This is a genomic window from Stenotrophomonas sp. PI_27 (assembly GCF_027854495.1).
GTDB classification, from domain to species: domain Bacteria; phylum Pseudomonadota; class Gammaproteobacteria; order Xanthomonadales; family Xanthomonadaceae; genus Stenotrophomonas; species Stenotrophomonas pavanii.
Window position 1 is genome coordinate 55,595 of the sequence record NZ_JAJNOF010000013.1, and the last position, 54,925, is coordinate 110,519.

A 54,925-nucleotide genomic window follows, 5' to 3' on the forward strand; every position below is an offset into this window, starting at 1 on the left:
TTTGGTATGCACACGTCCAGGGAGGTGCTCACGAATCGTGACTCCATTACGGTGCAGACGACGCCAATTCCCTCGCTGAGATAGAAGGGGGATGAGTAATGACGTGTATCGCTAAGGTAGCATCTGCCGTTGTCAACACCAATCTTGGCTGTTCGGGCTCCGGCGACGGAGCTCTCAGCGTTCATCTGGCCTGTTGAGTAATAGGAAACACCCACAGGCACACGTCCATTCGGCGCAGTTGCCGTAACCCAGTCAATACTCTTCGAATTCAATTTTGAGGTTGGATTACCAGGTGTGTTTTCACGAGTGCACACCCAGCCTGCTGCCGGCCCTTCAATCGTCCCTTCGCCTTGAGATGGTTCCATATCCATGGAAGCGCAGAAAGCTTGATGATAGAGCTTGGTCGCCTCCGGCTGGTCGCTGTATCGATAGATCAGGCGTCCAAATCCATCCGGCTTGAGATGCTGATCAACTGGAAGCTGCCCGCCGTCGAAGTCCGGCCAAGTTGTACGGCGAACAATGATGATCTCCCCCTTGGTGCCGAGCTCCGTTCTGTCGATACTCAATGGTGCTTCTGCGAATGCAGGCGAGGCCGTGGCGATTGCCAGACACAGGATCAGCGTGCGATTGCTCATCTGCGAGTCTCCGTTCTACGGTTGCGGAGACATCAGGCTCAAACATATTCATGTTTCAGATTGTGACCTGCGCTGTGCTTGACCACATTTCAAACTTTTCTCACTAGTTTGAATGTTGATCCATTGCCTAATCGCACTTCACCGCATACACCGGCCCGGCCCCGATCAGCATCAGCGCCATGTAGTCGCTGTCGCTGGCTTTACCTTTCAGCGTCGCGCCCTTGTTGAAGTGGAAGATGCCGAAGCCGCCGGACATGCGGATCAGGGCACTGTCGATCTGGTCGGCGTCGTCGCGGAAGTAACGGCTGATCTCGCTGGACGTGGCCTTGCGCAGGGCGTTTGGTTCCCGCTGCCACTGCTCGCCACGGCTGAAGGAAACGAAGTACTGGCCGCCTTCCTTGTCGATGCGGAAGTCGGCGGGCTTGCGCGCAGCGGTGGCGAAGCAGCCCTGCAATGGGTCGGCGGAGAAGGGAAGCCGCGCATCGTCGCCGCAGGCAGTGAGCAGCAGGAGGGCACCGGGCAGCAGCAGGCGGCGCGCGCGCATGGGATGTCCCTACAGGGCAGGTGCGGCTAGTGTAGGCAGCACGCGGGCGTGGCCCGTACAGAAATTCGGCAAGGACACAGGGGTTTTCGGATGGCGCAGGGCAAGGCACCGTGGTGCGGCGTGGCCAGTTGGCTGGGGATTGCTGCGGGCTGGGGCGCGGGCACCGTGGCGGCGCAGGCGGCAGTCGCCGCCGGTGGCAATGGCATGGCCGCTGGGCTGGGGGTGGGCGTGCTGGGCGCGGCCTTGGTGGGCGGCGGCCTGGCGGTGGCCTCGCGCGTGCGTGGCGAGCGCTGGCCATGGATCGGCATCGGCGGTGCGGTGCTGAGTGCGCTGCCGCTGCTGATGTACCTGCTGCGGATGATGCTGAAGCTCTAGCGGTAGTGCCGGCCGCTGGCGGGCAACTGCAGATCGGGTCCGAGGCTCATGAGGGTGCCGGCCAGCGGCCGGCACTACGTGGCGTGGATCACTCGCTGCGGTGGATCTCCACCGTCACATGCACCAGCTCTTCATGGATCGCCAGCGCGTTGCGCACGGTATCGGCATCCAGCGTGGCGTCGCTGGTGACCACGCTGGCGCTGACCGCGTACTTGCCGCGACCGACCTGCCAGACGTGCAGGTCGGCCAGGCGTGCCGGCCACGGGCCCTGTTCGATCACTTCGCGCACTTCGGCCACCACCGGCGCGTCCATCTGCGCGTCGAGCAGGATGCGGCCGCTGTCGCGCAGCAGGCCGACCGCCCACACCGTGACCAGCACGGCGCCGACCAGGCCCATCACCGGGTCCAGCCAGGTCAGGCCGAGCAGCTTGCCGCCGAGCAGGGCGACGATGGCCAGCACCGAGGTGGCGGCGTCGGCCAGCACATGGACGTAGGCCGAGCGCAGATTGAGATCGTGACCGTGCGCATGGCCGTGGTCGTGGTGGTCGTGACCATGCCCGTGGTCATGGTGATGGGCATGACTGTGGTGATGATGCGCGTGGCCCGGGCTGTCGTGCAGCCACCAGGCGCACAGCAGGTTCACGCCCAGCCCGACGGCCGCAATGGCGATGGCTTCGTTGTAGTGGATCGGCGCCGGTACCCACAGCCGCTCCAGCGATTGCACGGCCATCAGCGCGGCCACGCCGAGCAGGGCGATGGCGCTGGTATAGCCGGCCAGGATCTCGATCTTCCAGGTGCCGAAGGCGAAGCGCGGGTCGTGCGCGTAGCGGCGTGCGCAGCGGTACGCAAACACTGAAAGCCCGAGCGCCAGCGCATGCGAACTCATGTGCCAGCCATCGGCGAGCACGGCCATGGAGTTGAACCACCAGCCGCCGACGATCTCCACGACCATCATGCTGACGGTGAGCCACAGGGCGCGGCGGGTATTGCGTTCGGCCAGCGGATTGCCGTCGTCGAAGCGGTGTTCGTGGCGACGGGCGGCGGCGAGGGCGTCCAGGTGCATGGAGGGTGACCAAGGGAGGTGGAGTGGATACCCCCATAGGGTATATGATCCAGCCATGGCCCATGTACACAGGAATCGAAAGCAGCTGCTGACCCGGGTGCGCCGCATCGCCGGCCAGGTCGCGGCACTGGAGCAGGCACTGGACACGCCCGAGGGTGAGGCCGGCGACTGCGCGGACGTGCTGGTGCAGGTTGCCGCCGTGCGCGGCGCCGCCCACAGCCTGCTGATGGAGCTGCTGCACGAGCACCTGCAGGAACACGTGGTGGGCGCCGAGGACCCGCAGCAGCGGGCGGCCGAGGCCGAGGTGCTGGTCGAGCTGCTGCGGCGCTACGGGAAATGACCAGGTAGTGCCGGCCGCTGGCCGGCAACTGCAGGTTGCCTTCCCCGTTCATGAGGTTGCCGGCCAGCGGCCGGCACTACCCGTGGCGGTGCCGCGCGTTCCAGATATGCGTGGCGGCCAGCAGCAGGCTGCCGGTGACCGTCATCGGTGTTTCCCAGTCGTGCGAGGGCAGCGCCAGTGCACCGGCCAGCAGCAGGCCGAGCCCGGTGCCGGCGGTGGCCCAGGCCAGCACCGGCAGCGGGTGACGGCGTTCGGCGCGCCACAGCGCGTAGCCGGTCAACGGCAAGGCGATGGCCACGAACAGCAGGTGGACCCATTCCGCTTCGGCCCAGGTGCCGAACAGGGGCAGCGCGGCGGCAAGCAGGGGCAACGCCAGGCAGTGCAGCAGGCACAGGCTGGACAGGGCGACCGCGCCGGCATCGAGCAGGGCGGCAGACGGTGACTTCATGGGGGGGGGGCTCCTTGCGCAACAAGTGTTATACAGTAACATTTCCGTTCCGCAGCCAACCCGCTCCGACATGAACACTGCTTCCCGCGCCGACCGTCGCCTTCCGGTCACCGTGCTGTCCGGCTTCCTGGGGGCCGGCAAGACCACCCTGCTCAACCAGATCCTGCGCAACCGCCAGGGCCTGCGCGTGGCGGTCATCGTCAACGACATGAGCGAGGTCAACATCGATGCGCAGCTGCTGCGCGAGGGCGGCGCCGAACTGCGCCGCACCGAAGAGACACTGGTGGAATTCAGCAATGGCTGCATCTGCTGCACGTTGCGCGACGACCTGCTGCAGGAAGTGCGGCGGCTGGCCGACGCCGGACGCTATGACTATCTGCTGATCGAGTCGACCGGGATCGGTGAGCCGATGCCGGTGGCGGCCACCTTCGCGGTACGCGACGAGCAGGGCTTCAGCCTGAGTGACATCGCGCGCCTGGACACGATGGTGACGGTGGTGGATGGCAGCGCGTTCCTCGCCGACTTCGGCTCGACGCTGCGCCTGGCCGAGCGTGGCCAGCAGGCCGGACCGGACGATGATCGCGGCGTGGTCGACCTGTTGTGCGAACAGGTCGAGTTCGCCGACGTGATCGTGGTCAGCAAGGTCGACCAGACCGATGACGAAGTGCTGCAGGACACGCTGGCCGTGCTGCGCGGCCTGAACCGCGACGCGAAGCTGCTGCTGTCCCGCTTCGGTGACGTGCCACTGGCCGAGCTGCTGGACACCGGTCGCTTCGACTTCGAGCGTGCGCAACGTGCGCCGGGCTGGGTAAAGGAACTGCGTGGCGAGCACACGCCGGAAACCGAGGAGTACGGCATCGGCAGTTTCGTCTACCGCTCGCGGCGACCGTTCCATCCCGCCCGCTTCGCCCGCGCGCTGCAGTCGGGCATGCCTGGCGTGATCCGCAGCAAGGGCTGGTTCTGGCTGGCCAACCGCATGGACTGGGTGGGTGAGCTGAGCAGCGTCGGCGCCGCGACACGCACGCAGGCCGCAGGGTTCTGGTATGCCGCGCGCGATCGCGTACGCGCAGGGCTGGAGGACACGCCGCCGTTGCTGCCACCCACGCCGCTGCCGTACAGCGACCTCGGCTGGGCGCGGCAGCAGGCCGATTGCTGGAGCGCACCGTTGCCGGGGCCGGAGGACTTCCCGGATGCGGCCGCGCATCTGGCGATGCAGCGCCTGTGGCACCCGTTGTGGGGGGATCGCCGCCAGGAACTGGTGGTGATCGGCGTGCACATGGATGAGCGTGCGGTCCGTGCGGAACTGGATGCCTGCCTGCTCAACGACCAGGAACTGCGTGCCGGACCGCTGCTGTGGCAGCAGATGCCGCAGGCGTTCCCGGTGTGGAAGCGGTGACGGTGCACTGAGGATCCATGGGTTGCCGGCCAGCGGCCGGCACTACCCCTGGTCGGTATGCCATCCACGCATGGCATGGATCTACAAGGCGTCGCGCCACTGCCAACCCTCGGCGCTCACCTGCAACACCTGCGTCGGCTGCAACGCCTGCAGCAGGTGCCGGTCGTGGCTGACCATCACCAGTGCTCCCGGCCAGGCCGCCAGCAGTGCTTCCAGCGCCTGCACGGCACCCAGATCCAGCGCATTGCCGGGCTCGTCCAGCAGCAATAGCTGCGGTGCCGGATCGGCATACAGCACGCTGGCCAGCGCGCCTTTCACCCGCTCGCCGTCGCTGAGGTGGTGGGCGGCACGCTGGATGCGCTGGGCGTCCAACCCCAGCAGGGCCAGCCGTGTGCGCAGTTCACCGGTATCGGTCGCCGGGTTGGCAGCCTGCACGGTGTCGAGAATGCTGCGTTCGCCGGAGAGTCCCAGCAGCTGCTGGTCGAGCAGCGCCAGCGGCGCATGCCGTTGCACGGTGCCACTGCGTGCAGGCAGCTGGCCGGCCAACACGCGCAACAGCGTGGACTTGCCACTGCCGTTGTCGCCGACCACGGCGATGCGCTGGCCGCGGCGGATCTCCAGCTGCAACGGCGCGCGGCAGCCATGCGGCAGCACCAGCGACTCGGCCTGCAGCAGTCGTGCGCTGCCTCGCTCGCCCTCACTGGCAAACAGTGCCAGCTCCGGTGTGGTGTGAACCGCCGAGGCCGCTGCGCGCAGCTGCTCTGCGCTGGCCTGCAGGCGCTCGGCCTGTACCTGCTGCGCGCGGCCATGGCTGGCCTCGGCACGCTGCTTCTGCCGGCCGAGCAGGATCGGTGCCTGGTTGGCCTGCTTCGCATCACGATTGCCGCGCGCCTGGCGTTGCTGTTGCCGTTCGTGCTGTTCGCGCGCACTGCGCTGCTGCTGCCGGTGCTGGGCGCGGGCGTGGTCGAGCTGCGCAGCGGCCGCTTCACGCTCGGCGGCCCGCGCGTCGGCGTAGTGCTGCCACGGCCCGCCATAGCGATGCAGTCCGCGCGCATCGAGCTCGACGATCTGCTGCATGTGCGCCAGCAGTTGGCGATCATGGCTGATCACCAGCAGGCCGCCGCGCCACTGCTGCAACCGTTCGTACAACTGCTGGCGATGGCGGGCATCGAGGTGGTTGCTGGGTTCGTCCAGGATCAGCCACTCGGCGCCGCTGGCCCAGGCGCCGGACAGCGCCACCTGCATGGCCTGCCCGCCACTGAGGCGCGCAGCGGGTTGGGCGGGATCGAGATCGCCGGGCAGCCCGAGCACCTGCCATTGCTGCCGCAGGCGCTCGCGCAGATCCCAGCGCTCGCCGACGCAGGCGAAATCGGCTTCGTCCACGCCGCCGGCTTCAATGCGTTGCAGCGCGGCCAGTGCCTCGCCGACGCCGGCCAGTTCGCCGACCGTGCCGGCGGGCGGATAGCCGGGTGTCGGCAACAGGAACATGCGGCCGCTGCCGCGGATCTGCCCGCTGTCGGGCAGCAGCCGGCCGGCGAGCAGGCGTGCGAGCACGCTCTTGCCGGTGCCATTGGCACCGACCAGACCGGTGGCGACGGGTTCGAAGGAAAACGTCAGATCGGCGAGCAGCGGGCGGCCGTCTGCCAATCGATACGACACGCGATCGAGCGTGAGGGAATGCGGGGTCATGCGACCTCCATGGATGCCGGGTTCTCCCCTGCGCGCAGGGGCGGGAAGAGTCAGGCCGTCTAATGGGAAGACGGCGGCATCAATGGCGCATCGGTCGCGAGCCTCTTGGAGGAATGAGAGGCCAGTATAGCGGGGCTGGCTGAATGGCTGCGTGCAGCCGCAGAGCCAAGCCATGCTCGGCTGACCTTGAGCATCCACGCATGGCGTGGATCTACGGCACGGTACCCAGCCGGGCGCCGACGAAGTCGATGAACACCCTCAGCTTCGGCAGCACGTGGCGGCCCGAGGGCCACAACAAGTGGAAGGTGCCGCAGGAGTGCACATGATCTTCCAGCACGGTGACCAGGCGGCCGTCGGCCAGCGCCTCGCGCACCGAGTGCACCGGCACGAAGGCCAGGCCGGTATCGCGTAGCGCCAGCGCCACCCGTGCTTCGATGGTGTTGGCCACCATGTGCACCGGAAGTTCCTGTGGCGTTTGATCGTCGGGCCAGTGGATCGGCCACGGCTCCAGCTTGCCGGTGGTGGGGAAGCGATAGTGCAGCAGCGTGTGCTGCATCAGTTCCGCCGGCGTGCGCGGAACCCCGCGGCGCTGCAGGTAGCCCGGCGAGGCGATGACACGGCGCGGGAACACCCCCAGCCGGCGTGCGTTCATCCGCGAGTCACTGGGTTCACCCACGCGCAGCACCGCATCGAAGCCTTCCTCGATGACATCGACCAGGCGATCGCTGAAGTCGAGATCCAGGCGGATATCCGGGTACGCCGCCATGAACTCGGCCATCAACGGCAGGGTGAGGTCGCCGACCAGCGGCAGGCTGATGCGCAGCGTGCCGCTGGGCGTGGCGTGCGGTTGTGCCAGCTCGGTGCGGGCCGCATCGCGTTCGTCGAGGATGCGCCGGCAGCGCGCCAGGAACAGCTGGCCTTCGGCGGTGAGGGTGATGCTGCGCGTGCTGCGGTGGAACAGGCGCACGCCGAGCGCATGCTCCAGCCGCGCAACGCACTTGCCGGCGGCGGAAGCAGAGATGCCCTGCAGGCGCCCGGTCTCGACGAAGCTGCGGGTGTCGGCGGCGTGGACGAAGGTCTGCAGGTTGGCGAGGTTGTCCAGGACTGACATCGGCGTAGGGGCAATGAAAGCGGCAGGGTAGGGGCGGGTGTTCGCGGCGGGCGGCGGCGCCACCGCAACACTGTGGTGCGGGACGGGCGGTGGCCCTTGCGGCCTTGGAGTTCCGGCCATCATGCCGATTGCGGACTGCACGGTCCATGATGCCCGGAGCCGCAACCGGCTTTTTGCGCCGCGCCGTGCTGCCTAACGTGGCGGGCCTCTCCCCCACGGATCACCGCGATGAATGCCGCTCTTTCCCTTGAACGCGCACCGACGCTGCCTTCGGTGCAGCGCGTGCTGCAGCAGGTCCACCCGGCGCGCCTGGTCGGTGCGGTGGTGCTGGTGCGCGAACATGGCGTGCTGCGCCACGCCAGCGCGACCGGGCTGGCCGAGCGGGAGTCGGGCATGCCGATGCAGCGCGACCAGCTGTTCCGGCTGGCCTCGGTCAGCAAGCCACTGCTGAGCACGGTGATCCTGCGCCTGGTGGCCGAAGGCGTGCTCGACCTCGATACGCCGGTGCAGCGCTGGCTGCCGGACTTCCGGCCGGCGCTGGCCGATGGCCGCAGGCCGCCGATCAGCTTGCGCCAGCTGCTCAGCCACAGCAGCGGGCTGGGCTACCGCTTCCTGGAAGCCGATGCGCACGGACCGTACGCCCGGGCCGGCGTCAGCGATGGCATGGACGCCAGCCCGGTGTCCCTGGCCGAGAACGTGCGCCGTATCGCACAGGCGCCGCTGCTGTTCGAACCGGGCAGCCAGTGGCTGTACTCGCTGGGCGTGGACGTGGCCGGTGCGGTGGCCGAAGCGGCGACCGGTGAAACGTTGCAGGCGCTGTTCGAGCGTCTGCTGGCTGCCCCGTTGGGCCTGCGCGATACGGCGTTCGCCACGCGCGCTGCCAAGCGCCTGGCAACGCCCTATGTGAGTGACATGCCGCAGCCGCATCGCCTGCAGGAAGGCGAGATGGTCGCGCCGTTCGAGGGCACGATCGGCATCGAGTACAGCCTTGCGCGCGCCACCGATGCCAGCCGCTTCGCCTCGGCCGGTGCGGGCCTGGTCGGCACCGCCGACGAGGTGATGGCGGTGCTGGAGGCGCTGCGTGACGTGCGCACGTCCGACCTGCTGCCGCGTGCGCTGGCGGCAGAGATGGCCAGCCCGCAGGTGGGCGAGCAGGGGCCGCCGGAGCCTGCCGGCTGGGGCTTCGGGCTGGGCTTTGCGGTGCTGCGTGATGCCGCCGCCAGTGGTACCCCGCAGGGCGTGGGCAGCTGGCGCTGGGGCGGCGCGTACGGGCACAGCTGGTTCGTCGATCCGGCGCGCGGGCTGAGCGTGGTGGCGCTGACCAACACGCTGTACGAAGGCATGGATGGCGCCTTTGTCGATGAACTGCGCGACGCGGTCTATGCCGACCTGGAGACCACGCGATGAGCGGCCATGCCATCGATGCTGCCAGTCCGGCGGGCGAGGCCACGCGCCTGCCGTGGGCGGGCCTGCTGGCGCTGGCCGGCGGCGGCTTCATTACCCTGCTGACCGAGACCCTGCCCGCCGGCGTGCTGCGGCCGATGGGCGAGAGCCTGGGCGTGAGTGATGCCGCCGTGGGCCAGCTGGTCAGTGTGTATGCGCTGGGCTCGGTGATGGCGGCGCTGCCGATGACCGCGTTGACCCAGCGCCTGCCACGACGTCCGCTGCTGCTGGCGGCCATCGCCGGCTTCGTGGTGGTCAACACGCTGACCGCGTTGAGCAGCAGCTATGCACTGATCCTCGCCGCGCGTTTCCTGGCCGGGGTGAGTGGTGGCCTGCTGTGGTCGCTGGTGGCTGGCTACGCCGCGCGCATGGTGGTGCCGTCGCTGCAGGGGCGGGCCATCGCGGTCGCGATGGTCGGTTCGCCGCTGGCGCTGTCGCTGGGGGTGCCGGCGGGGACACTGCTGGGCCAGCAGATCGGCTGGCGCTGGGCGTTCGCGCTGATGAGCGTGCTGGGCCTGCTGCTGCTGGCCTACGCGCGCTGGGCGTTGCCTGCGCTGCCGGCCGCCGGGGCCGGGCAACGCACTTCGCTGGCGACCGTGTGGCGCCTGCCCGGTGTACGCAGTGCGCTGCTGGTGATGGCGCTGTACGTGCTGGCGCACAACGTGCTCTACACCTACATCGAGCCGCTGGCGGTCGATGCGGGCGCCGGTGCATGGCTGGACCGGCTGCTGCTCGCCTTCGGCGTGGCAGCCATCGCTGGCATCGGCATTGCCGGCTGGGGCGTGGATCGCCACCTGCACGCACTGGTGTGGGCAGCGGTGATCGGCTTCATCGTGCCGGTGCTGGCGTTGCTGGTGTGGCCCGGCGTGGCAGCGGCACTGCTGCTGGCGACGATCCTGTGGGGCGTGGCATTCGGCGCGGTGCCGACCCTGTTCCAGGCCGCATTGGCCCGGCGTGCCGGGTCTGCGGCCGATCTGGCGCAGTCGATGCTGGTGACCGGCTGGAACCTGGCCATCGCCGGCGGGGGCGTAGCGGGCGGCGTGCTGCTGCAGGCCAGCGGCCCCCGTCAGCTGGGATGGCTGCCGTTGCTGTTGCTGGCAGTGACCGCCGCGTGGCTGTTGGCACGCCCGAAGGCGTGGGCGTAGGCGGCGATCACGGGTCAGGCGGTGCCGGCCAGCGGCCGGCACCGCCGGCTTGCCTCACTCCAGCGGCACCTGCTCGATCGGCACGCTGCGCGGGTTCTGCATGTGTTCGCGTGCAGGACCGTACTGCTGCTGCCGCTTGTGATGGAAGGCAATGAATTCATCGCGTGGCAGTGGCCGCGAGAACAGCCAGCCCTGGCCGAATTCCACATGCCGGCTGTGCAGGTAGGCCAGCTGCGCTTCGGTTTCCACGCCCTCGGCCACCACCCACAGGCCCAGCTCCTTGGCCATGTCGATGATGTGCGGGGTGACCGGGCTGGTCGCGCTTTCGGTGCCGATCGCATCGATGAACGACTTGTCGATCTTCAGCGCATCCAGTGGCAGCTGTTCCAGGTACTGCAGGCTGGAGAAGCCGACGCCGAAATCGTCGATGGCCACGCTGTGGCCGGCACGGCGGGCGGCGGCGAGCATGGTGCGCGCGCGGTCCAGGTCGAGGAAGCCGCGTTCGGTTGCCTCCATCCAGATCTGCTGCGGCAGGATGCCGCTGCCGGCCATGTGCCGGGAGATCATCTTCAGGGCACGGCCGCTGCTGATGTCTTCGGCGGCGAGGTTGATCGCGATGTGGGCGCTGCGATCGGCCACCAGCAGCTCGCGCATGTCGCGCACCACGTTCTCGATCACCAGGTCGGTGACGTCGGCGATCATGCCCGCCTCTTCGGCCAGCGGAATGAACAGGTCCGGGCGCACCTGGGTGCCATCCGGGCGCTGCCAGCGGACCAGGGCCTCGGCGCCGACGCAGATGCCGGTGTCCAGTTCGATGATCGGCTGGTAATGCAGGTACAGCTCGCGGCGGCGGATGGCGGTGGCCAGTTCACCGCGCAGCGACAGGCGGCGGCGCGAGAGCCAGATCACCAGCCCGGCGCCGGCGGCGGCCAGCAGCAGGCCCACCGGCACGTACAGCCACGCCTGCTGGCGGAACGCGGCGGCCAGCGCGGTGCGCGGGGTGGTGGCGATCGCCAGCCACTCCTCGTTGCGCGCGGTGGCGAACAAGGTGGTGTGGTCCAGGCCTTCGCCGGGGTCGCGCAGCAGCGTCTGCAGCAGCTCCGGATCCAGGCCCGACTGCTTGGCCAGCAGGCGTCCATCGGGGCTGGCCAGTGCCAGCCGCACGTTCGGGTCGGCGATGACATCGACGAAGCGGCGCGGGTCCACCAGGGCGTCGTAGGACCCATACAGGACCGCCAGCACCTGGCGACGCCCGCTGACCTCCGGGCGCACGTCCACCACGATGCCGGCGCCGTCGCTGGTGACGTGGTCCGGCGTGGGCTGGTCCACGTCGGACAGGAAAGGCCCCCAGGACGTGCAGCGCAGCTTGCCGCCTTCGAAGTAGCCCATCTGGTCGATCGACGGGGTGGTCATCACCAGGGTCTGCATGCGCCGGATGTGCTCCGGACCGCAGGGCACGTAGGCACCGGCCTCGGCCGATTTCAGTGCCGCCAGCGCCTCCTGGTAGGACAGGTCGGAGCGGCGCAGGGTGCGGTCGGCGATGTCGCGCAGGCGCTGCTGTTCGACGCTGACCGCGCGGTCCCAGGTAGCGTAGGCCATGACCGCGATCGGTACCGCAGCGGCCAGCAGGGCCAGCGCGGTGGCGCCGATGATGACGCGCAGGCGGCTCATGGCCGGGGCTCCGGCGGGGCGGGCGGGGCAGGGCGCATGGTCGGGCCGGTCCTTGGGCAGGTGCGGCTATCTGAGCATGGCGCCGGGCCCGGCGGAATGGGATCAATACGGTATTCGGTCACATTGTGGTGAAAGCGGCCAGCTTTGACGTAATGGGCCGGTCTGGTGCTGGCGCTCGGCGCCGTGGAGGACTACCGTCGAACGCTTCGCCCACCCCTGTGCCCGCGCCCATGACCGAGCCCGCAACGCCCCCCGAGCACCTGCGCCGCAGCCTGTCCAACCGCCACCTGCAACTGATCGCCATCGGCGGTGCCATCGGCACCGGCCTGTTCATGGGCTCGGGCAAGACGATCAGCCTGGCCGGCCCCTCCATCATCTTCGTCTACCTGATCATCGGCGCGATGCTGTTCTTCGTGATGCGCGCGATGGGCGAACTGCTGCTGTCCAACCTGCAGTACAAGTCCTTCATCGACTTCTCCACCGACCTGCTCGGCCCGTGGGCCGGGTTTTTCTGTGGATGGACGTACTGGTTCTGCTGGATCGTCACTGCGATCGCGGACGTGATCGCGATCGCTGCCTACGCACAGTTCTGGTTCCCCGGGCTTGACGCCTGGATACCGGCGCTGGCCTGCGTGCTGCTGTTGCTGGCGCTGGACCTGGTGACGGTGAAGCTGTTCGGCGAAATGGAATTCTGGTTCGCGCTGATCAAGATCGTGGCGATCTGCGCGCTGATCATCACCGGTGCCGGGCTGGTGGCCTGGGGCTTCACTTCGCCGAGCGGCCACACCGCGTCGCTGTCGAACCTGTGGAATGACGGCGGACTGTTCCCGATGGGGCTGGTCGGCTTCTTCGCCGGCTTCCAGATTGCCGTGTTCGCCTTCGTCGGCATCGAGCTGGTCGGCACCACCGCCGCCGAGACTGCCGACCCCGAGCGCAACCTGCCCAAGGCGATCAACTCGATCCCGGTACGCATCATCATCTTCTATGTACTGGCGCTGGTCGCGATCATGGCCGTCACCCCGTGGCGCCAGGTGGTGCCGGACAAGAGCCCGTTCGTGCAGCTGTTCGTGCTGGCCGGCATTCCAGCCGCTGCCAGCCTGATCAACTTCGTGGTGCTGACCTCGGCCACGTCCTCGGCCAACAGCGGCATCTTCTCCACCAGCCGCATGCTGTACGGCCTGGCCGAAGAGGGCCATGCCCCGCGCGGGCTGTCGAAGCTGTCGCGCGCGGCGGTGCCGGCCCGCGGCCTGTTGTTCTCCTGCCTGTGCCTGCTGGGCGGCACCCTGCTGATCTACCTGATCCCGAACCTGGTGACCGCCTTCACCCTGGTGACGACGCTGGCCACCGTGCTCTTCATCTTCGTCTGGTCGCTGATCTTGGTGGCCTACATGGTCTACCGCCGCCGCTACCCGGAGCGCCACGCCGCCTCGATCTTCAAGATGCCCGGCGGCATCGCCATGTGCTGGGCCTGCCTGGTGTTCTTCGCCGGCGTGCTGGTGCTGCTGAGCCTGCAGGGCGACACCCGCCAGGCACTGATCGCCAGCCCGGTGTGGTTCGTGCTGCTGGGCGTGGGGTACTGGCTGCGGCGGAGGACCGCGAAGTGATCCGAAGTGGGGTCAGAGCCCGTTCCCCGGCAACGGGATCTGACCCCGGCAGGTCGCGGGATCCACCCCGCCTCCTCGCAGGAGATCGGCTGTTCTGTTGAGGTTGCCGGCCAGCGGCCGGCACTACCGCAGGTGCAGGGTGCAGCCCTGCGGCCCCCATTCACCCAACATTAGCGGGCACGGCCGGATCATCCGGCCGCCATGTCCCGTCGCCCGCTCCTGCTCGCGCTGTTGCTGCTGCCCAGCCTGTGGCCCGGGCCAGCCGCCGCGCGCACCGTCTACCGCTGCGTGCAGGGCAACACCGTCAGCCTGGCCACCGCGCCGGAGCCGGGATCGCGGTGCACGCCGAAGGAGATCGACGACAACGCCGTCCAGACCCCCAACCTGTGGGGCAACATGGGCGTGTTCAGCGGCGTGCTGTACGAGCGCGAACAGGACGGGGCGCTGGTCTACTCCACGCGCAACCTGCCCGGCTCGCGGGTGTTCCTGAAGTTCACCGTGGCCACGCCGCCGGGCGAGCCGGCGCATGAAGGGCTGGGCAAGGTCGGCAAGCCGCAGCTGGCGCAGCATGCGCGGCAGTTCAAGGCGGCGGCCAAGGCGACCGGCGTCGATGACGCCTGGCTGCGCGCGATCGCCCATGCCGAAAGCAATTTCGATCCGCTGGCGGTTTCCAGCAAGGGCGCACAGGGGGTGATGCAGCTGATGCCCGATACCGCGCAGGAGTACGGGGTGCGCGATCCGTTCTCGCCACAGCAGTCGATCGAGGGCGGCGCGCGCTACATGCGCGCGCTGCTGCGCCGCTACAACGGCGACCGTCCGTTGGCGGCGGCCGCCTACAACGCCGGCATCGGTGCAGTCACCCGCTACAAGGGCGTGCCGCCCTACGCCGAAACCCTGGCCTACGTGGACAAGGTGATGGCGCTGTACGCACGCTACCGCGAAGCCATGGGCATCCGCAGCGAGGTGCCGGCGCGCTAGCGGGAGGTGTGCGGCCGAGCGCACGCTCGGCTCCGGATGAAGCAGCCGAGCGTAGGCTCGGCGCTACAGGCAATCGGCTCAGCGCGAGGTGGAGGTGCTGACCAGATCGTAGCGCTCGATGCGGCCGACGCGTGCCACCTCGGCCTGCACGTCGGCACGCTGCTTGAGTGCACGCCATGCGGCATCGATGCGCACGTCGCCCGGCCATGATGCATAGGTGCGCATGTCCTGCAGGCTGGCCAGGGTTTCACCGCGTTCAACCGGCGAACGCAGCTGTTCGATCAGCACGGCGGCGGCCCCGTCCAGGTCGCCTTCTTCCAGCAGCATTTCACGATGGAACAGGCGCGCGTCATTGCGCTGGGCCAGGATCACCGCGCGCGCCGCGTCGCGCGCCGCGGCGTCGCCGCGCTCGCGGGCAGCGGCGAACTGCAGCAGCGCCTGCGCGGCCTTGCCATAACCGGCGAGGCCTGGCATGTCCTCCACGGCCTGCGCAGCATCCTGCATGCGCCCCATCGAACTGAGTACGAAGCCGACATTCATCTGGTGCTCGATGCCATCGGGGCCGAGCGCGCCGATGCGGGCGGCCTGCCTGGCCGTGGCCAGTGCCTCGTCCGTGCGGCCCAGCCGGCGCAGCGCGGTGAGCCGGCTGTTGAGCAACCAGGCCACCCATTCCGCTTCCGCCGCCGCTGGCGATTCACCGTCGTTCGCGGCGCGGGCCATGCCGTCGGTCAGCGACAGCACTTCCTCGTTGCGGTCCAGCATCAGCAGGGTGGTGCCGAACTCGGCCATGCGCGCGTCCAGTGCGCGGTCGAGCAAGCCGGAGACACGCAGTTCATCAAGGTGCCGCTGCGCCGCCTGCACCGGATCGAAACGCGCATCGCCGCGATCGACGTAGCGGTCGAAGCGCTTGTCGCTGCGCAGGCGGATGATCTCGGCCGGGCTGTCGATGCGTGCCAGCGTGGCTGCAACACTGTCGCCGCGGCCGTGGTCGGCCTGCAGCGTGGCCAGCGCCAGCCACAGCCCGGTCGGCTCCAGGCCGCCGCTCTTCCAGCCGTTGTCGAACAGTGCCTGCAGCAGGTCCATGCGCTGCTGCGGCTGGTCACGCAGGCGGTATTGCAGGTAGTTGATGGCATGGTGATCGACCGGCAGCGGTGCCTCGGCATGCTTCAGCGCCGTCACCAGAAACCTCGTCGCTGCAGCCGGCTGGTTGTCCGACAGCTCCACCGACACCTGGGTGAGCAGGACCTGCGCATCTTCCGGCAACGCCTCCTGCGCCCGCTGCAGGTAACGGCGGGCCAGCGCCGGCTTCTTCTGCATCAGTGCGGTCCAGCCGGCGACCTGCGCGGCGCGGCCGCGATGCTCGGTATCGAAGTCGTCCAGCAGCGGATCCTCCATCAGCCGCTCCATGCTGATCAGCGCGCCGAGCGTATTGCCACTGCGTGCCTGCTGGATCGCTTCATCCCAGCGTGTGGCGTACGCCGCGTGTACGGCATCGGCGGTGGCCGATGGCTTCTGCGGGACCAGCGTGATCGAGGCGGCGGCGGGCGCGCTGGCCAATGCGGCCAGCAGCAGGGCGGTGAGCGGGAGAAGGCGGGGCATGGAGGATCTCCATCCGTGGGAACCGCATTGAACCTGCTGCCGCCAGCGAGGACAAGCGCGGGAAAGCGAATTCTGGCGTTCAGGCGCAGGATCGTTCGTGGCGGAACGCCTGCGCAGCGTCTATTGTCGGTGCCTCTTCAAACAGCAGGCAGAGGCGGCGCAACGCGATGGCACGGTGGCAATGGATGGCGGCAGGGGTGGCATTGGCAACAGCGGTGGGCTTGGCTGCAACGTGGTGGGATACACCGCTGAATACGCTGGCCGGCCCCACGGGCCCGGCGCCCACGCCGTTGGCCTGGACCGCGCAGATCGAGCCGCTGGCCGGCGATGGCCACCCGGGTGACCGCGATGGTGCGTCTGCACAGGCCCGCTTCGCCGACCCGTATGCACTGCTGCGCACCGCCGATGGCAGCGTCTACTTCACCGATGCCGGGGACAACAACCGGATCCGCCGCCGCCTGCCCGATGGCCGTGTTGAAACGGTGGCCGGGCAGGGCGAGGGCCGCGTTGATGGCCCGGCGCTGCAGGCCAGCTTCAATACGCCCTCGGGCATCGCCGCTGACGCGCAGGGCAACCTGTACGTGGCCGACACGGGCAACCATGCGATCCGCCGCATCGGTGCCGATGGCCAGGTGACTACCCTGGCCGGTGGCGAGCAGGGCGTTGCCGATGGCCCTGCGGCGCAGGCCCGCTTCGATGCGCCGATGGGCATCGCGGTGGACGCACAGGGGCAGGTCTACGTGGCCGATACGTTCAACGATCGCATCCGGGTGATCGGTACCGATGGCAGCGTGCGCACCCTGGCCGGGGGTGACCGGCCGGGCTTTGCCGATGGCGCGGGCGCCGCCGCGCGCTTCGACACGCCGGTGGCGCTGGCCTTCGACGCGCAGGGCGCGTTGCTGGTGGCCGACCTGTTCAACAATGCGGTGCGCCGCGTAGGCGCCGACGGCACGGTCAGCACCCTGGTCGCCGCCGGCGGCGTGATCAATGGGCCGCTGTCGCTGGCCACCACGCACGACGGCGTGCTGTACGTGGGTGACCTCGATGGCCGCATCGTGCAGGTGACGCCGCTGGGCCATCAGATCGCCCTGGTCGGCAACGGCCGCTTGCCGCGGCTGGCCCGCCCCAGCGGGCTGGCCATGGATGCCGATGGCAGCGTGCTGGTGGCTGACGCCGCCAGCTATCGCCTGCATCGCCTGCGCCCGCTGCCGGTCGGCGAACTGCCGGCGCCGGCACTGGTCGGCCCGGCTGCCGATGCCGCGCTGCCGGAGACCGGGGGCCGTTGGCCGCTGGCACCGCAGGACGGCTGGCACGAAGTGGTTGGCACGCTGGGTGAGGTGCGTGGCAACTTCACCGGAGAGAGCCGCCACCACCTGCATGGCGGCTTCGACGTGCGGGGCGATGTCGGCCAGACCGTGCTGGCGATCGCCGATGGCAAGATCAGCAGCCCGGTGGCGGCCTGGAACCTGGGCGAGCAGGCCGAGGGCCTGGCCGTGGATCGCCTCAAGTACATCCACATGCGGGTCGGCCGCACTCCGCGCGATGAACCCTATGACGCGCGCTGGCAGGCGCTGTACGACGAGCAGGGCAAACTGGAGCGGATGCGCGTGCGCCGCGGCATGCGCATCCACGTCGGTGATCGCCTGGGCAGCATCAACAACCAGGCGCACGTGCACCTGGCGGTGGGTACCGGTGGTTTCGAGACTAACGCGGTGGCGCTGGGCTTCCAGGGCTACGCCGACCACTTCGCACCGCGCATCACCGATGTGGCCCTGCTGGACGACAACGACCAGCCGATGGCCGCCGGCAGCGATGGCGTGGTGATGGTGGCGCGCCAGGGCCGCGGCGTGCAGATCGTGGTCGAGGCCTGGGACCAGGTCGACAACAACCTGCCGCGCCGCCGCCTGGGCATGTACCAGGTGGGCTACCAGATCCTCGACGCCGGTGGCCGGGCGCTGCAGGGCTATGAACAGCCACGCTGGAACATCGTGTTCAACCGCATGCCGCCGCAGAAGGAAGCGGTGCGGGTGGCCTACGCCCCCGACAGTGGCATCACCGTGCACGGCAGCGCGGTGACCCGGTTCCGCTACCTGGCCACCAACACCGTGCGCGACGGCCTGATGGAAACCGGGCGCTGGCAGCCGGCGGCGCTGCCGCCGGGCGAGTACATCGTGCGCGCCAGCGTGCGCGACTACAGCGGCAACGAAGGCATCGGCCCGCGCGAGATCAGGGTGCGGCTGCTGCCATAGCCGCAGCCGGGGCGCCGCAGCGTTCGCGCTCGGCGTCCATGTCTTCCAGCGGCCGCACCTCGATGCTGCCGAAGCGTGCCCACGGGAAGTCGCGGGCGATGCGCATGGCTTCGTCGCGGTCGCGCGCGACGATCAGGTTGAAGCCGGCCAGCAGCTCGCGGGTTTCGGCGAACGGGCCATCGAGCACGCGGCTGTGTCCATCGCGCACGCGCAGGGTCTGTGCGGTATCGACTGGCTGCAGCTTCTGGGCGGCCAGCAGCGTGCCTTCGGCCTGCAGCTGGTCGGCGTGCGCCAGGCAGTCGCGCATCAGCGCGTTGAATTCTTCGGTGGGCAGCGCCTGCAGCAGGGCAGGCTCGATATAGATCAGAAGCAGGTACTGCTGCATGGCACGGTCCTGGCGGGGGCGGGTGTCCATGATCGCGCAGGATTGCGCATGGGCATGTTGCAGCGCAGAAGCGCGCCTTCGGCGGAGATCGGCGAACGGCAGAGCCCCTCCGTGGTGGCGCTACAGCGTGATGCTTGGGCTTGGCCGGGTGGGTAGGCGGGTCGGGGGACGCCGTAAACCCATCCATGGGGGCTTGGCCGCGGCATCCATGCCGCGGACACCCCCGCCCCGCCTACCCACCCGGCCTTGGACAGTTTCCTGCGGCGCCCACCCCGGAAAATCACAAACAAGAGCAAGAGCGGGTCGCTTCGCTCGCAAAGCTGAGGCCGCCAGCCAACCGCCGTTGCTGCTGCTTTTGCTTTTGCCTTTTCTCTTGATTTTCCCGTGGGGGGGCGGCCGCAGAGATCTGTCTGGGGCCGGGCGGGTGGGGTTGGCGGGGTATCCGCGCCATGGATGGCGCGGCTAAGCCCCCACGGATGGGTTCACGGCGTCCCCGCCAACCCCACCCGCCCGGCCCACTCCCAGAAAACCAGCTTTCAGCGACCCACCCAAACCCACCACGGAGGGGCTCCGCCGTTCGCCGATCTCCGCCGAAGGCGCGCTTTCCGCGCAAGAAAATATTTCCAACCGACGTGTCGATTCCCCGCCCCCTGGTTCGTTGTACCCAGTGAAGGGCACGCACCACGCGTCCCACGGGAGACCGCAATGAAAGTGATGGTGATCGTGAAGGCCAACGCCGACTCCGAAGCCGGCCGCATGCCCAGCGAACAGGAATTGTCCGAAATGGGCGCCTTCAACGAGCAACTGGTCGCGGCCGGCATCATGCTGGCCGGCGAAGGCCTGCACGCCACCCAGCGCGGCCGCCGCATCCATTTCGGTGGCACCGCCCCCCGGGTCGAGGCCGGTCCGTTCGGCCCGGCCAGCGAACAGATCGCCGGCTTCTGGCTGTGGGAGGTGCGCTCGCTGGAGGAGGCGGTCGAATGGGCCAGCCGTGCGCCGTTCGGCAGCGGCGGCACGCTTGAACTGCGCCCGCTGATGTCCGCGGAAGACTTCGGTGAGGCCTTCACCCCCGAATTACAGCAGCAGGAACAGCGTCTGCGTGCACAGCTGGAAGGTTGACCCGATTCATCTCCATGCCGGGCACGATCCGGCGCCATCCCCTTGAACCACACACGGAGCATTGCGATGAAACTGATTCCCTTCCTCGGCTTCAGCGGCCAGGCCCATGAGGCGATGGCGTTCTACGCCAAGGCACTGGGTGGCCAGGTCACTTCGGAAATGAAATACCGCGACATGCCGCCGTCCGATGGCTCGCCGGGCTGCAACGAGATGCCGCCGGAAACCCTGGACCACGTCGCCCACAGCCAGCTGGAGATCGGCAACGCCATCGTGATGGCGGCCGACGGCCCCGGCGGCGGCGAGGGCAGCTCGACCACCATCAATGTCGACGTCGACAGCGTCGAAGAAGCCGAACGCGTGTTCGCTGCACTGGCCGAAGGCGGGCAGGTGCAGATGCCGATCGCCGAAACGTTCTGGGCGCACCGCTGGGGCATGCTGATCGACCGCTACGGCAAGCCGTGGATGGTCAACTGCATGAAGCAGCCCTGATACCGCCTTCTCCATCCACCCAGGAGCTTTACCGATGAGTGCACCACAACCGCAGATGATCTTCGTCAACCTGCCCGTGCAGGACCTGAACGCGTCCAAGGCCTTCTTCGCCGCGCTGGGCTACAGCTTCAACCCGACCTTCACCAACGACGATGCCGCCTGCATGGTCATCAGTGAAAGCATCTTCGTGATGCTGCTGACCCAGCCGTTCTTCAAGCAGTTCACCACCAAGCCGATCGCCGACGCGCGCAGCCAGACCGAGGTGATCACCTGCCTGTCGGCGGACAGCCGCAAGGCGGTGGACGCGATGGTGGACAAGGCACTGGCCGCCGGTGCCAGCGAACCGCAGCCGGCGCGCGATTACGGCTTCATGTACCAGCGTGGCTTCCAGGACCTGGATGGCCATCTCTGGGAAATCGCACACATGGACGGCGAGCCGGGCTGACCGCCGCCGCAAGGGAGAACCCTCATGGCTTACGTGGATGCTTACGTGCTGCCGTGCCCACAGGACAAGGTGGCGGCTTACCGTCGCCTTGCCCGCAAGGCCGGCGCGGTGTGGAAGGACCATGGCGCGCTGCAGTACATGGAATGCGTGGCTGACGATGTGGAACCGGGCAAGCGCACCTCGTTCCCGCGTGCGGTCAAGGCAAAGCCCGGCGAAACGGTGATCGTTGCGTTCGTGGTGTTCCGTTCGCGCGCGGCACGCGACCGCATCAATGCCAGGGTGATGGCCGACCCGCGGCTGGCGTCGCTCGGCCCGAAGGACATGCCGTTCGATACCAAGCGCATGTTCTGGGGCGGCTTCAAGCCCATCGTCGAAGCGTGAGCCATGGCGCTTGTGCGGGCCGGGCGTGCGTGCTGTGATCGGCGCATGCTCGATCCCGCACTGACGCAGCGTCTGGAAACCCTCTGGCGGATGGAGTCGCCAGTGTTGATCGCGCGCCTGGCGCGGCTGCTCGGCGGCGATGTCGGCCGTGCCGAGGAACTCGCCCAGGACACCTGGCTGGCCGCGCTGGAGCGCTGGCCGGAGCAGGGCATCCCGGACAACCCCGGAGCCTGGCTGATGACCACTGCGCGCAACCGCGCCATCGATGTGCTGCGCCAGCACCAGCGGGTGGCACAGCAGCATGCGCAGTGGGGCGAGGAACTGCATCCGGCGGCACTGCCGGCGCCGGATGACAGCCAGGCACTGGAGGACGACCTGGGCGATGACCTGCTGCGGCTGATGTTCGTGGCCTGCCATCCGGTGCTGCCGGCCGATGCGCGGGTGGCACTGACCCTGCGCCTGCTCGGTGGCCTGACCACCGTCGAGATCGCGCGTGCGTTCCTGCAACCGGAGCCGACCATCGCCCAGCGCATCGTGCGCGCCAAGCGCACGCTGGCGCAGAAGCAGGTGCCCTATGAAGTGCCGCGCGCGGACGCGATGCCGGAGCGGTTGGCCTCGGTGCTGGAGGCGGTCTATCTGGTGTTCAACGAAGGCTATGCGGCCAGCGCCGGTGACGACTGGATGCGTCCGGCGTTGTGCGAGGAGGCGCTGCGGCTGGCGCGCATCCTGGCCCATCGCCTGCCGGTGCCGCCGGTACTGGGCCTGCTGGCGCTGATGGAACTGCAGGCCTCGCGCGCGGCGGCACGCATGGATGCACAGGGCGCGCCGGTGCTGCTGGACCAGCAGAACCGCGCGCGCTGGGACTGGTTGCAGATCGAACGCGGCCAGCAGGTGCTGGCGCGCGCGCTGGCGGCCGGTGGTGGCGACGATCCCTATGTCCTGCAGGCGCGCATCGCCGCATGCCATGCGGCTGCGCGGCGCGCCGACGCTACCGACTGGCCGCGTATCGCCGCGCTCTATGCACAGCTGCTGCAGGTGCAACCTTCGCCGGTGGTGGCATTGAACCGGGTGGTGGCGATCCTGCGCAGCGAAGGCCCGTTCGCCGCGTGGGCGCAGCTGCAACCCCTGCTGGTCGACGCGCGCCTGCGCGACTATGCGCCGCTGCAGGTGGTTCGTGGCGAGCTGTTGCAGGCACTGGGGCGTGAGCAGGATGCGCGTGACGCTTTTGCCGCGGCCGCCGAACTCAGCCAGAACCGCGCCGAGCGCGGACTGTTGCGGCGACGGGCGGGACTACCGCCCACGGACTGAGCCGACAAGGACAGCACTTGTCGCCGGGCGCCTGAGCGGCTATGTTTCGCGCCCAGCGGACGCATCAGCGTCCGCATTCCATGCGTATTGACCGAGGAGCGGTTGGATGTATTCAAGGACGAAGAGCGCATCGCGCGCTTTTGCGCGCCTGCTTGCCTGTGCCCTGTGCCTGGCCGTATGGCCGATGGCCGTGCAGGCCGCCGACAAATCACAGCAGGCTTACTGGGCCGGGTTTGCCTACACCGCCGACGCCGCTGCCGTGCAGGCGACCACGCCGCATGCGCACGCCGTGCTGGAAAAGCGTGGCTTGATCCCGCTCAACCAGGCGCTGGCACAGTCGCTCAAGCGCCGAGCCCCGGCCCACCTGGAGCTGATCGACCAGCCGGTGGCGATGCTGGACGGCACCACCAGCGCGACCGTGCTGGCCGCCGCGCTGGACCGCGAACTGGTGTCGGTCGAGCCGATCGGCGACCAGTACAAGGTGCTGGTGGAAGTGGCGCTGCAGGCGCTGTTCTTCGACTTCCGCGAGCGCCAGGTGATTGCCTCCTATCCGCTCACCCTGCAGCGCATCGACGTGCAGGACTACCGTCCTGACAACGATGATATCGACGCGATCGTCGCCGATCTGCTGTACGGCAGCGCCGAGACCAGCCTGTCGCAGGTACTCGCGGCGAGCCTGGCACACGCCCGGCTGCCCGACGCCGCCGTGCGCCGCCTGCAGGTGGGCGGGGTGACCCTGTCCGATGCGGTGCGCGCCAAGCTGCCCGACCCGAGCTGGGAAGCGACGCTGCGCGCGACGCTGGCGCACGAGTTGTCCAAGACGCTGTCGTCCAACACCGGCGTCGGCCTGCTGCCACCGGCCTCGGGCCAGGCGATCGGCGGTGCGATGGCCGCCCGCTTTGCCGATGGCAAGGTCTACCAGCTGAAGATTCCCGAACCCGACTACGTCATCACCCTGCAGGTCGACGCGCTGAAGAACGGCGTGATCCAGGAAACCCCGGCGATGAAGACGATGCTGTTCGGTGCGTTCTTCACCGCCAAGGTGACCGAGCCGTTCTCGGGCAAGGTCTATTTCGAACAGCCGCTGCGCAAGGGGGCCACCAAGGTGGTGCCGGTCACGCAGTGGCAGGTTGACCAGTGGTCGGCCAGCTACGAAACCCTGCTGGCCGGGCTCGACGCCTTCGCCGGCGCCGCTGCCAGGCGCGCTGATTCGCGCGCGTGGCTGGACGAACAGAAGCCGGGCGGCCGCCCGTTGCAGCAGCAGACCCAAGCCCTCCAGGAGTTGATCAAGTCATGTCGTTGATGCGTACCATCCTGCTCATCCTCATCGCGCTGGTGGTGGCCTCGCCGGTCGCTGCACAGACCGCCAGCTCGCGCGGCACCGGCTCGGCCAGCTACGGCCTGCGCCTGAGCGCCGATACCCGCGCCCAGGCCCTGAACAAGGCCAAGGTCAACGCACTGGAGGCATACATCGCCGAAACCGGTGCGGCCAAGCTGCGCCTGTTCGAAGCCCGCCGCGCCGATTTCATCGGCGAGATCGACCGCTACGTGCTCAGCGCCGTGCAGCTGTCGGACACCGAAGACAAGAAGGCCAAGACCTACACCGTCACCGTCCGCGCCGAGATCAACACCACCCTGCTGCAGACCAAGCTGGATGCGGGTTCGGCCGTGGCCGGGGCCACCGCCGCGCAGCGCTCGCTGCTGACCTTCCTGTTCATGGCGCGCTCGCAGGACACCGTGCAGTCGTTCCAGGACAAGGAATACCGCCGCGTCGACGCCAGCAGCAGCTACAGCGAGAACACCCGCGAAGGCGACAGCTTCCGCGGCAACTCGGTCAGCACCAACGGCAGCATCAACCAGAACGGTTCGGTGTCGGTCACCAGCGGCGGCAGCACCACCGCGCGCGCCGACAACATCACCTGGAAAGTGGCCAACGCCGCCGAAGTCAACACCGCGATGACCGGTGCCTTCAGTGCTGCCGGCTACGAAGTGGTGGAAGCGGAGTACGTGGAAGGCGAGTCGCGCGGCCTGCTCAGCATCGAGCGCATCCGCAAGGACTTCAGCACCGGCAACGACCTGGCCCCGGCCACCCTGCGTGACACCGCCAACGGCATCCGCGCGGCCAACATCCCCTACATCGCCGTCGGCACGCTCGACGTCGGCATGCGCGATCGCGATCCGGCCAGTGGCAACACCCGCGTGTTCGTCACCGTCACCGGCAAGGTGCTGGATGTGACCGGCCGCTTCCCGCGCACCGTGTCGTCGGTGGGCCCGGTGCAGTTCTCCGGTACCGGCCCGAACGAAACCGTGGCCCGTACCAATGCCCTGCAGCTGGCCGCCGAAAAGGCGGCCCAGCAGATGATCAACGAACTGAACGTCAAGGCGGTCCGCTGATCCGCCGTCCCCGGCAGGTGCCGAGCTCGCTTGGCATCGCCCCGGGGTTCACCGATTCCCCGCGTGCCGCACCGCGGCCGTCTCTCCCAAAGGACATCCTCATGATCCGCAATACCGCTCTTGTCGTGGCCATCGCCGCCGCTACCCTGTCGATGCCGGCGCACGCCGGCCTGGGCAAGCTGAAGGACCTGGCCGGTGCCGCCACCGGTTCCTCCACCAGCAGCGCCTCCAGCGCCGCCGCTCCGGACGAAGCCGCGCAGGAAGCGCTGGTGCGCCGTTTCGTCAGCTCGCAGTCGCACTCGCTGCAGGCCCAGACCTCGTTCGCCCGCGCCTTCGGCCTGGCCGAGCAGGTGCAGCTGCTGGAAGCCGAGCGCCAGGCGCTGTCGTCGGGTTCGGTCAGCGTCGATGCGATGAAGAAGTCGGTGTCGGTCAGTGAAGCCGCCCAGGCCGCGATCAACGAGCGCCAGGCCGCGCAGCCGGAACTGAACGCTGAATCCAAGCAGCACTACGCCGAAGGCCTGGTCTCGCTGCTGGCGTCGGCCGCCGAAGCGCAGAAGCTCGGTGGCGAGGCGAGCAACTTCACTGCCGGCATGAAGAACCTGGGCGCAACCCAGATGGCGACCGTTGGCCGCAAGCTGGCGGCAGGTGCCTGGGTTGCCAAGGAATCGCCGGGCTTCATCCAGGGCCTGTACGGCTCGACCAAGTCGGCCGTGACCTTCGCCAAGAAGAGCAAGGTGAAGGTGCCGTCGAACGCCGATTCGATGCTCGACTCGATCTGATCCGAGGTTCAACCCCATGCGTACGACCTCCCGCCTGATCGGCCTGGGCCTGGCCACGGTGCTGCTTGCAGCCTGTGGCAAGCAGGACACCCCGGCCGCCGATGCGCCCGCACCCGCCAAGGAAAAGGCAACCAGTGCACTGGCCAGCAATGCGCCAGTGGAAGCAGCGCCCCTGCGTGGCACGCCGGATTTCGGCGGCACCACCCAGGTCGCGCGCGAGGCCGACGGCATCGGCAGCACCCCGGAACTGGCGGTGCTGGCGGCACTGCAGTCGGCGGTGGCGCAGGTCAACGGCGTACGCGTGGCCAGCCAGATGCAGAGCCTGCGTGCAGGCCTGCATGTGGACGTGGATGACGAACACGTCGGCGATATCCGCGCCGACGCGTTCACCCAGCAGATGATCGCCGGCTCGCAGGGCGCAGTGCTGGGCTATGAAATCCTGTCGCAGGATGAAGTGCGGCAGCTGGATGAAGAAACCATCGCCCGCGTGCGCGCCAGCGACGAAGGCTGGAGCTTCAAGGGTTCGGCCTCGGCCAGCGCGTCCGGCGAGGCCACGGCCAAGGGCGGCGGTGCCTCGGCCAGCGTCAAGGAGAGCTACGACGAGAAGGTCAGCGTCGATGCCCAGCGTGGCGCACGCTCGTTCGATTCGGACGTGAACCACCGCAGCATGCGCAGCTACTGGAAGGTGCGCGTGCGTGCACAGATTGCCCAGTACCGCGCACCGGACGAGCAGGGCAAGCCGAAGATCGTGGTCGCGCTGCCGCGCACCAGGGCCGGCAGCTATGCCGTGGGGGATGGACGCGTGAGTGCCGATGAAGTGGCCGACGCGATCCGCGCGCGCCTGTCCGACACGCTGACCCAGACCCAGCGCTTCATCGTGCTGGACCGCGAGTTCGGCGACGAACTGCAGGCCGAGATCGACCACATCAACAGTGGCAACGTGCGTTTGCAGGACACGGCCCGCGTCGGCCAGCAGCTGGCGACCGACCTGATCCTGATCCCGACCATCGAACGCTTCGAGTACCCGCGCAGCGTGCGCAACTTGCGCATGTCCGACCGCCAGGTGACCTCGTATTCCGGTGGCGGCCGCATCACCCTGCGCCTGATCAACGCCACCACCGGCCAGGTGGTGATGTCCGACAGCTTCGACCACCAGCTGGCCTCGACCGGCCCCAGCACCCTGCCGCGCGTGGTCAACGGCCGCAACATGGCTGCGGCGATGATGGAATCGTTGTCCGGCCAGATTGGTACCACCATCGTCACCACGCTGTTCCCGGTATCGGTGGTATCGGTGGACGGTGACCAGGTGGTGCTGAGCCAGGGCGGCGAGACCCTGCAGGCCGGCCAGCGCTGGCAGGCCGTGCGCCTGGGCGAGGAACTGAAGGACCCGCAGACCGGCCGCTCGCTGGGCCGCAGCGAACACCCGTGCTGCACCATCCGCATCGACCGCGTGGCTGCACAGACTTCTTACGGCACGCTTGAAGACGGCGTTGACGCGATGCGCGGCGGGTTCCGTCCGGGCCAGATCGAACTGCGCCAGAAGCTGGGCAGCAAGCCCGCTGCCGCCGCCAGCGCGACCGCTTCGGCGGCCCCGGCTGCCGCCGCCCGCCCGGCCGCCAAGCCGAAGCCCCAGCCTGCTGCCGCCCCGGCCGAAGACCCGAACTGGTAACACGCCCAAGCAACACACAGATGGGGTCAGAGCCCTTTCCCGCCGGGAAAGGGCTCTGACCCCTTCGTGTTTTCGTCCGTGTCGACCCGGGTCGACAGCCAGCAACAGCAGCGGGACCGACCCGCCATCCCAGGGAATGCCGCTGTTGCTTCGGCTGTTGCCCCCGACGTTGCCGGCCAGCGGCCGGCACTACCGCAGGTGCAGGGCGCAGCCCTGCCGAATCCCATTACACTCCAGAAGGATTTTCCTGCTGGAGAGAGCAATGAAACGAGCGGTACTGGGTGTGCTGGCCCTGTCGGTGTCGAGCGCACTGATGGCGGCCACCCCGAAATTCGATGGCGCGCGGATCTCCGCCGACGTCAAGGAACTGGCCTCTGATGCCTACGAAGGCCGCTCGCCGGCCACCGCTGGCGAAGCGAAGACCATCGCCTATCTCAGCAAGCAGTTCGCCGATGCCGGGCTGCAGCCGGGCGGCGACCTGAAGGACGGCAAGCGCCTGTGGACCCAGGCCGTACCGCTGCGCAAGGGCGACATCGTCGGCACGCCGCAGCTGGCGCTGCACCAGGGCGGAAAGACCGTTGCACTGGAGCAGGGCAAGCAGATCGCCGTGCGCGCGGCCATGAACGGCGCCAGCAGCGTCGACATCAGCAAGGCCCCGCTGGTGTTCCTCGGCTACGGCGTGAAGGCACCGGAGCGCAACTGGGACGACTTCAAGGGCGTGGACCTGAAGGGCAAGATCGCCGTGGTGCTGATCAACGACCCGGACTTCGAAACCGGCCAGGGTGATTTCGACGGCAAGGGCATGACCTATTACGGCCGTTGGACCTACAAGTACGAGGAGGGCGCCCGCCAGGGGGCACTGGGCGTGCTGATCGTGCACGAGACCGCACCGGCGTCGTACGGCTGGGCCACCGTGGCCGGTTCCAACACCAACACCATGTTCGACGTGGTGCGTGACAACCCGGCAGAAAGCCACCCGCTGCTGGAAGGCTGGATCCAGCGCGACCTTGCCGTGGAGCTGTTCCGCTCGGCCGGGCAGGACTTCGAGGCACTGAAGAAGAAGGCGCAGCAGCGCGACTTCACCCCGGTGCCGCTGACCGGCGCCAGCCTGGACGCGACGTACGCGGTGAAGACCGAAGTGATCACCTCGCACAACGTGGCCGCGCGCCTGGAAGGCAGCCGCCATCCGGACGAGACCATCATCTACAGCGCGCACTGGGACCACATCGGCGTGGGTGAGCCGGATGCACGGGGTGACCGCATCTTCAACGGCGCGCTGGACAACGCCAGCGGCACCGCCTCGCTGGTCGAGCTGGCCCGTGGCTTCGCCAAGGAGAAGCGCCCGCAGCGCTCGCTGCTGTTCCTGGCGGTCACCGCCGAGGAAAAGGGCCTGCTGGGTTCGGAGTACTACGCCACCCATCCGCTGTACCCGCTGGAAAAGACCGTGGCGGTGATCAACATGGACGGCATGGCGCCGTTCGGCCCGTCGCGTGACTTCGGCATCTACGGTGCCGCGCGCTTCGAGCTGCTGGACCAGCTGAAGGACGTGGCCAAGGGGTGGGACATCCGCTACACGCCGGACCCGAAGCCGGAAGCGGGCCTGTTCTTCCGCTCCGACCACTTCCCGTTCGCCAAGCGTGGCGTGCCGGCGCTGTCCTGGTCGGCCGGCCAGGACTGGGTGGACGGTGGCGTGGCCGCAGGCAAGAAGGCCTCCGAGGACTACACCGCCAAGCGCTATCACCAGCAGGGCGACGAATGGCAGCCGGACTGGGTGTTCGCCGGTGCCGCCCGCGACCTGGAAGTGCTGTACACGCTGGGCAACCAGCTGGCCAATTCCCGCGATTGGCCGAACTGGAGCAAGGACGAGGCGTTCCGCGCCGTGCGTGACGCCAGCGCCGGCCAGCGCAAATAACGGCGTCCGGTAGTGCCGGCCGCTGGCCGGCATTGCCGCCCCCGGAAACGCCGGGCCGTGCCCGGCGTTTCCATAACGGCTTCCATCGCCACTTTCCCGGCCTTCGTCGCAGGCCGCTTGTTTGCCCGGCCGGCCGCCCTATGCTCGGCTCACCCTCTTCCTCCAAGGCGCCGCCGTGTTCGCCAGCCTTTCACTCCTGTTCCGTCACCTGCTGGCCTGGGCTGCGGCGCTTTTCGTCGCGGGCATGGTCTGGAGCGGCATCTTCAGTGGCATGAACGATGGCCCGGGCTGGATCTTCGGGCTGCTGGCGATGTTCCTGATCATTTCCGCGCTCGGCAGTGCCATCACCCACATCCGCCGGGTCTGGCTGGTGGCCGGTCGCCTGGATGCCACCACCCTGTCCGGCCGCCAGCGCCGCCAGATCGAACTGCCGATGGACGCCGGCCACGCCTTCTCGGTGGTGGAGGCGGCGATCTCCGAACTGCCCCGCGTGGAAGACGTGGAAAGTTCGGCCGGCAGCCTGCAGGTGCGTGCCTATGTCCGCCGGGTCGACCTCTGGAACGGTCGCCAGCCCTCGCGCTGGAACCTGCCGGCGCGGCTGGCGATCAAGCGCAACAGCGTGCTGGCCACGGTGACACCGGGGCAGGGCACCAGCACCGTGACCCTGCTGTTCGAACCCGACGCGGGTTGGTGGGCCGACCTGCTGGCGCTGGATGAAGGCAGCAACTACGAGAATGCCGAAGCGGTCACCCGTGCGATCAGCCGCCGCGTCGGTGACCAGCGCCGCGACGAGCAGGCCGCGGCCGAACAGACGCAGGTGGAAAAGGAACTGTCGGTGGCGCGGCTGAACCTGCTGCACGCGCAGGTGGAACCGCACTTCCTGTACAACACGCTGGCCAACGCGCAGGTCCTGACCCGCACCGATCCGGCGCGTGCCGAGCAGATGCTCGGCCACCTGATCCAGTACCTGCGCAGCTCGCTGCCGCAGGTGGACGAGTCGGTATCCACGCTGGGCGTGGAGCTGGAACGCACCCGCGCCTACCTGGAGATCCTGCGCATCCGCATGGGGGCACGCCTGGCGGTGGAAGTGCAGGTGCCCAACGAACTGCACAGCGTCCACCTGCCGGCGATGGCGCTGCAGACACTGGTGGAGAACGCGATCAAGCACGGCCTGGAACCCAAGCCCGGCGGCGGTACGATCTGGATCCTGGCGCGCGGCTTCGACGACCACGTGACCGTGACCGTGGCCGATGATGGCCTCGGCTTCGGCCACGGTACCAGCGGTACCGGCATCGGCCTGAAGAACCTGCGCGAGCGCCTGCGCCTGACCTGCGGCGAGCAGGCCGGCGTGGCGATCGTGGCCAACTTCCCCAGCGGCGTGGCCGCGACCATGACCCTGCCGCAGTCGCCCAAGGAGCGCAGCCATGCCGCTTGAAGCCCTGATCGCCGAAGACGAAGAGCTGCTGCGGCAGTCACTGGTGGAGCAGCTGGGCCGGCTGTGGCCGGAGCTGAAGCTGGTGGCCGAGTGCGAGGACGGCGCCAGCGCGCTGGAGCAGCTGGCCGAGAAACAGCCGGACATCGCCTTCCTCGACATCCGCATGCCCGGCATCAGTGGCATCGAGGTGGCACGTTCGCTGTCCGAGCTGAGCCCGCGCACCCAGGTGGTGTTTGTCACCGCGTACGACCAGTACGCCATCGACGCGTTCGAGCAGGGCGCGATGGATTACCTGTTGAAGCCGGTCAGCGACGAACGCCTGTTGGCGACCCGCGAGCGCATCCTGTCGCGGCTGCCGTCGACGCGGCAGGACGATGCCGTGCTCGAGCGCCTGCTGCAGCGGTTGGGCACCCCGCAGGGCGCGGCGGAGCGCCCGCCGCTGGCCTGGATCACCGCCAGCAACGGGCGCGAGACGCAGCTGATCATGCTCGAGGACGTGGCCTACTTCCGCGCCGACAACAAGTACACCACCGTGGTCACCGCTGCTGGCGAGAGCCTGTTGCGCACGCCGTTGCGCGAGCTGCTGGAAGTGCTCGATGCGCAGCATTTCCGCCAGATCCACCGTTCGACCATCGTCAACATGAAGGCGGTGGCGGCGGTCAGCCGCGACGATACCGGGCGCGGCGTACTGCGTCTGCGCGGGCGCACGGAGACGCTGGTGGTCAGCCAGCCGTTCATGAGCCTGTTCCGCGGCATGTAGCCGCACCGTCACTGCCCCTGCACCGAGGAGCGAACATGTCCCGTCTACTGATTGCGTGCGTGGCCGTGCTGGCACTGGCCGGCTGCGAAAAATCCCGCAACACCTCGATCACCCGGACCCAGGCCAACGGCGTGGATACGCTGTACAGCAAGAGCACGGTGGTCGAGGGCGAAGCCCGCTTCCAGTGCATCGCCAGCAGCAGTGGCGCCTGCCACTACCTGGTGCTTGATCCGGCCTGCAGCCCCGATGCCGCGTGCACCACGCCACCGCTGCGCCGGTTCACTGTTGCAGTGGGCAAGACCGAGGCCATGCGTGACCTGCCCGACGGCTTCCGCCAGTGCGTCAGCCAGGACCCGATGGAACACTGCCGCCGTGAGTGATCACGGTGGCAGTGTGGATCCCCCCGCTACCCTGACGGGTCAGTAGGCAGGCTGCAGCGTCAGCTCGTGATGGTGTTCGGTTTCGCCGACGTGGTTCAGGCGCCCGACCAGTTCCGAGTGCTGCTTCATCCGCCCGATCTCGGTCATGATGCGGATGTCCTCGTGGCGCAGTTCGCGCTTGGCGGTGACCGCCTGCTTGTAGTCCAGCACTTCCGGGTAGTGCTCGGCCAGGTCCAGCGCCTCGGCCACGTGCTCGACGCTGTCGGCCTTGGAACTGATGCGCGCGCGGCTGTTGAAGGCCTTCATCCAGCGCTCGAAACCGGCCTGCTGATCGAACATGTTGGCCATGAACCAGATCACGAACAGGATCGAGACCCAGGAGCCGAAGACGATCACCACGCGGGTGAAGGTGATATGGAAATCGTCGCGCCACAGGTAGTTGGCGATCAGGCCGAGGATCAGCAGCGAGGCCGCCTGCCAGCCAACGATCGACGCGATCAGCCACTGGCACTTCGCCTGGGCCAGCACCGCCACTTCATCGCGGATCTGCTGCTCGCTCAGGTTGCGCCAGTGCGCCACCTGTTTGTCGAACGGGCTGCTGTAGAGCTCGTTGTCGCGAAGCAGAATTCCCAAACCCTTGAACAAAGCAATCATGGCTGGCTCCTTGTGGAACGTGCGTCGATCAGCATTGGACGGTGTGGCAGGTCCAGTTCTAGCACTTCCAGCGGGCCGTGCAACGGGGGCAATGCCAAGCGGCGCAAGGGTTTGCCCGGCGCGGGTGAAAATTGATGCATTGCATCATCGCAGTCGCAGCCTGCGACAGGATGTCGCAGGGTGAAACGTGCTGCGGCCGCACATGAAACCGTGGCTTAGTGCGAAGACTCGCCGTCGGCGCCGTGATCGCCGAGAATCGGGGCCGACCGCGCAAGATGCGACCGTTCCTCCGCCTTCCCTGGACCTGTGATGCCGGCCTTGCTGCAGCGACTCTCCCGCCCCGTGACCGCGCCGATCCGGCGCTGGGTACTGGAGGCCTTCCCGCGCGGGCAGAGCGGCATCGATTACGACCATCCGCAGGGTGATCCGGGCTGGTTCGGCCCGGACAGCGTGACCTGGCGCGTGCATGCCGAGCTGCCGTCGATGCTTGCCGGCGGCCTGTGCGCATTGATGCTGCAGACCCTGCACCCACGCGCGCTGGCCGGGGTCTACGACCATTCCAACTTCCGCCAGGACCTGGTGGGCCGGCTGCGCCGCACCACGGCCTTCGTGGCCGGCACCAGCTATGCGCCCACCGGTGAGGTGGAAGCGCTGGTGGCCAGGGTGCGCCGCATCCACGCGCAGATCCGCGGCCGCACCGCGCAGGGCGAGCCCTATGCCGCCAACGATCCGCAACTGCTGACCTGGGTGCACGTGACCGAAGCCTTCGGGTTCCTGCAGGGCTTCCGCCGCTATGGGCGCGAGGTCCCCGCGCACATCGCCGACCGCTACTACGATGAGTACCGCTGCGTGGCCGAGGCGCTGGGTGCGGTGGATGTCCCGCGCAGCGAAGCGGAGGTGGCGGCGTATTTCTGCGCGCGGCAGCCGGAACTGCGCGTGGATGATCGCTCGCGCGAGGTGCTGGAGGTGCTGTCCGGCGTGCGCCTGCCGGTCCCGGTGCCGGGGCTGTCGCGCGACGTGTTCCTGGGGGCGGGCGCGGCGTTGCTGCCGGACTGGGCCGCAGGCATGCTCGAGCGCAGCGGCCGCCAGCGCGCGCAGGCGGCGGCATCGGCGAAGCTGATGCAGGGTATGGCACCGCTGTTCCGCCGCGCGCTGCCCGATGGCCTGGCCAGCCATGCCTGCGCGCGCATGGGCGTGCCGGTGGAGATCCTGCGGGCGTGGCCCGCCGTTCCCAGGTAGGTGCCAACCGTGGTTGGTACGGGTTGCGCGATAGAGCTTCATCCGCGCCATGCGTGGATTCCCACCCTGTGCCGACCAAGGTTGGCACCCACCAGAGCGATGCATGTGCCGACCAAGGCTGGCCGCCACCTGAAATGAAACGGGCGCCTTGCGGCGCCCGTCCCGGTTACATCACCACACCTTGACCCGCTTGTCCGGGGCCAGGTACAGCTTCTGGCCTTCCTTCACCTCGAACGCCGGATACCAGGCGTCGATGTTGCGCACGGTCAGCGCGCGGAACTGGCCCGGTGCATGCACGTCGGTCAGCAGCGAATTGCGCAGCGCCTGCTCGCGGCTCTTGCTGCGCCATGCCTGGGCGAAGCCGAGGAAGAAGCGCTGGTCCGGGCTGAAGCCTTCCAGGGTCTGGCCCGGCTTGCCCTGCAGCGACAGCTGGTAGGCATCGTAGGCGGTACCCAGTCCGGCCACGTCGGCGATGTTCTCGCCCAGGGTCAGCTTGCCGTTCACATGCACGCCGGGGAACGGCTCGTAGCTGCTGAACTGCGCGGCGAGTGCATCACCGGCCGCGTTGAACTGCTTCAGGTCTTCGTCGGTCCACCAGTTGTGCAGCTTGCCGGTCTCGTCGAACAGCGCACCGGCGTTGTCGAAGCCGTGGCTGATCTCGTGGCCGATCACCGCACCGATCGCACCGTAGTTCACCGCGTCGTCGGCGGCGCCGTCGAAGAACGGCGGCTGCAGTATCGCGGCCGGGAACACCAGGCGGTTTTCCAGCGGCACGTTCATCGCATTGATGGTCTGCGGCAGCATCGCCCACTCGCTGTGGTCGACCGGCTTGCCCAGCTTGGCGATGTTGCGCTGGTACTCGAACAGCTCGGCGCGCTGTGCATTGCCCAGCGGGTCATCACGACGGATCTCCAGGCCGGTGTAGTCGCGCCACTTTTCCGGATAGCCCATGCCCACGGTCAAGCCGGCCACCTTGGCCTTGGCATGTGCCTTGGTCTGCGGTGACATCCACGCCAGTGCGTCGATGCGCTTGCTGAAGGCGGCGATGATGTTCTTCGCCATCTCGTCCGCGCGTTCCTTGGTCCTGGCGTCGAAGTGCTTCTCGACGTAGCGCTTGCCGATGGCCTCGCCGACCGCATGGTTGGCATCGTCCACCGCGCGCTTCCAGCGATCGCTCTGCTGTGGCGTGCCGCTCAGCGCGGTGCCATGGAAGGCGAAGCGGGCGTCGGCGAACTTCTTCGGCAGGTAAGCGGCGGCACGGTCCAGCGCGTGGAACGCCAGGTAGTCCTTCCACGCGTCCAGCGGCTCGGTGGCGACCAGCCGGGACAGGCCGGCCACGGCCTTGGGCTGCCACACGATGAAGTCCTGCTGGTTGCCCAGTGCGGCTGCATCGAGGAAGGCGTTCCAGTCCAGGCCCGGCGCCTTGGCATTGAAGTCGGCCTGGGTCCAGGGATTGGCCCCCTTGGTCACGTCGTTGGTTTCTTCCTGGGTGGCATGCGCCTGCGCGATCTTGGTTTCCAGCGCGAGGATGCGCTGCGCCTTGCCGGCCGGGTCGGCGACGCCGGCCAGCTGCAGCATCTGCGCGATGTAGGCCTGGTACTGCTTGCGCAGCTCGGCCATGCGGCCATCGCCCAGGTAGAAATCGCGGTCGGGCATGCCCAGACCGCCCTGCACCAGGTACGGCGCGGTGCGGTCCGGCTGCAGCATGTCCACCGACACCCACAGGCCGAACAGGCGGTCGGTGTAGAAGTTGGTGGCGTTGAGCAGGTCGACGTCGGCGCGCAGGTCGCCGCCGAGGGCGCGCGCCAGCCCGGCCTTGTCGGCGATCGCATCGATGGCCTTCAGCTGCGGCTGCACCGGCGCCAGACCGTGCTGCTCGATGCCGGCTTCGTCCATGTAGGCGGCGTAGTAGTCGCCGATCAGCTTGTCGTCGCCGCTGGCCTGGGTGTTGCCGGCAGCCCCTTCCAGGATGGCGCGGGTGTCGGCCAGGGTCTTCTCGGCAATGACATTGAAGCTGCCGAAGCGCGAGCGGTCGGCCGGAATCTCGGTGTTCTTCACCCAGGTGCCGTTGGCGAAGCCGAAGAAGTCGTCGCCGGCGGCGATGCTGCGGTCCATGCCGCTGGCATCGAAGCCGAAACTGCCCAGCATCGGCTTGGCCGCAGCGGGGGCGGCGTCGGCCGGGGCGGTGGCCGTGGCGGCCGGGTCGGCCGGGCGGTCACAGGCGGCCAGGGACAGGCTGGCGACGATGGCCAGCGCCAGGGTGGGACGGCGCAGCTTGGACATGGACTTCTCTTGCGGCGGAAAACACCAAGTCTAATCCGCTCCAGCGCCGCTGGCCGCTCCCCAGCGGCGCCTGCCCTGTGCAGGATCTGGCTGAACGCGCAGAGGCGATCTTCACGCCGTCACCGGGGTGGTGCATGCTGGACCCTCGAGCCCTGCGCGGACACGGGGAGGTGGCCATGCAGGACGGGGTCAGGCGTCAAGAATGGCGTCCGCCGGCCGTTGAGGTCGGGGACGTGGAGGATTCGTTCGCGCATGAAGCCAGCCGACTGCACAAGGAACATCAACCGATGCCCGCGCTGAAGCGGGCGTTGGCCCGGCCGTTGCGCGCCATTACCTGGGGCGGCGTGCTGCTGGGCGTGCTGCTGGTGGCCGGCCTGACCCTGATGCTGGTCAACGACCACCACCGCCGCCTGGAAGCGGCGCAGCGGCAGAGCCGCGCGCTGGCGGTGGGCAGCGAGCGCCTGCTGGCCCTGGAGCTGCGCAACCTGGAGCGGGCCATGTCCGGCATCGCCGCCGATGCCGCGGAACTGTTCCGCAGTGTGCCGGCGCAGGCGCCGGCCCTGCTCGATGCGTCCATCGGCGGCGTGCTGCGCCGGCACGCCGAACTGCACAGCATCGTGGTGCTCGACAGCTATGGCCGCGCATTGACGGCCGGCAAGGGCGACCTGCAGTTGCCGCTGTGGACCGATCCGCAACGGCGCGGCCCGGGCAGCGCGCTGTACATCGGCCCGCCGCAGCGCGCCAGCGACGGGGGCTGGGTGGTCCCGCTGGCGCTGCCGATGGCCGATGGGCGCTGGCTGCTGGCACGGCTGCGCTGTGGCGAACTGCAGCGCATCGTCGGCGGCCTGGATGTCGGCCCCAACGGATTGGTCTCGATCAGCGATGCCCAGGGCTACATGCTGGCCCGCGTACCCGATCCGCATGGCACGGTGGGCCGCCGCTATGACCTGCCGCGCCGGGACCTGCTCGGCACGCAGGCAGTGGTCGAGCTGGGCAGCATGCCCGGCGTCGTCGACGGCGTGCCGCGCATCCTCACCATCAGCACGCTCGAACGCAGTCCGCTGGCGGTACAGGTCGGGTTGGCCGACGAGGACGTGCTGGCACCCTGGTGGCCGTACCTGCAGGCCTCGGTGGCGATCGTGCTGGCCTACATCGTGGTGTTGCTGGTGCTGCTGTACGCCGTCCGCCGCAGTACCCGCAGCCAGCAGGCGATGGCCGAGGAGCTGAAGGCCGGCCATGCCGAGCTGCGCCTGGCGCACCAGGTCGGGCGTGTCTGCACGTGGTACGTGGATGAGGACGCCGCGCTGCTGCGCTGGTCGCCGCTGGCCCGCGAGATCTTTGGGGTACAGACCGACGCCTTGCCGGTTGCGGATTTCTTCGCGCGCGTGCATCGCGATGATGCCGCGCGCCTGCAGCAGGCGTTCGACCAGGCCTTCGCCGGCGGCGCGGTGCTTGACCAGGTGTTCCGCCTGGTGCTGCCCGGAGGCGAGGTGCGCTGGGTCGGCGCGCGTGGGCAGCGGGTGGAAGTGGCCGACAGCGAGCGGCGCATGATCGGCGCACTGACCGACCTGAGCGAACGCTATCAGGCGCGCGAGCAGATGAGCGAAGTGGAACGCCGCTTCCGCCTGCTGTTCGACCGCAATCCGGCGCCGTTCTGGGTGTTCGACCCGGATACGCTGCGCTTCATCGAGGTCAACGACGCTGCGGTGCGCCAGTACGGCTACAGCCGCGACGAGTTCCTGGCGATGAGCATCCTCGACATCCGCCCGCGCGAAGGCTGGGACGAAGTGCGTGGTGCCATCCAGCGGGCGCAGGTGGGCGATCCGCCCGACGCGACCGTGCGCCTGCACCGGCGCAAGGACGGCAGTGTGTTCGAGGTGCGCGCACACCTGTCCAAGCTCGATTTCGATGGGCAGCCTGCGTGCCTGGTGCTGGCCGAGGATGTCAGCGAGCGGCTGGCCTACGAGCGCGACCTGGCGTACCAGGCACGGCACAACCCGGCCACCGGCCTGCTCAATGTGCGCGCCCTGACCGAGCAGCTGGACGAGCAGGACGCCGGCTATACCATCGCCTTCGTGCAGCTGCGCGGCCTGCAGCTGGTGGCCGACACGCTCGGTCGCGAGATCGGTGATGCGGTGCTGCAGTCGATGGCGACCCGGCTCGGGGGCCTGGGCGCGCGCTGTGGCACGCTGGCGTTCCAGCCGGCCGAGGACTTCGTGTTCGCCATCGGTGCCGAGCACGATACCCAGCGCGTGCTGGACGACCTGCTGCAGATCGTGTCGGCGCCGATGCGCGGCAAGGACTCGCTGCACCAGTTCGAGCCGCGTATCGGCGTGGCCGTGCACATCGCCGGTGACGGGCACACGGCCGAGCAGGTGATCGGCATGGCCGCGCAGGCCGCACATGCGGCGCGCGCCGAGGGCAACGTGGTGGTCTGGTTCGACGCGGCCGTGACCACGCGCCTGGCCGACCGCCTGCGCCTGGCCGGGCGCATCCATGCCGCCATCGACAACGAATTCCAGCTGTATTTCCAGCCGATCCGGCATGCCAGCGACGGCAGTCCGGCAGCGCTGGAGGCACTGCTGCGCTGGCCGCAGGCCGATGGCAGCTTCATCCCGCCCAACGAGTTCATCCAGCTGTGCGAGGACACCGGGTTGATCCTGGCGCTGGGCCGCTGGGTGATCCGCGCGGCGGCGAAGGCGCAGCGCCGTCTGGTCGACGCCGGGTGGGGCGAGCTGCCGATCGCGGTCAACGTGTCTGCGGTGCAGTTCTTCAACAGCGATCTGGTGGCCGAATTCATCCGTGCCCAGCAGGACTTCGGCCTGGCCCGTGGCGCGCTGCACGTTGAGCTGACCGAGAGCAGCCTGATGCGCAAGCCGGCGCAGGCGATGCAGACCATGCAGCGCCTGCATGAGCAGGGCATCCGCGTGTCGCTGGATGATTTCGGCACCGGCTATTCCAGCATGTCCTACCTGCAGCACCTGCCGCTGGACATCCTGAAGATCGACCGCAGCTTCGTCGCCGACGTGGAAACCAACCCACGCAATGCCTCGATCTGCCGCGCGCTGTTGTCGCTGGGGCACAGCATGGGCCTGACCATCATCGCCGAGGGCGTGGAAACGCCGGGGCAGCTGGACTGGCTGGCCGCGCACGGCTGTGACCAGGTACAGGGCTATCTGCTGGGGCGGCCGGCGCCGCTGGAGCGGATCATCGACGCGCTGGATGAAGTCGCCGCCTAAGTGGGAGTGCGGGCCGGCGGCCGACATTCGCCCAGGACCGGGAGGTGTCTGATTGCCGGCCAGCGGCCGGCACTACCGGCAAACGCCAGCCTCGGCTACACCCCGCTTTCCACCAGATGGTCGATGAAACTGCGCACCTTCGGTGCGAGGTGGCTGCGGCTGGTATAGACGGCGAAAATGCCGATCGGCGAGGCCTCCCATTCGGGCAGCACGCGCACCAGGCGGCCATCGGCCAGCGCGTCTTCCAGCAGGAAATCCGGTTGCAGGATCACGCCCATGCCGGCGATCGCCGCTTCGCGCAGCACGTCGCCGTTGTTGGCGTGCAGCAGGCTGTTCACCGCGACCTTGACCTCGCCGCCAGGCCCCTGCAGCGGCCAGTGGTCACCGGCGGCCCAGTAGCTGTAGCTCAGGCAGGCGTGGGTCTGCAGCTCCTGCGGATGCTGCGGGGTGCCGCGCGCGGCCAGGTAGGCCGGCGCCGCGCACAGGCTCACCCGTGACTCGCCCAGGCGGCGCGCAATCAGCGCCGGGCTCGGTTCGCGGGTGATGCGGATGGCCACGTCGTAGCCTTCCTCGACCATGTCGACCAGGCGGTCGGACAGGGCCAGGTCCAGTTCCACCTGCGGGAAGCGCTCGCGGTAGCGGGCCAGCAGCGGGCCGAGGCGGGCGATGCCCCAGCTGACGGGGGCGTTGATGCGCAGCGTCCCGGAAGGCTCCAGTGCCTGCGCGCCGATGCTGGCCTCCAGCGCATCGAACTCGGCCAGCAGGCGCACGCACTGCGCGTAGTAGGCGGCGCCGGCACTGGTCGGGCTGACCCGGCGCGTGGTGCGGTGGAGCAGGCGGGTGGACAGGCGTTTTTCCAGCGCAGCGACCTGGCGGGTGACGCCGGCGGTGGACAGGTCCAGGGCCTGGGCGGCGGCGCTGAAGCCATTGCGTTCGACCACCGCCACGAACACGCGCATCGCCTCGAGAGTGTCCATTGTTGCGCCTTTTGAAATAAATACGGTCAAACGATCGTATTTATCGGTCCACGAACGCGCAATAACCTGTCTCCACTCCCCTCAAGGTGTTTTGCGATGCACACCACGACCGCTCCTGTCTCGTCGCTGGCCCCCTACGGTGCCACCCTGCTGCGCCTGGCCCTGGGCGTGCTGTTCCTGGTCCACGCCCTGACCAAGCTGCTGGTGTTCACCCCGGCCGGTACTGCCGCGTTCTTCGAATCGCTGGGCCTGCCTGGGGTACTCGGCTATCTCACCCTCGGCGTCGAACTGGTGATCAGCGCCGCGCTGCTGCTGGGCATCTACGCGCGCTGGGTGGGCCTGATCGGCGTGCCGCTGCTGCTGGGCACCATCGCCACCGTGCACGGCGCCAACGGCTTCGGCTTCGCCAATGCCGGCGGCGGCTGGGAATACCCGGCGTTCTGGGCGCTGGCGCTGGTGGTGCTGTTCCTGATCGGCGATGGCAAGTGGACCCTGCGTTCGCGCTGATCGCCGCCCGACCCTGCAACTGGAGCCTTCCATGTCCCGCCTGCCTTCGCTGTACATCTCCCACGGTTCGCCGATGACCGCCCTGCAGCCGGGCCAGGTCGGCGTGCGCCTGGCCGAGCTGGCGCGCGACCTGCCGACGCCGCGTGCCATCGTGATGGCCTCGGCGCACTGGCTGGGCCGGCAGCCGCTGGTCGGCGCGCACCCGCAGCCGCCGACGATCCACGACTTCGGCGGCTTCCCGCGCGCGCTGTTTGAACTGCAGTACCCGGCGCCCGGCGATCCGGCGCTGGCCGAAGAGGTGGCCGGCCGCATCGCCGCCGCCGGGCTGCCGGTGGCGCTCGACCCGCAGCGTGGCCTCGACCACGGTGCCTGGGTGCCGCTGCGGCTGCTGCGCCCGCAGGCCGACATCCCGGTGGTGCCGGTATCGATCCAGCCGCTGCTCGGCCCCGAGCATCAGTTCGCGCTGGGCCGCGCGCTGGCGCCGCTGCGCGAACAGGGCGTGCTGCTGGTCGGTTCGGGCAGCATCACCCACAACCTGCACGACTGGGGCGATTACCAGGACGGCAAGGAAGCACCGTATGTGCGGCCCTTCATCGAGTGGGTGGAGCAGCGGCTGGCCGCCGATGACCGCCAGGCGCTGTTCGACTACCGCCGGCAGGCCCCGTTCGCCGAGCGTGCGCACCCGACCGACGAGCACCTGCTGCCGCTGTTCTTCGCGATGGGTGCAGCCGGCGAGGGCGGTTTCGGTGCGCGCCGCATCGACGCCGGCATCGATGCCGGCTTCCTGGCCATGGATCTGTACCGCTTCGACGGGGCATGAGCCGGGGCTGACGCGCGGCGGCTGCGGCCGTCGCGGCCAGGGCCGCATGTGGTAGTTTTTTCCAGGTTTCCGGCGCTGGCCCTCGTGCCTCCCCACGCGCCGCTTCCTGGAAGAAGCATGCATACCATCGAAGTCGTCCTGGCGATGCTGGTGGCCGTTGTCGCCAGCGGCTACCTGGTTCGCGTCCTCCCGTTCTCGCTGCCGCTGCCGTTGGTGCAGATCGGCCTGGGGGCGGTGATCGCCGGCGTGTTCAACCGTGGCCACGCGCTGGAGCCGGAAGTGTTCTTCCTGCTGTTCCTGCCGCCGCTGCTGTTCCTGGATGGCTGGCGCATTCCCAAGCAGGGCCTGTTCCGCGACAAGGGGGCGATCCTCGAACTGGCGTTCGGCCTGGTGGTGTTCACCGTGATCGGTGCCGGCCTGCTGATCCACTGGATGATCCCGGTGATGCCGCTGGCGGTGTGCTTCGCGCTGGCGGCCATCGTCTCGCCGACCGACCCGGTGGCGGTGGGCGCGATTGCTTCGAAGGCACCGATTCCCAAGCGCCTGATGCACATCCTGGAAGGCGAATCGCTGCTCAACGATGCCTCCGGCCTGGTCTGCTTCCGCTTCGCGGTGGCGGCGGTGATGACCGGTTCCTTCTCGCTGGCCACGGCCTCGCTGACCTTCCTGTGGGTGGCGGTGGCCGGCCTGGCCGTGGGCGTGGCGGTTACCCTCGGCGTGTCCACGTTCCAGCGCTGGTTGTGGCGCCGCTTCGGCGAGGAGCCGGGTGCGGCGATGCTGGTCAACCTGCTGATTCCGTTCGCGGCCTACCTGCTGGCCGAAGAAATCCATGCCTCGGGCATCCTCGCTGCGGTCGCTGCCGGCATCGCGATGAGCTACGTCGAGCTGACCGGCCGTGTCTCCGGCAGCATGCGCGTGCAGCGCGCGGGTGTCTGGAACATGCTGCAGTTCAGCTTCAACGGCATCATGTTCGTGCTGCTGGGCGAGCAGTTGCCGGGCATCGTCGAGCGCGCCACCACCACCATGAACGAGTCCGGCCACCAGAGTGCATGGTGGCTGCTGGTCTACGTGGTGGTGATCAACCTGGCGCTGATCCTGCTGCGCCTGCTGTGGGTATGGCTGTCGCTGCGCTGGAACCTGCTGCGTGCGCGCCGTCGTGGCCTGGAGCGCGGCGAGGCGCCGAACTGGCGCATCGTGGTGGCGACCTCGGTGGCCGGCGTACGCGGCGCGATCACCCTGGCCGGTGTGTTGACCCTGCCACTGTTCCTGCCCGATGGCAGCGCGTTCCCGGCGCGCGACCTGGTGATCTTCCTGGCCGCGGCGGTGATCCTGTTCTCGCTGGTCGGCGCCAGCGTGGCGCTGCCGCAGCTGCTGAAGGGCCTGCAGCTGCCGGCCGATTCGGGCGAGCGCAAGGAAGAGGACCTGGCACGCCGGCTGTCGTCCAAGGCCGCCCTGGCCGGGGTCGAGCGCATGCGCCAGCAGCTGGTGATGAACCAGAACACCGAGAACGTGCAGCTGTACAACGACGCTGCCTCGCGGGTGAGCCTGCTGTACCAGCGGCACCTGGAGAAGGACAACGACGGCCCCGACGTGGACCCGGAGAAGGTGAGGCGCATGGAGCTGGGTTACCGCCAGCTGCGCAGCGCCGGCCTCAATGCCGAGCGTGAGGAACTGTTCCGTTTGACCCGGCGCGGGGTGATCTCCGATGAGATCTCGCGGCGCCTGATCCGCAACCTGGACCTGCTGGAATCGCGCAAGCGCGAATGACCGTGTACCCCGGGTGGGTGCGGACCTTGGTCCGCACACCGTTCAGGCCTTACTCCGGCTTCTGGTCCAGGAAATACACCTCGACCTTGCCCTTGACCTTGATGGTCATCGGGTTGCCACGGCGGTCGCGGGCCTTGCCGGCCTGCACGCGGATCCAGCCTTCGCTGACCGAGTATTCCTCGACGTTGTCGCGCTCGACGTCGTTGAAACGCACGCCGACGCCGCGCTCCAGCGCCTGCGCATCATGGAAGGGGCTGGCCGGGTTGATGGCCAGGTGGTCGGGAGGGGTATCGCTCATCGCTTCATTCACAGTGACGGCCACCAAGGCCGGCTTCAGCGGCACAGGATAAACCGTAGAATGCCGACCTGCCCCAGAGGACGTTCCGCCATGCCCGACAACAGCGACTATTTCGACTTCGAGGAAGACATCCACGACTTCGACGAGGAGGGCTTCGAGGCGCGGGTCTGGAACCTGCTGGTGCTGATCAACCCGGGCGACGAAGAGCTTGCCCTGCAGCAGTTCAACCGCTGGCGCGAGCACCTGTCCGAGGACGGGCAGCCGCTGGAAGCGGACAGCGACTGGCTGCCGGCGCTGTTCACCGCCATTGCCTGGCAGTCCGGTTTCGATGTGGAGCGGGATGACCTGGAATCGCTGCAGTCGGCGGTCAACGAGCTGTCGGCGCGCTTCAACCTGCAGCTGGACTGGGGCGGGGACCTGGACGACGAGGACTTCGCCGAGGGCCTGGACGGCGTGCAGCTGATGTCCACCGCCTTCGACCGCCTGCGCGAGCACAACTACACGCTGTGGAGCGTGGATGCCGGCAGTGACGGCTTTACCGGGGTGATGGCATTGACCCGCGACGACGACGCGATGCTGGCGCTGTGCTCGCTGCTGAACGTGGAAATCCGGCTGGGCAGCGACCCGTTCTGAGCGATGGGCCGATCCGCCGGGCACGACTTGACGGCTTGATCCGCTGAGGACGACCCGACGGGGGTAGAGTCGACTGTCAGTCGACTGCTCTCCCATCCGGCCGCGAGACCCCCGCGCTGCGCGCGATAGTCGACTGACAGTCGACTCTACCCCGCCGGTGCCGGTTGGTGTCCGGCGAACCCGCGGCGCGGCCTACGGCCGGTACTGCGCCCGGGCGTTGGCGATCACCGCTTTGACCAGCTCGCGGTCGGCATGCCGCGAAATCGCTTGCGCGCCGAGCGCGATGGCCTGTGCGCGCAGCTCGGCAGTGACATCGTAATGGGCACCGCTGGCCTTGTTCTGGAAGGCCCGCGGTGGAATGCCGAGCTGCGCCGCCATGGCGTGCAGCTCGGCCAGGGTGTCGGCCATCAGGTGCGCCCAGCGCTGTCCGCGCCAGGGATGCACCGCGTCATCGACGTAGACCGTCACCGCCGCGGCCGGTTCAGGCCTGCGGCTTGCTGTCGCTGTCAGCGGCCGGGGCGGCCTCGGCGTCGGCAGCAGCTTCAACCACGTCGCCTTCGGCAGCCGCAGCGGCTTCTTCGCCTTCGTCGGCTTCCACGGTCTCGAACTCGGCGACCAGCTTGTCCAGGTACTCGTCAGCGGTCTGATCGGATTCGGCGGCCAGGGTGTCCAGCAGCGACTTCAGCAGTTCGGAATATTCCAGGTTGACCTTGCGGCCTTCCTTTTCCTGCACGTTGGACAGGTGCTTGAGCATGGCCAGCATCGGCACCGGGTTCTCGGCATTGCCCATGGTCTGGCCGCCGATGGCCAGCAGCCACTCACGGCCCTGCAGGCCGATGGCCGCCACCACCTGGCCGTCTTCGTTGGTCAGCACGGCATGGTTCTGCACCTGCTGCTGGGCGTTCAGGCGGAGGAACGGGCGCTTGCCCTGCTGCTTCTTGCGCTTGTCGCGCTTGGCCTTGGAATTCTGGGACATGGGGGTGGAATCACCTGAAAACGGAAAGACCGCCATTGTAGCGGGTGCGCCGGGGGATGCCCCTGGTGGGTGCGGACCTTGGTCCGCACGCGTTCCCGGATGTGCGGACCAAGGTCCCCACCCACCGTCTACTTTGCCTTACCCTGCGCGGCCTGCACGTCCGGGTCGGCGGTCGGCGCCGACAGCCCCACCTGCGGCCCGGCTCCGGCCAGCGCGGCCGCTTCGGCGGCCTGGGTCATCACCACGATGCTGATACGGCGGTTGATCGGGTTCTGCGGGTCGGCCTTGTCGAACAGCACTGACGAGGACAGGCCGACCACGCGGGTGATCTTGCTGTCCTCCAGGCCGCCGTCCACCAGTGCACGGCGTGCAGCGTTGGCGCGGTCGGCGCTCAGTTCCCAGTTGCCGTAGCCGCGTGCGGCCGAATAGGCGGTGATGTCGGTGTGGCCGGTCAGGCTGATCCGGTTCGGCACGTGGTTCAGGTAGTTGGCCAGCTCGTGCAGGATCTGTTGGGTGTACGGCTTCAGCGTAGCGCTGCCGAGGTCGAACATCGGCCGGTTCTGCTTGTCCACGATCTGGATGCGCAGGCCTTCCGGGGTCAGGTCCAGCAGCAGCTGGTCCTTGAACGGTTCCAGTGCCTGGCTCTTGCTGATCGCTTCCTGCAGTTCCTTCATCAGCGCTTCCAGCTGCTGCTTGTCGCGCTGCTGCTGGTCCACCGGCTGCGGCACCGCTTCCTTCTGGTTCTGGAAGGGATCGTTGCTGCTGCCGCGCGAGATGTCGGTGGCGCCGCCCAGCTTGATCATCGAGGTGCTGGCGCCGCCCGGGCCGGCCATGCCGGGCGCCGGCGTGGCGTTCTGCCCGCTCAGCGGGCTGGGGTTGCGGAAGTACTCGGAAATGGCCGCACGGTCGTTCTTGTTGGTGGTGGCCATCAGCCACAGCACCAGGAAGAAGGCCATCATCGCGGTCACGAAGTCGGCATAGGCCACCTTCCACGACCCGCCGTGGTGAGCGGCGTGGCCGGCTTTCCTGACCCGGCGGACGATGACGGTGGGCTTGTTCTCGGCCATGGCTTACTTGACCGTCTTCAGGTGCTGCTCGAAATCGGAGAAGGCCGGGCGCACGTTCGACGGCAGCGTCTTGCGGGCGAATTCCAGCGCGATCTTCGGGTTGTAACCGCGCAGGCAGGCCAGCAGGGCAGTCTTGACCGATTCGTAGATGCGGCTGTCCTGCTCGGCGCGTGCCTCCATGGCGGCGGCCATCGGGCCGACGAAGCCGTAGCCGAGCAGGATGCCGAGGAAGGTGCCGACCAGTGCACCGGCCACGTGGCCACCGACCTCGACGATGTCGCCGCCGATCGAGCCCATGGTGATGACGATGCCCAGCACCGCCGCGACGATGCCGAAACCGGGCAGTCCGTCGGCGACCTTGGTCAGCACCTGCGACGGTGCCATGGCCTCGGCGTGGTGCTTCTCCAGTTCCAGCTCCAGCAGCGGCTCGAGCTCGTGCGGCTCGATGTTGCTGCCGATCATCAGGCGCAGGCAGTCGGTGATGAAGTCGATCAGGTGGTGGTCGGCCTGCACCTTGGGGTAGTTGGCGAACAGGGCGCTCTCGGCCGGCCGCTCGACATGGTCTTCCAGGGCCATGAAGCCTTCGCGGCGGGCCTTGTTGAGCAGTTCATAAAGCAGGCTGAGGACATCGATGTAGTCCTGCTGCTTGTAGCGCGGGCCCTTGAACACGCCGACCATGGCCTGCAGGGTCTGCTTGACCGTCTTGGCCGGGGTGCCGACCAGGAACGCGCCCAGTGCGGCGCCGCCGATGATGACCAGCTCGTAGGGCTGCCAGAGGGCACCCAGGCGGCCGTGGGCACCGAGGTAGCCCCCGATCACGCTGATGATGACGACCAGGAATCCAACGATGATGAGCATGGGGCGACGCAGGGAGGGGGGATATCTCCTTGTCGGCCCGTCGCCCGGTTTTCTGAAGAGGGAATTCTGTGAAATCGGTCAGCGGGGTGTTTCAGCCCGCCACACCGGCTTCGGCACCGCCACGCTGCAGCGGATCGGGCCAGGGCTCGCCGGTGCCGACGAACGAAAGTGAGACGGAGTTCAGGCAGTGGCGCTCGTAGGTGGGCGGCGGACCGTCCGGGAACACGTGGCCCAGGTGGCTGCCGCAGCGGGCGCAGGTGATCTCGGTGCGCACCATGCCATGGCTGGTATCGCGGATCTCGCGCACGTGCGCCGGGTCGAACGGGGCGAAGAAGCTGGGCCAGCCGGTGCCGGAATCGAACTTGGTGCTGGAGCGGAACAGCGGCAGGGCACACAGCCGGCAGCAGTAGACGCCCTCGCGCTTGTTGTCGAGGAACACGCCGCAGAAGGGCGCCTCGGTACCGTGCTGCAGCAGCACGCGGCGCTCTTCGCTGCTGAGGCCGGCGACCAGCGCCTCGGTCTGGGTGGCAGTAGGGGGCGTCAGGTCGAAGGCAGTCATGCCGGCTCTCCGTGGGGTCGATGGCCTGGGATGCCGGACAACGTGGGGGTCGTGGCGCGCGCTTGCAAGTGTGATGGCCGTTCATGGGCGGCACACAGGCGCGGGCGCAAGGTGACTGCGATCCACGCCGGAGCGTGCCATGAAACCGACCCTTCCCCTGCTGTTGATCGCCCTGATGCCGGCACTGGCGCAGGCCCAGGTGCCCACGGCCGACCCGACCGCCACCCGCAGCGCGACCCGCGTGGCCCCGCCGCCGGTGGCACCCCCGCCACAAGCGGCCCGGCCGCAGCCGCAGGTGCTGCCGTCGCCGCAGCCCACGCAGCCGATCAAGTCGACCGGTCCGGCCCAGGTCGCGCCCGCCCCGGCGCCGAAGCCGGCTGACAAGGTCTATGACCGCAACGGCCGCATCGTGCCCGGGGTCCGCCCGGCCGGCCCGAACCGCGTGTTCGATTCGCGCACCGGTCGTTATTACGACAGCGTGCCGGCCGGCGATGGCCAGCAGATCAAGCGCTGACGCGGCCGCAGGCCCGGCGGGCGGACGCGCTGGCCTGAACGCACGAAAACAACGGTCTGCCAATCACTGCTTTTTCGCCTGCGATTAACCGCTGCCGGACCACCGTGGCCTTGCGCCGGCATTCGGCCGACGCATGTCCTTCGTCCACTGGATCGCGATCATGAAAAACCAGCAGAACCGTCATCCCGGCAAGGAACCGCAGGGCCGCAACCCGCAGCAGCAACAGCAGCAGCAACAGCAGATGGAGCCGCAGCAGCACAAGGGCGCCAAGCCGCAGGAACAGCGCTCGCAGAAGCATCCGCAGCAGCGCTGACTGTCGCCATGACCGGGGTCAGGGCCCGCTGCGCGGGATCCGACCCCTTGCCAGCTGACGACCGGGGTCGGATCCCGCGCAGCGGGCTCTGACCCCATCCGGTTCCCAGCTTCAATCCGGAATCGGCAGGCTCAGCGTCTCTTTCACTTCTTCCATCACGATGTAGCTCTTCGATTCCCGTACATGCGGCAGCGTCAGCAACGTGCTGCCCAGCAGCTTGCGGTAGGAGGCCATCTCGCTGATCCGCGCCTTCAGCAGGTAATCGAAGTCGCCCGACACCAGGTGGCACTCCAGCACGTTGGGAAGCTTCAGCGCCGCGCGCCGGAACTCCTCGAAGATGTCCCCGGACTTGTAGGCCAGGCTGATCTCCACGAACACCAGCAGGCTGGCCTTCACTGCCGCCGGGTCGAGGTGGGCGTGGTAGCCGGTGATCACCCCTTCGCGCTCGAGCCGGCGCACGCGCTCGGTGCACGGGGTGGTCGACAGGCCGACCCGTTCACCCAGTTCGGTGAAGGAAATACGGCCCTCGGCCTGCAGGATGCGCAGGATCTTGCGGTCGATCTTGTCCAGTTCGCGGGTCCGGGGGGCCATGGCCGTCAACCTCGGGGAATGAATTGCAGGAGAACATCCTGCCGGTTGATTGTAAATCAGGCAAATCGACTGGTATTGCCTGTCTATACTTCCCCAATTATGGTCCCCGCGCGCTCTGGTGCAGGGAATGATCGGGTTGGAGAATTCCCATGCGAGTCCTAGTTCTCGGCAGCGGCGTGATCGGCACCACCAGTGCCTGGTACCTGCGACAGGCCGGGTTTGAAGTCACGGTGATCGACCGCCAGCCCGGCCCGGCGCTGGAGACCAGCTTCGCCAATGCCGGCCAGCTGTCGTTTGGCTACACCTCGCCCTGGGCGGCCCCCGGCGTGCCGAAGAAGGCGATCGGCTGGCTGTTCGAGAAGCACGCGCCGCTGGCGATCAAGCCGGGCATGGACCTGGCCCAGTACCGCTGGCTGTGGCAGATGCTGCGCAACTGCACGCATGAGCGCTATGCGATCAACAAGGCGCGCATGGTGCGCATGTCTGAATACAGCCGCGACTGCCTGAACGAACTGCGCGCGCAGATCGGCATCGAATTCGAAGGCCGCGACCTGGGTACCACCCAGCTGTTCCGTACCCAGCAGCAGCTGGACGCTTCGGCGCAGGACATCGAGATCCTGGCCCAGTACGGCGTGCCGTACGAGGTGCTGGACCGCGCCGGCATCATCCAGGCCGAACCGGCCCTGGCCCATGTCGACGGCCTGGTCGGCGCACTGCGCCTGCCACGTGACCAGACCGGCGACTGCCAGCTGTTCACCCGCCGCCTGGCGCAGATGTGCGTGGATGCCGGCGTCGAATTCCGCTTCGACCAGGACATCACCGGCCTGGAGTTTGACGGCGACCGCATCACCGGCGTGCGCATCGACGGCAAGCGGGAAACCGCCGACCGCTTCGTGGTCGCGCTCGGCAGCTACTCGCCGGCACTGGTGGCACCGCTGGGCATGCGCCTGCCGGTCTACCCGCTGAAGGGCTATTCGCTGACCCTGCCGATCACCGACCCGGCGATGGCGCCGACCTCGACCATCCTCGACGAGAGTTACAAGGTGGCGGTGACCCGCTTCGACGACCGCATCCGCGTCGGTGGCATGGCCGAAGTGGCCGGTTTCGACCTGTCGCTGTCGCAGCGCCGCCGCGAAACCCTGGAACTGGTGGTCAGCGACCTCTACCCGAAGGGCGGTGACCTGTCGCGCGCGCAGTTCTGGACCGGCCTGCGCCCGGCCACGCCCGATGGCACGCCGGTGATCGGCGCCACGCCGTTCCGCAATCTCTACCTCAACACCGGCCACGGCACGCTGGGCTGGACCATGGCCTGCGGCTCGGGTCGCTACCTGGCCGACCTGATGAGCGCGCGCCAGCCGCAGATCAGCACCGAAGGTCTGGATATTTTCCGCTACGGCCAGTACGGTCACGCGCCGCAACACGAGAACCGCACATGCGTCCTGCCCGCGCGCTGATCGATCTGGGCGCCCTGCGCAGCAACTACCGGTTTGCCCGTGAACTGGGCGGTGGCAAGGCCCTGGCGATCATCAAGGCTGATGCTTATGGGCATGGCGCAGTGCGCTGTGCGCAGGCGCTGGAAGGCGAGGCCGAAGGCTTCGGCGTGGCCACCATCGAAGAAGCGCTGGAGCTGCGCCAGGCCGGCATCCGAGCACCGATCCTGCTGCTGGAAGGCATCTTCGAGCCCAGCGACATGGCGCTGGTGGCCGAACACGATTTCTGGTTCGCCGTCGGTTCGCCGTGGCAGGTGGAGGCGCTGGCCGCCTTCGCCAGCCCGCGCCCGCTGACGGTGTGGCTGAAGCTGGACAGCGGCATGCATCGCCTGGGCCTGGACGTGGACAGCTTCCGCGCCGCGCATGCACGCCTGTCGACGCTGCCGCAGGTCGAACGCATCGTGTTGATGACCCACCTGGCGCGCGCCGACGAGCTGGACAGCGAGCGCACCCACGAACAGGCTGCGACCTTCGCCCGCGCCATCGACGGCCTGCACGGCGAGACCAGCGTATGCAATTCGCCGGCACTGCTGGGCTGGCCGGATGTACGCAGCGACTGGGTGCGCCCGGGCCTGATGCTGTACGGCGCCAACCCGCTGCCGGACGACACCGCGTTGACCGAGCGCCTGCGCCCGGTGATGACGATGCAGTCGAAGGTGATTGCCGAACGCTGGATCGAGGCCGGCGAGCCGGTGGGGTATGGCGCGCGCTTCGTGGCGAAGGCGCGCACCCGCGTGGGCGTGGTCGCGCTTGGCTATGCCGACGGGTATCCGCAGTTCGCCCCCAACGGCACGCCGGTATTGATCGATGGCCAGCCCGGCGCACTGATCGGGCGCGTGTCGATGGACATGCTGACGGTGGACCTGACTGCGCACGCGCAGGCGGGCGTCGGCAGCGTGGTGGAACTGTGGGGCACTGCGCCGACGCTGTCGGAACTGGCGCCGCGCTGTGGCGTGAGTGCCTACCAGCTGCCGTGCGCGGTCAAGCGTGTGGCACGGGTGTACCAGGAGTGACGTAATGCCGGCCAGCGGCCGGCATTACCAAGACCAGAGCTGGCGCCGGGCCATGCCCGGCGGTTCCCATCATCGTGCAGCGGTAGCCCGCGTGCTCAGCTCGCGCTTCACCCAGTCGTCGATCAGGCGCTTCTCGTAGCGCAGCGGATCGCTGTCGCGCTTCAGCCCGAGGTTGTGCAGGTAGCCGGTGTCGCTGAGCTTGGCTTCGCCCTCATCGACGATGCGGCCGCTGGCGTCCTTCAGCGTGTACTGCAGGGTGATCCGCGGCGGATAGATGTCCCGCATGATCCGGATGTCGCTGCCCCGCGGGCCGTGCCAGGGCTCGTAGTCGCCGGCGCGCTTGATGTCGACCAGGGTCACGTCCAGGGTCTGCCCGGGCTGCAGCGGCCTGGCTGCAGTGGTCTGCACGTAGCTGGCCAGCTGCTGCACCCAGTTGCCGCGCTCGGCTTCGAAGCGGTTGGTGCTCTGGCGGATCTCGGTGAATGTGGCCGGATCGTCCCATTTCACGCTGACCGGCCCGTTGGCCTGCAGCGCACGGGGCGCGTCCGGATCGGTGACGGCGCGCGGCGCGGCGTTCGCGCTGCCGGCCATGAGGGCGCCTGCCAGCAGCAGGGCAGTGGCCAATGAGCGGTTCATGACGGTCTCCTGCGTCCCATCAATGGGGACGATGCGGTTCTCGGAGCGAGTGTGATCCCGCATTCCGGTGGCCGCAACGGCCGATTGCGACATACGCAAGAGCGGTTGCCGCCAATTCATCGTCGTCAACCATGACTGACGGCGCTTGACGCTGTGAATACGCCCTTTGGAAGATGCTGTGTCTCCAACCCGGCCCGTCCAGACGCCCTTGTCCACACTGCCGCCCCTAGTGGAGCGCCCACCGATGATGGTGCCGGCGCCCGAACCCGACCTGCATCATGGCGTGCTTGAACGCATCAACGCCGGTTTCTGCGTGATCCAGGTGCTGTTCGAGGGCGACCGTGCGGTCGATTATCGCTTCATCGAGGTCAACGACGCGTTCGAACGCCATACCGGCCTGAAGGACGCGCGTGGCCAGCGCATGACCGCGCTGGAACCCAACCATGAGCAGGACTGGTTCCGCATCTATGGCGAGGTCGCACGCAGCGGCCGCCCGGCCCAGTTCGAGATGGAAGCGCGTGCGCTGGGTCGTTCGTTCGCGGTCGACGCGGTGCGCGTGGGCCGGCCGGGCGAGGACAAGGTCGGCATCCTGTTCTTCGACATCACCGCGCGCAAGCAGATGGAAGTGGAGCTGGGCGAGAGCGAAGCGCGCTTCAGCGCGCTGGCCGACGGCCTGCCGATGCCGGTGTGGGTGCTCGATGAGCGTGGGCACGCCCGTTTCGTCAACAGCGCTTTCAGCGAGTTCTTCGGTGGCGACGAGACGCGCGTTCCGGAAGACGTCTGGCGTGGCCTGGTGCATCCGGACGATGCCTCGGTGTTCGAATACGAACTCCAGGAGGCGTTGAAGGCGCAGCGCTCGATGCACGCGCTGGTGCGTGCGCGGCGTGCCGATGGCCAATGGCGCTGGCTGGAGATGAACGCCCGCCCGCGCTTCTCGCGCATGGGCCGCTTCATCGGCCTGGCCGGCAGCAGCCCGGACGTGACCGAACGCCGCGAGATCGAGCTGGCCCGCGAGGAGCTGTTGCAGTCCGAGCGGGCCGCACGCAGTGCCGCGGAAAACATGGCGCGGCTGAAGGATGAGTTCCTGGCCACGCTGTCGCATGAACTGCGTACGCCGCTGACCACCATTCTTGGCTGGAGCGAACTGCTGCTGCAGCGCGTGGACGACACCAGTCCGCTGTACAAGGGCCTGAACGTGATCGCCAACAGCGCCGGCGCGCAGAAGCGGCTGATCTCGGACATGCTCGACCTCAGCAGCATGCTGCTGGGCAAGGTGCAGCTGGAGGTGGAAGTGCTGGACTTGCGCACCGTGCTTGGCGAAGCCATTGGTGCCCAGGAACTGGTCGCCGAAGGCAAGGCACTGGACGTGCACCTGCAGCTGCCCGAGCAGCCCAGCCTGGTGCTGGGTGATGCCACGCGCCTGCAGCAGGTGTTCTGGAACCTGCTCTCCAACGCCATCAAGTTCACCCCGGCCGAAGGCCGCATCGACCTGCAGCTGCAGGCCGACGGCAATCACTGGGTGATCACCGTGCGTGACACCGGCGACGGCATCGCGCCTGAATTCCTCAATCATCTGTTCAGCCGCTTCCGCCAGGCCGACGGCACCACCACCCGCCGCCACGGCGGACTGGGGCTGGGCCTGGCGATCGTGCAGCAGCTGGTGGAACTGCACGGCGGCACGGTCACGGCGGCCAGCGAAGGGCATGGCCTCGGTGCCACGTTCACCGTGCGCCTGCCACAGCACCTTCCCGATGCCGAGCGGCGGCCACTGCGCGAAGTCATCAGCGGGCCGATCCTGGAGCCGGTGATCGTCGAACCGTATCCACTGCGCGGCATGCACGTGCTGGCGGTGGAAGACCAGCCGGAAGTGCTGGAATACCTGCGCCGCATGCTGGAAGAGCAGGGCGCCAGCGTGTCCGCGGCCAGCTCGGCCGGCGAGGCGTTGGCGCTGCTGGCCGACACCGGCCATCTGCAGTACCACGTGCTGCTGACCGACATCGGCATGCCGGGCATGGATGGCTATGGCCTGGTGCGCACGCTGCGCGAGGACATGGGCGTGGATGCGGCGACCTTGCCTGCGGTGGCGGTGACTGCACTGGCGCGTGCCGACGACCGCCGCCGCGCGCTGGCATCGGGCTTCCAGGAGCATGTGGCCAAGCCGTACTCGGTAGCGCAGCTGGTGGCTGCCGTGCGCAAGGTGCAGGTGCCACGCGCGGACAACGCGCTGCACTGAGCATTCACGGACGATCGGCGATCCTGCAGCCAGGAGGTCGCCGATGTCCCGCATAGCTCCCCGTATCCATACCGATCCGGCGCAGATCGCGCGCCTGGAAGCCCTGCTGCCGCAGCTCGACGGCGAGACGCAGGTGGAACTGATCCTGCAGGACGGCCGTCGACTGCTCGGCACCGTCGCGGTGAGGCCGACGGTGCAGCAGTATCGCAACGAAGCCGGCGATGAAGGCAGCAACGGACAGTTGCGCCTGGATGACTACGACACGCCGGTGCAGCAGCACCATGTGTGGCTGGACGAGATTGCCAGCATCCGCAGGTTGCCGCCGAGGGTCTGACGGCCGCCTGCCGGGCCCATCCACGCATGGCGTGGATCTACCAGAGGTTGCAGTAGAGCCACGCCGTGCGTGGCTGCTGGGCTCAGTGCTCGAACAAGGTCGGCGTCGCTTCGAACCGGCGCGCGTAGGCGCGTTCTTCCGCCACCCGGGCTACCTCGTCATCGGCCAGGTCCGGCGC

At 68.3% G+C, this 54,925-nt stretch carries 54 protein-coding genes (2 of these 54 cut by a window edge); 33 read left to right on the forward strand and 21 right to left on the reverse strand.

Features of this window, described 5'->3' with window-relative positions; genetic code table 11:
- Both LRM18_RS15970 and LRM18_RS15975 read right to left on the reverse strand, forming a co-directional pair.
- Window positions 1–635, reverse strand: partial view of a hypothetical protein gene (locus tag LRM18_RS15970; protein WP_143025133.1) — the 5' portion only. 40 nt of this gene lie to the left of the window's left edge; the window shows 635 of its 675 coding nt (coding positions 1–635); its start codon is at window positions 633–635; its stop codon lies beyond the left edge, outside the window.
- A gap of 127 nt (window positions 636–762) precedes the next feature.
- Window positions 763–1,179: a hypothetical protein gene (locus tag LRM18_RS15975; protein WP_270955009.1), complete on the reverse strand. Its 417-nt coding sequence runs from the start codon at window positions 1,177–1,179 to the stop codon at window positions 763–765.
- A gap of 90 nt (window positions 1,180–1,269) precedes the next feature.
- On the opposite strand from LRM18_RS15975, the gene LRM18_RS15980 reads away from it, so the two are divergent.
- Window positions 1,270–1,554, forward strand: coding sequence for a hypothetical protein (locus LRM18_RS15980; RefSeq protein ID WP_064237544.1), 285 nt, complete (start codon window positions 1,270–1,272; stop codon window positions 1,552–1,554).
- Window positions 1,555–1,642: 88 nt separating this feature from the next.
- Here the strand turns inward: LRM18_RS15980 and dmeF are convergent, their stop codons facing one another.
- Window positions 1,643–2,617 carry a CDF family Co(II)/Ni(II) efflux transporter DmeF gene (gene dmeF, locus LRM18_RS15985; protein WP_053505804.1) on the reverse strand — a complete coding sequence of 325 codons (975 nt, stop codon included), beginning with the start codon at window positions 2,615–2,617 and terminating at the stop codon, window positions 1,643–1,645.
- 55 nt (window positions 2,618–2,672) lie between these two features.
- Here dmeF and LRM18_RS15990 point away from each other — a divergent pair, with 55 nt between their 5' ends.
- Complete coding sequence (locus LRM18_RS15990; protein WP_049466065.1) at window positions 2,673–2,957, forward strand: metal/formaldehyde-sensitive transcriptional repressor; 285 nt, start codon at window positions 2,673–2,675, stop codon at window positions 2,955–2,957.
- A 76-nt stretch (window positions 2,958–3,033) separates the two neighbouring features.
- On the opposite strand, the gene LRM18_RS15995 is transcribed toward LRM18_RS15990, so the two are convergent.
- Window positions 3,034–3,405: a MerC domain-containing protein gene (locus tag LRM18_RS15995; protein ID WP_270955010.1), complete on the reverse strand. Its 372-nt coding sequence runs from the start codon at window positions 3,403–3,405 to the stop codon at window positions 3,034–3,036.
- Window positions 3,406–3,475: 70 nt separating this feature from the next.
- On the opposite strand from LRM18_RS15995, the gene LRM18_RS16000 reads away from it, so the two are divergent.
- A complete protein-coding gene (locus tag LRM18_RS16000; RefSeq protein ID WP_270955011.1) occupies window positions 3,476–4,801 on the forward strand; it encodes a GTP-binding protein in 1,326 nt (441 codons plus the stop codon).
- An 81-nt stretch (window positions 4,802–4,882) separates the two neighbouring features.
- Here the strand turns inward: LRM18_RS16000 and LRM18_RS16005 are convergent, their stop codons facing one another.
- Window positions 4,883–6,490 carry an ATP-binding cassette domain-containing protein gene (locus tag LRM18_RS16005; protein WP_270955012.1) on the reverse strand — a complete coding sequence of 536 codons (1,608 nt, stop codon included), beginning with the start codon at window positions 6,488–6,490 and terminating at the stop codon, window positions 4,883–4,885.
- Between the two features lie 211 nt (window positions 6,491–6,701).
- Window positions 6,702–7,601, reverse strand: coding sequence for a LysR family transcriptional regulator (locus tag LRM18_RS16010; protein ID WP_053462037.1), 900 nt, complete (start codon window positions 7,599–7,601; stop codon window positions 6,702–6,704).
- 228 nt (window positions 7,602–7,829) lie between these two features.
- Here LRM18_RS16010 and LRM18_RS16015 point away from each other — a divergent pair, with 228 nt between their 5' ends.
- Both LRM18_RS16015 and LRM18_RS16020 read left to right on the forward strand, forming a co-directional pair.
- Window positions 7,830–9,008 (forward strand): serine hydrolase domain-containing protein, encoded by a 1,179-nt coding sequence (locus LRM18_RS16015; protein ID WP_270955013.1) that lies wholly within the window; start codon window positions 7,830–7,832, stop codon window positions 9,006–9,008.
- Window positions 9,005–10,189, forward strand: coding sequence for an MFS transporter (locus LRM18_RS16020; protein WP_270955014.1), 1,185 nt, complete (start codon window positions 9,005–9,007; stop codon window positions 10,187–10,189). The genes LRM18_RS16015 and LRM18_RS16020 overlap by 4 nt, the downstream gene beginning before the upstream one ends.
- Before the next feature lie 54 nt (window positions 10,190–10,243).
- Here LRM18_RS16020 and LRM18_RS16025 read toward each other — a convergent pair whose 3' ends face one another.
- Window positions 10,244–11,860 carry an EAL domain-containing protein gene (locus LRM18_RS16025; RefSeq protein WP_049466080.1) on the reverse strand — a complete coding sequence of 539 codons (1,617 nt, stop codon included), beginning with the start codon at window positions 11,858–11,860 and terminating at the stop codon, window positions 10,244–10,246.
- Window positions 11,861–12,090: 230 nt separating this feature from the next.
- Between LRM18_RS16025 and cycA the strand changes: the two genes are divergently transcribed.
- Both cycA and LRM18_RS16035 read left to right on the forward strand, forming a co-directional pair.
- The gene (cycA, locus tag LRM18_RS16030; RefSeq protein ID WP_270955015.1) at window positions 12,091–13,464 is read left to right on the forward strand and encodes a D-serine/D-alanine/glycine transporter; all 1,374 of its coding nucleotides are present in this window, start codon (window positions 12,091–12,093) and stop codon (window positions 13,462–13,464) included.
- Between the two features lie 201 nt (window positions 13,465–13,665).
- A complete protein-coding gene (locus tag LRM18_RS16035; protein ID WP_049467499.1) occupies window positions 13,666–14,442 on the forward strand; it encodes a lytic transglycosylase domain-containing protein in 777 nt (258 codons plus the stop codon).
- A 78-nt stretch (window positions 14,443–14,520) separates the two neighbouring features.
- On the opposite strand, the gene LRM18_RS16040 is transcribed toward LRM18_RS16035, so the two are convergent.
- Complete coding sequence (locus LRM18_RS16040; RefSeq protein WP_270955016.1) at window positions 14,521–16,041, reverse strand: hypothetical protein; 1,521 nt, start codon at window positions 16,039–16,041, stop codon at window positions 14,521–14,523.
- 167 nt (window positions 16,042–16,208) lie between these two features.
- On the opposite strand from LRM18_RS16040, the gene LRM18_RS16045 reads away from it, so the two are divergent.
- Window positions 16,209–18,290, forward strand: a complete 2,082-nt coding sequence (locus tag LRM18_RS16045; RefSeq protein ID WP_270955017.1) for a gluconolaconase — start codon at window positions 16,209–16,211, stop codon at window positions 18,288–18,290.
- On the opposite strand, the gene LRM18_RS16050 is transcribed toward LRM18_RS16045, so the two are convergent.
- Complete coding sequence (locus tag LRM18_RS16050; protein WP_049467505.1) at window positions 18,268–18,675, reverse strand: YciI family protein; 408 nt, start codon at window positions 18,673–18,675, stop codon at window positions 18,268–18,270. The two genes, LRM18_RS16045 and LRM18_RS16050, sit on opposite strands and share 23 nt — an antisense overlap.
- 705 nt (window positions 18,676–19,380) lie before the next feature.
- Here LRM18_RS16050 and LRM18_RS16055 point away from each other — a divergent pair.
- The 13 genes from LRM18_RS16055 (at window position 19,381) to LRM18_RS16115 (ending at window position 31,746) form a co-directional block, all read left to right on the forward strand.
- A complete protein-coding gene (locus tag LRM18_RS16055) occupies window positions 19,381–19,794 on the forward strand; it encodes a YciI family protein (RefSeq protein ID WP_064237554.1) in 414 nt (137 codons plus the stop codon).
- 66 nt (window positions 19,795–19,860) lie between these two features.
- The gene (locus LRM18_RS16060) at window positions 19,861–20,283 is read left to right on the forward strand and encodes a VOC family protein (RefSeq protein WP_049464589.1); all 423 of its coding nucleotides are present in this window, start codon (window positions 19,861–19,863) and stop codon (window positions 20,281–20,283) included.
- Between the two features lie 34 nt (window positions 20,284–20,317).
- Window positions 20,318–20,728, forward strand: coding sequence for a VOC family protein (locus LRM18_RS16065; protein ID WP_053506710.1), 411 nt, complete (start codon window positions 20,318–20,320; stop codon window positions 20,726–20,728).
- Between the two features lie 24 nt (window positions 20,729–20,752).
- A complete protein-coding gene (locus tag LRM18_RS16070; RefSeq protein ID WP_053462048.1) occupies window positions 20,753–21,109 on the forward strand; it encodes a DUF1428 domain-containing protein in 357 nt (118 codons plus the stop codon).
- Between the two features lie 45 nt (window positions 21,110–21,154).
- Complete coding sequence (locus LRM18_RS16075; protein ID WP_057494258.1) at window positions 21,155–22,417, forward strand: sigma-70 family RNA polymerase sigma factor; 1,263 nt, start codon at window positions 21,155–21,157, stop codon at window positions 22,415–22,417.
- A 106-nt stretch (window positions 22,418–22,523) separates the two neighbouring features.
- Window positions 22,524–23,720, forward strand: coding sequence for a hypothetical protein (locus LRM18_RS16080; RefSeq protein ID WP_270955019.1), 1,197 nt, complete (start codon window positions 22,524–22,526; stop codon window positions 23,718–23,720).
- Window positions 23,711–24,811 (forward strand): hypothetical protein, encoded by a 1,101-nt coding sequence (locus tag LRM18_RS16085; protein WP_270955020.1) that lies wholly within the window; start codon window positions 23,711–23,713, stop codon window positions 24,809–24,811. The genes LRM18_RS16080 and LRM18_RS16085 overlap by 10 nt, the downstream gene beginning before the upstream one ends.
- Window positions 24,812–24,912: 101 nt before the next feature.
- Window positions 24,913–25,590 (forward strand): hypothetical protein, encoded by a 678-nt coding sequence (locus tag LRM18_RS16090; RefSeq protein ID WP_049464577.1) that lies wholly within the window; start codon window positions 24,913–24,915, stop codon window positions 25,588–25,590.
- A 16-nt stretch (window positions 25,591–25,606) separates the two neighbouring features.
- On the forward strand, window positions 25,607–27,259 hold the full coding sequence (locus tag LRM18_RS16095) for a CsgG/HfaB family protein (protein ID WP_270955021.1): 1,653 nt from the start codon (window positions 25,607–25,609) through the stop codon (window positions 27,257–27,259).
- A 262-nt stretch (window positions 27,260–27,521) separates the two neighbouring features.
- On the forward strand, window positions 27,522–29,171 hold the full coding sequence (locus tag LRM18_RS16100) for a M28 family metallopeptidase (RefSeq protein WP_053462051.1): 1,650 nt from the start codon (window positions 27,522–27,524) through the stop codon (window positions 29,169–29,171).
- Window positions 29,172–29,346: 175 nt separating this feature from the next.
- A complete protein-coding gene (locus tag LRM18_RS16105; RefSeq protein ID WP_049439164.1) occupies window positions 29,347–30,606 on the forward strand; it encodes a histidine kinase in 1,260 nt (419 codons plus the stop codon).
- A complete protein-coding gene (locus tag LRM18_RS16110; protein ID WP_049464569.1) occupies window positions 30,596–31,366 on the forward strand; it encodes a LytTR family DNA-binding domain-containing protein in 771 nt (256 codons plus the stop codon). Before LRM18_RS16105 ends, LRM18_RS16110 begins: the two co-directional genes overlap by 11 nt.
- 35 nt (window positions 31,367–31,401) lie before the next feature.
- A complete protein-coding gene (locus LRM18_RS16115; protein WP_182067883.1) occupies window positions 31,402–31,746 on the forward strand; it encodes a hypothetical protein in 345 nt (114 codons plus the stop codon).
- 39 nt (window positions 31,747–31,785) lie between these two features.
- On the opposite strand, the gene LRM18_RS16120 is transcribed toward LRM18_RS16115, so the two are convergent.
- Window positions 31,786–32,400 (reverse strand): hypothetical protein, encoded by a 615-nt coding sequence (locus LRM18_RS16120; protein WP_049464567.1) that lies wholly within the window; start codon window positions 32,398–32,400, stop codon window positions 31,786–31,788.
- A gap of 309 nt (window positions 32,401–32,709) precedes the next feature.
- Between LRM18_RS16120 and LRM18_RS16125 the strand changes: the two genes are divergently transcribed.
- Window positions 32,710–33,639, forward strand: a complete 930-nt coding sequence (locus LRM18_RS16125) for an oxygenase MpaB family protein (RefSeq protein WP_270955022.1) — start codon at window positions 32,710–32,712, stop codon at window positions 33,637–33,639.
- A 171-nt stretch (window positions 33,640–33,810) separates the two neighbouring features.
- Here LRM18_RS16125 and LRM18_RS16130 read toward each other — a convergent pair whose 3' ends face one another.
- The gene (locus LRM18_RS16130) at window positions 33,811–35,922 is read right to left on the reverse strand and encodes a M13 family metallopeptidase (protein ID WP_049464558.1); all 2,112 of its coding nucleotides are present in this window, start codon (window positions 35,920–35,922) and stop codon (window positions 33,811–33,813) included.
- 176 nt (window positions 35,923–36,098) lie between these two features.
- On the opposite strand from LRM18_RS16130, the gene LRM18_RS16135 reads away from it, so the two are divergent.
- Window positions 36,099–39,161, forward strand: coding sequence for an EAL domain-containing protein (locus LRM18_RS16135; protein WP_270955046.1), 3,063 nt, complete (start codon window positions 36,099–36,101; stop codon window positions 39,159–39,161).
- 95 nt (window positions 39,162–39,256) lie between these two features.
- Here the strand turns inward: LRM18_RS16135 and LRM18_RS16140 are convergent, their stop codons facing one another.
- Window positions 39,257–40,138, reverse strand: a complete 882-nt coding sequence (locus LRM18_RS16140) for a LysR family transcriptional regulator (RefSeq protein WP_270955023.1) — start codon at window positions 40,136–40,138, stop codon at window positions 39,257–39,259.
- Between the two features lie 96 nt (window positions 40,139–40,234).
- Between LRM18_RS16140 and LRM18_RS16145 the strand changes: the two genes are divergently transcribed.
- The 3 genes from LRM18_RS16145 to LRM18_RS16155 all read left to right on the forward strand — a co-directional run bounded on the left by LRM18_RS16145 (window position 40,235) and on the right by LRM18_RS16155 (window position 43,232).
- Entirely contained in the window at window positions 40,235–40,645 is a 411-nt protein-coding gene (locus LRM18_RS16145; RefSeq protein ID WP_270955024.1) for a DoxX family protein, read from the forward strand.
- A gap of 31 nt (window positions 40,646–40,676) precedes the next feature.
- Window positions 40,677–41,465, forward strand: coding sequence for a class III extradiol ring-cleavage dioxygenase (locus LRM18_RS16150; RefSeq protein WP_270955025.1), 789 nt, complete (start codon window positions 40,677–40,679; stop codon window positions 41,463–41,465).
- A gap of 117 nt (window positions 41,466–41,582) precedes the next feature.
- Window positions 41,583–43,232 carry a Na+/H+ antiporter gene (locus LRM18_RS16155; protein WP_005415111.1) on the forward strand — a complete coding sequence of 550 codons (1,650 nt, stop codon included), beginning with the start codon at window positions 41,583–41,585 and terminating at the stop codon, window positions 43,230–43,232.
- Between the two features lie 49 nt (window positions 43,233–43,281).
- On the opposite strand, the gene LRM18_RS16160 is transcribed toward LRM18_RS16155, so the two are convergent.
- Window positions 43,282–43,530: a DUF3297 family protein gene (locus LRM18_RS16160; RefSeq protein WP_005415112.1), complete on the reverse strand. Its 249-nt coding sequence runs from the start codon at window positions 43,528–43,530 to the stop codon at window positions 43,282–43,284.
- A gap of 90 nt (window positions 43,531–43,620) precedes the next feature.
- On the opposite strand from LRM18_RS16160, the gene LRM18_RS16165 reads away from it, so the two are divergent.
- On the forward strand, window positions 43,621–44,163 hold the full coding sequence (locus tag LRM18_RS16165; protein ID WP_032959249.1) for a hypothetical protein: 543 nt from the start codon (window positions 43,621–43,623) through the stop codon (window positions 44,161–44,163).
- Window positions 44,164–44,355: 192 nt separating this feature from the next.
- On the opposite strand, the gene LRM18_RS16170 is transcribed toward LRM18_RS16165, so the two are convergent.
- From LRM18_RS16170 to msrB, 5 genes are all read right to left on the reverse strand, one after another.
- Complete coding sequence (locus tag LRM18_RS16170) at window positions 44,356–44,631, reverse strand: DUF4031 domain-containing protein (protein WP_014035835.1); 276 nt, start codon at window positions 44,629–44,631, stop codon at window positions 44,356–44,358.
- Between the two features lie 13 nt (window positions 44,632–44,644).
- Window positions 44,645–45,139, reverse strand: coding sequence for a hypothetical protein (locus tag LRM18_RS16175; protein ID WP_064237565.1), 495 nt, complete (start codon window positions 45,137–45,139; stop codon window positions 44,645–44,647).
- A 128-nt stretch (window positions 45,140–45,267) separates the two neighbouring features.
- Window positions 45,268–46,206: a flagellar motor protein MotB gene (motB, locus tag LRM18_RS16180; RefSeq protein ID WP_270955026.1), complete on the reverse strand. Its 939-nt coding sequence runs from the start codon at window positions 46,204–46,206 to the stop codon at window positions 45,268–45,270.
- A gap of 3 nt (window positions 46,207–46,209) precedes the next feature.
- Window positions 46,210–47,064 carry a flagellar motor stator protein MotA gene (gene motA, locus LRM18_RS16185; protein WP_014645799.1) on the reverse strand — a complete coding sequence of 285 codons (855 nt, stop codon included), beginning with the start codon at window positions 47,062–47,064 and terminating at the stop codon, window positions 46,210–46,212.
- Between the two features lie 91 nt (window positions 47,065–47,155).
- Window positions 47,156–47,623 carry a peptide-methionine (R)-S-oxide reductase MsrB gene (msrB, locus tag LRM18_RS16190; RefSeq protein ID WP_049464541.1) on the reverse strand — a complete coding sequence of 156 codons (468 nt, stop codon included), beginning with the start codon at window positions 47,621–47,623 and terminating at the stop codon, window positions 47,156–47,158.
- Between the two features lie 139 nt (window positions 47,624–47,762).
- Between msrB and LRM18_RS16195 the strand changes: the two genes are divergently transcribed.
- Together LRM18_RS16195 and LRM18_RS16200 are read left to right on the forward strand one after the other, a co-directional pair.
- The gene (locus tag LRM18_RS16195; protein ID WP_053462059.1) at window positions 47,763–48,137 is read left to right on the forward strand and encodes a hypothetical protein; all 375 of its coding nucleotides are present in this window, start codon (window positions 47,763–47,765) and stop codon (window positions 48,135–48,137) included.
- Window positions 48,138–48,270: 133 nt separating this feature from the next.
- A complete protein-coding gene (locus LRM18_RS16200; RefSeq protein WP_270955028.1) occupies window positions 48,271–48,450 on the forward strand; it encodes a lana protein in 180 nt (59 codons plus the stop codon).
- Between the two features lie 111 nt (window positions 48,451–48,561).
- Here the strand turns inward: LRM18_RS16200 and LRM18_RS16205 are convergent, their stop codons facing one another.
- On the reverse strand, window positions 48,562–49,041 hold the full coding sequence (locus LRM18_RS16205; RefSeq protein ID WP_049464533.1) for a winged helix-turn-helix transcriptional regulator: 480 nt from the start codon (window positions 49,039–49,041) through the stop codon (window positions 48,562–48,564).
- Between the two features lie 149 nt (window positions 49,042–49,190).
- Here LRM18_RS16205 and LRM18_RS16210 point away from each other — a divergent pair, with 149 nt between their 5' ends.
- Both LRM18_RS16210 and alr read left to right on the forward strand, forming a co-directional pair.
- Complete coding sequence (locus LRM18_RS16210; RefSeq protein WP_057494273.1) at window positions 49,191–50,495, forward strand: D-amino acid dehydrogenase; 1,305 nt, start codon at window positions 49,191–49,193, stop codon at window positions 50,493–50,495.
- Window positions 50,474–51,544, forward strand: a complete 1,071-nt coding sequence (gene alr, locus LRM18_RS16215) for an alanine racemase (protein ID WP_270955029.1) — start codon at window positions 50,474–50,476, stop codon at window positions 51,542–51,544. Before LRM18_RS16210 ends, alr begins: the two co-directional genes overlap by 22 nt.
- Window positions 51,545–51,613: 69 nt before the next feature.
- Here the strand turns inward: alr and LRM18_RS16220 are convergent, their stop codons facing one another.
- Window positions 51,614–52,180 carry a DUF3016 domain-containing protein gene (locus LRM18_RS16220; RefSeq protein WP_270955030.1) on the reverse strand — a complete coding sequence of 189 codons (567 nt, stop codon included), beginning with the start codon at window positions 52,178–52,180 and terminating at the stop codon, window positions 51,614–51,616.
- 244 nt (window positions 52,181–52,424) lie between these two features.
- Between LRM18_RS16220 and LRM18_RS16225 the strand changes: the two genes are divergently transcribed.
- Together LRM18_RS16225 and LRM18_RS16230 are read left to right on the forward strand one after the other, a co-directional pair.
- Window positions 52,425–54,413: an ATP-binding protein gene (locus LRM18_RS16225; RefSeq protein WP_057494275.1), complete on the forward strand. Its 1,989-nt coding sequence runs from the start codon at window positions 52,425–52,427 to the stop codon at window positions 54,411–54,413.
- Between the two features lie 43 nt (window positions 54,414–54,456).
- Entirely contained in the window at window positions 54,457–54,747 is a 291-nt protein-coding gene (locus LRM18_RS16230; protein ID WP_053462065.1) for a DUF3247 family protein, read from the forward strand.
- A gap of 82 nt (window positions 54,748–54,829) precedes the next feature.
- On the opposite strand, the gene LRM18_RS16235 is transcribed toward LRM18_RS16230, so the two are convergent.
- Window positions 54,830–54,925, reverse strand: the 3' portion of a protein-coding gene (locus LRM18_RS16235; RefSeq protein ID WP_005407925.1) for a hypothetical protein. It continues 168 nt past the right edge of the window; 96 of the gene's 264 nt are visible here — the last part of the coding sequence; its start codon lies beyond the right edge, outside the window; the stop codon is at window positions 54,830–54,832.

Bases quoted from the DNA above. Each gene is read 5' to 3' on its own strand.
- LRM18_RS15980 (WP_064237544.1), top strand. From the start codon at position 1,270: ATGGCGCAGGGCAAGGCACCGTGGTGCGGCGTGGCCAGTTGGCTGGGG.
- LRM18_RS16155 (WP_005415111.1), top strand. From the start codon at position 41,583: ATGCATACCATCGAAGTCGTCCTGGCGATGCTGGTGGCCGTTGTCGCC.
- LRM18_RS16110 (WP_049464569.1), top strand. From the start codon at position 30,596: ATGCCGCTTGAAGCCCTGATCGCCGAAGACGAAGAGCTGCTGCGGCAG.
- LRM18_RS16020 (WP_270955014.1), top strand. From the start codon at position 9,005: ATGAGCGGCCATGCCATCGATGCTGCCAGTCCGGCGGGCGAGGCCACG.
- motB (WP_270955026.1), bottom strand. From the start codon at position 46,206: ATGGCCGAGAACAAGCCCACCGTCATCGTCCGCCGGGTCAGGAAAGCC.
- msrB (WP_049464541.1), bottom strand. From the start codon at position 47,623: ATGACTGCCTTCGACCTGACGCCCCCTACTGCCACCCAGACCGAGGCG.
- LRM18_RS16115 (WP_182067883.1), top strand. From the start codon at position 31,402: ATGTCCCGTCTACTGATTGCGTGCGTGGCCGTGCTGGCACTGGCCGGC.
- LRM18_RS16005 (WP_270955012.1), bottom strand. From the start codon at position 6,490: ATGACCCCGCATTCCCTCACGCTCGATCGCGTGTCGTATCGATTGGCA.
- LRM18_RS16095 (WP_270955021.1), top strand. From the start codon at position 25,607: ATGCGTACGACCTCCCGCCTGATCGGCCTGGGCCTGGCCACGGTGCTG.
- LRM18_RS16085 (WP_270955020.1), top strand. From the start codon at position 23,711: ATGTCGTTGATGCGTACCATCCTGCTCATCCTCATCGCGCTGGTGGTG.
- LRM18_RS16165 (WP_032959249.1), top strand. From the start codon at position 43,621: ATGCCCGACAACAGCGACTATTTCGACTTCGAGGAAGACATCCACGAC.
- LRM18_RS16160 (WP_005415112.1), bottom strand. From the start codon at position 43,530: ATGAGCGATACCCCTCCCGACCACCTGGCCATCAACCCGGCCAGCCCC.
- LRM18_RS16195 (WP_053462059.1), top strand. From the start codon at position 47,763: ATGAAACCGACCCTTCCCCTGCTGTTGATCGCCCTGATGCCGGCACTG.
- LRM18_RS16200 (WP_270955028.1), top strand. From the start codon at position 48,271: ATGTCCTTCGTCCACTGGATCGCGATCATGAAAAACCAGCAGAACCGT.
- LRM18_RS16130 (WP_049464558.1), bottom strand. From the start codon at position 35,922: ATGTCCAAGCTGCGCCGTCCCACCCTGGCGCTGGCCATCGTCGCCAGC.
- LRM18_RS16150 (WP_270955025.1), top strand. From the start codon at position 40,677: ATGTCCCGCCTGCCTTCGCTGTACATCTCCCACGGTTCGCCGATGACC.
- LRM18_RS16040 (WP_270955016.1), bottom strand. From the start codon at position 16,041: ATGCCCCGCCTTCTCCCGCTCACCGCCCTGCTGCTGGCCGCATTGGCC.
- LRM18_RS16090 (WP_049464577.1), top strand. From the start codon at position 24,913: ATGATCCGCAATACCGCTCTTGTCGTGGCCATCGCCGCCGCTACCCTG.
- LRM18_RS16225 (WP_057494275.1), top strand. From the start codon at position 52,425: ATGATGGTGCCGGCGCCCGAACCCGACCTGCATCATGGCGTGCTTGAA.
- LRM18_RS16075 (WP_057494258.1), top strand. From the start codon at position 21,155: ATGCTCGATCCCGCACTGACGCAGCGTCTGGAAACCCTCTGGCGGATG.
- LRM18_RS16145 (WP_270955024.1), top strand. From the start codon at position 40,235: ATGCACACCACGACCGCTCCTGTCTCGTCGCTGGCCCCCTACGGTGCC.
- LRM18_RS16125 (WP_270955022.1), top strand. From the start codon at position 32,710: ATGCCGGCCTTGCTGCAGCGACTCTCCCGCCCCGTGACCGCGCCGATC.
- LRM18_RS16210 (WP_057494273.1), top strand. From the start codon at position 49,191: ATGCGAGTCCTAGTTCTCGGCAGCGGCGTGATCGGCACCACCAGTGCC.
- LRM18_RS15990 (WP_049466065.1), top strand. From the start codon at position 2,673: ATGGCCCATGTACACAGGAATCGAAAGCAGCTGCTGACCCGGGTGCGC.
- LRM18_RS16140 (WP_270955023.1), bottom strand. From the start codon at position 40,138: ATGGACACTCTCGAGGCGATGCGCGTGTTCGTGGCGGTGGTCGAACGC.
- LRM18_RS16055 (WP_064237554.1), top strand. From the start codon at position 19,381: ATGAAAGTGATGGTGATCGTGAAGGCCAACGCCGACTCCGAAGCCGGC.
- LRM18_RS16065 (WP_053506710.1), top strand. From the start codon at position 20,318: ATGAGTGCACCACAACCGCAGATGATCTTCGTCAACCTGCCCGTGCAG.
- LRM18_RS16120 (WP_049464567.1), bottom strand. From the start codon at position 32,400: ATGATTGCTTTGTTCAAGGGTTTGGGAATTCTGCTTCGCGACAACGAG.
- alr (WP_270955029.1), top strand. From the start codon at position 50,474: ATGCGTCCTGCCCGCGCGCTGATCGATCTGGGCGCCCTGCGCAGCAAC.
- LRM18_RS16045 (WP_270955017.1), top strand. From the start codon at position 16,209: ATGGCACGGTGGCAATGGATGGCGGCAGGGGTGGCATTGGCAACAGCG.
- LRM18_RS16230 (WP_053462065.1), top strand. From the start codon at position 54,457: ATGTCCCGCATAGCTCCCCGTATCCATACCGATCCGGCGCAGATCGCG.
- cycA (WP_270955015.1), top strand. From the start codon at position 12,091: ATGACCGAGCCCGCAACGCCCCCCGAGCACCTGCGCCGCAGCCTGTCC.
- LRM18_RS16010 (WP_053462037.1), bottom strand. From the start codon at position 7,601: ATGTCAGTCCTGGACAACCTCGCCAACCTGCAGACCTTCGTCCACGCC.
- LRM18_RS16100 (WP_053462051.1), top strand. From the start codon at position 27,522: ATGAAACGAGCGGTACTGGGTGTGCTGGCCCTGTCGGTGTCGAGCGCA.
- LRM18_RS15975 (WP_270955009.1), bottom strand. From the start codon at position 1,179: ATGCGCGCGCGCCGCCTGCTGCTGCCCGGTGCCCTCCTGCTGCTCACT.
- LRM18_RS16050 (WP_049467505.1), bottom strand. From the start codon at position 18,675: ATGCAGCAGTACCTGCTTCTGATCTATATCGAGCCTGCCCTGCTGCAG.
- LRM18_RS16000 (WP_270955011.1), top strand. From the start codon at position 3,476: ATGAACACTGCTTCCCGCGCCGACCGTCGCCTTCCGGTCACCGTGCTG.
- LRM18_RS16135 (WP_270955046.1), top strand. From the start codon at position 36,099: ATGCAGGACGGGGTCAGGCGTCAAGAATGGCGTCCGCCGGCCGTTGAG.
- LRM18_RS15995 (WP_270955010.1), bottom strand. From the start codon at position 3,405: ATGAAGTCACCGTCTGCCGCCCTGCTCGATGCCGGCGCGGTCGCCCTG.
- LRM18_RS16080 (WP_270955019.1), top strand. From the start codon at position 22,524: ATGTATTCAAGGACGAAGAGCGCATCGCGCGCTTTTGCGCGCCTGCTT.
- LRM18_RS16015 (WP_270955013.1), top strand. From the start codon at position 7,830: ATGAATGCCGCTCTTTCCCTTGAACGCGCACCGACGCTGCCTTCGGTG.
- LRM18_RS16220 (WP_270955030.1), bottom strand. From the start codon at position 52,180: ATGAACCGCTCATTGGCCACTGCCCTGCTGCTGGCAGGCGCCCTCATG.
- LRM18_RS16025 (WP_049466080.1), bottom strand. From the start codon at position 11,860: ATGAGCCGCCTGCGCGTCATCATCGGCGCCACCGCGCTGGCCCTGCTG.
- LRM18_RS16205 (WP_049464533.1), bottom strand. From the start codon at position 49,041: ATGGCCCCCCGGACCCGCGAACTGGACAAGATCGACCGCAAGATCCTG.
- LRM18_RS16070 (WP_053462048.1), top strand. From the start codon at position 20,753: ATGGCTTACGTGGATGCTTACGTGCTGCCGTGCCCACAGGACAAGGTG.
- dmeF (WP_053505804.1), bottom strand. From the start codon at position 2,617: ATGCACCTGGACGCCCTCGCCGCCGCCCGTCGCCACGAACACCGCTTC.
- LRM18_RS16035 (WP_049467499.1), top strand. From the start codon at position 13,666: ATGTCCCGTCGCCCGCTCCTGCTCGCGCTGTTGCTGCTGCCCAGCCTG.
- LRM18_RS16060 (WP_049464589.1), top strand. From the start codon at position 19,861: ATGAAACTGATTCCCTTCCTCGGCTTCAGCGGCCAGGCCCATGAGGCG.
- LRM18_RS16175 (WP_064237565.1), bottom strand. From the start codon at position 45,139: ATGTCCCAGAATTCCAAGGCCAAGCGCGACAAGCGCAAGAAGCAGCAG.
- motA (WP_014645799.1), bottom strand. From the start codon at position 47,064: ATGCTCATCATCGTTGGATTCCTGGTCGTCATCATCAGCGTGATCGGG.